Annotated in this window: 59 protein-coding genes and 1 pseudogene (1 of these 60 running past the window's edge); 29 read left to right on the forward strand and 31 right to left on the reverse strand. The window is 68.0% G+C overall.

The features are described from left to right. The first annotated feature begins 289 nt into the window (after nt 1–289). Together AB0K21_RS38080 and AB0K21_RS38085 are read left to right on the forward strand one after the other, a co-directional pair. Nucleotides 290–916, forward strand: a complete 627-nt coding sequence (locus tag AB0K21_RS38080; RefSeq protein ID WP_364157036.1) for an HAD family hydrolase — start codon at nt 290–292, stop codon at nt 914–916. Between the two features lie 21 nt (nt 917–937). Beyond that, a complete protein-coding gene (locus AB0K21_RS38085) occupies nt 938–1,828 on the forward strand; it encodes a hypothetical protein (protein WP_364157039.1) in 891 nt (296 codons plus the stop codon). Nucleotides 1,829–2,122: 294 nt separating this feature from the next. Here the strand turns inward: AB0K21_RS38085 and AB0K21_RS38090 are convergent, their stop codons facing one another. The 5 genes from AB0K21_RS38090 to AB0K21_RS38110 all read right to left on the reverse strand — a co-directional run bounded on the left by AB0K21_RS38090 (nt 2,123) and on the right by AB0K21_RS38110 (nt 5,349). Beyond that, the gene (locus AB0K21_RS38090) at nt 2,123–2,362 is read right to left on the reverse strand and encodes a hypothetical protein (protein WP_343972423.1); all 240 of its coding nucleotides are present in this window, start codon (nt 2,360–2,362) and stop codon (nt 2,123–2,125) included. Next, nucleotides 2,362–2,568: a hypothetical protein gene (locus tag AB0K21_RS38095; protein ID WP_343972426.1), complete on the reverse strand. Its 207-nt coding sequence runs from the start codon at nt 2,566–2,568 to the stop codon at nt 2,362–2,364. The genes AB0K21_RS38090 and AB0K21_RS38095 overlap by 1 nt, the downstream gene beginning before the upstream one ends. A gap of 172 nt (nt 2,569–2,740) precedes the next feature. Continuing rightward, nucleotides 2,741–3,016, reverse strand: a complete 276-nt coding sequence (locus AB0K21_RS38100; protein ID WP_343972428.1) for a hypothetical protein — start codon at nt 3,014–3,016, stop codon at nt 2,741–2,743. 435 nt (nt 3,017–3,451) lie between these two features. After that, nucleotides 3,452–4,063, reverse strand: a complete 612-nt coding sequence (locus tag AB0K21_RS38105; RefSeq protein WP_364157043.1) for a dihydrofolate reductase family protein — start codon at nt 4,061–4,063, stop codon at nt 3,452–3,454. A 59-nt stretch (nt 4,064–4,122) separates the two neighbouring features. Beyond that, a complete protein-coding gene (locus AB0K21_RS38110) occupies nt 4,123–5,349 on the reverse strand; it encodes an MFS transporter (RefSeq protein ID WP_343972433.1) in 1,227 nt (408 codons plus the stop codon). Nucleotides 5,350–5,396: 47 nt separating this feature from the next. Here AB0K21_RS38110 and AB0K21_RS38115 point away from each other — a divergent pair, with 47 nt between their 5' ends. Together AB0K21_RS38115 and AB0K21_RS38120 are read left to right on the forward strand one after the other, a co-directional pair. Continuing rightward, nucleotides 5,397–6,821 (forward strand): PLP-dependent aminotransferase family protein, encoded by a 1,425-nt coding sequence (locus AB0K21_RS38115; protein WP_364157046.1) that lies wholly within the window; start codon nt 5,397–5,399, stop codon nt 6,819–6,821. 80 nt (nt 6,822–6,901) lie between these two features. Next, nucleotides 6,902–7,141: pseudogene (locus AB0K21_RS38120) on the forward strand (integrase core domain-containing protein); the annotation flags it as partial. 741 nt (nt 7,142–7,882) lie between these two features. On the opposite strand, the gene AB0K21_RS38125 reads toward AB0K21_RS38120, so the two are convergent. Together AB0K21_RS38125 and AB0K21_RS38130 are read right to left on the reverse strand one after the other, a co-directional pair. Next, a complete protein-coding gene (locus AB0K21_RS38125) occupies nt 7,883–8,260 on the reverse strand; it encodes a YbaB/EbfC family nucleoid-associated protein (protein ID WP_343972443.1) in 378 nt (125 codons plus the stop codon). Nucleotides 8,261–8,274: 14 nt separating this feature from the next. Further along, on the reverse strand, nt 8,275–8,664 hold the full coding sequence (locus AB0K21_RS38130) for a YbaB/EbfC family nucleoid-associated protein (protein WP_343972446.1): 390 nt from the start codon (nt 8,662–8,664) through the stop codon (nt 8,275–8,277). A 137-nt stretch (nt 8,665–8,801) separates the two neighbouring features. On the opposite strand from AB0K21_RS38130, the gene AB0K21_RS38135 reads away from it, so the two are divergent. The 4 genes from AB0K21_RS38135 (at nt 8,802) to AB0K21_RS38150 (ending at nt 11,949) form a co-directional block, all read left to right on the forward strand. Continuing rightward, nucleotides 8,802–9,113 (forward strand): hypothetical protein, encoded by a 312-nt coding sequence (locus AB0K21_RS38135; protein WP_343972449.1) that lies wholly within the window; start codon nt 8,802–8,804, stop codon nt 9,111–9,113. Next, nucleotides 9,104–10,099, forward strand: coding sequence for a hypothetical protein (locus AB0K21_RS38140; protein ID WP_364157051.1), 996 nt, complete (start codon nt 9,104–9,106; stop codon nt 10,097–10,099). The genes AB0K21_RS38135 and AB0K21_RS38140 overlap by 10 nt, the downstream gene beginning before the upstream one ends. Before the next feature lie 117 nt (nt 10,100–10,216). After that, complete coding sequence (locus AB0K21_RS38145; protein ID WP_343972455.1) at nt 10,217–10,906, forward strand: hypothetical protein; 690 nt, start codon at nt 10,217–10,219, stop codon at nt 10,904–10,906. 296 nt (nt 10,907–11,202) lie between these two features. Beyond that, nucleotides 11,203–11,949, forward strand: coding sequence for a DUF6461 domain-containing protein (locus tag AB0K21_RS38150; protein ID WP_364157055.1), 747 nt, complete (start codon nt 11,203–11,205; stop codon nt 11,947–11,949). Between the two features lie 299 nt (nt 11,950–12,248). Here the strand turns inward: AB0K21_RS38150 and AB0K21_RS38155 are convergent, their stop codons facing one another. From AB0K21_RS38155 to AB0K21_RS38170, 4 genes are all read right to left on the reverse strand, one after another. Continuing rightward, nucleotides 12,249–12,704: a hypothetical protein gene (locus AB0K21_RS38155; RefSeq protein WP_364157058.1), complete on the reverse strand. Its 456-nt coding sequence runs from the start codon at nt 12,702–12,704 to the stop codon at nt 12,249–12,251. Nucleotides 12,705–13,116: 412 nt separating this feature from the next. Next, nucleotides 13,117–13,368 carry a hypothetical protein gene (locus AB0K21_RS38160; RefSeq protein WP_364157061.1) on the reverse strand — a complete coding sequence of 84 codons (252 nt, stop codon included), beginning with the start codon at nt 13,366–13,368 and terminating at the stop codon, nt 13,117–13,119. Beyond that, nucleotides 13,365–13,730, reverse strand: a complete 366-nt coding sequence (locus tag AB0K21_RS38165) for a hypothetical protein (RefSeq protein ID WP_343972467.1) — start codon at nt 13,728–13,730, stop codon at nt 13,365–13,367. Before AB0K21_RS38165 ends, AB0K21_RS38160 begins: the two co-directional genes overlap by 4 nt. A gap of 385 nt (nt 13,731–14,115) precedes the next feature. Further along, nucleotides 14,116–14,955 (reverse strand): ergot alkaloid biosynthesis protein, encoded by an 840-nt coding sequence (locus AB0K21_RS38170; RefSeq protein ID WP_364157064.1) that lies wholly within the window; start codon nt 14,953–14,955, stop codon nt 14,116–14,118. 133 nt (nt 14,956–15,088) lie between these two features. Between AB0K21_RS38170 and AB0K21_RS38175 the strand changes: the two genes are divergently transcribed. Continuing rightward, complete coding sequence (locus AB0K21_RS38175) at nt 15,089–15,676, forward strand: TetR family transcriptional regulator (RefSeq protein WP_343972473.1); 588 nt, start codon at nt 15,089–15,091, stop codon at nt 15,674–15,676. 29 nt (nt 15,677–15,705) lie between these two features. On the opposite strand, the gene AB0K21_RS38180 is transcribed toward AB0K21_RS38175, so the two are convergent. Together AB0K21_RS38180 and AB0K21_RS38185 are read right to left on the reverse strand one after the other, a co-directional pair. Further along, nucleotides 15,706–16,596, reverse strand: coding sequence for a TIGR03619 family F420-dependent LLM class oxidoreductase (locus tag AB0K21_RS38180; RefSeq protein WP_364157067.1), 891 nt, complete (start codon nt 16,594–16,596; stop codon nt 15,706–15,708). A gap of 566 nt (nt 16,597–17,162) precedes the next feature. Then, on the reverse strand, nt 17,163–18,170 hold the full coding sequence (locus AB0K21_RS38185) for a WYL domain-containing protein (RefSeq protein WP_343961231.1): 1,008 nt from the start codon (nt 18,168–18,170) through the stop codon (nt 17,163–17,165). Between the two features lie 105 nt (nt 18,171–18,275). Between AB0K21_RS38185 and AB0K21_RS38190 the strand changes: the two genes are divergently transcribed. Next, on the forward strand, nt 18,276–19,121 hold the full coding sequence (locus AB0K21_RS38190; RefSeq protein WP_343961233.1) for an NAD(P)H-binding protein: 846 nt from the start codon (nt 18,276–18,278) through the stop codon (nt 19,119–19,121). Nucleotides 19,122–19,545: 424 nt separating this feature from the next. Here AB0K21_RS38190 and AB0K21_RS38195 read toward each other — a convergent pair whose 3' ends face one another. Next, the gene (locus AB0K21_RS38195) at nt 19,546–20,142 is read right to left on the reverse strand and encodes a hypothetical protein (protein ID WP_364157072.1); all 597 of its coding nucleotides are present in this window, start codon (nt 20,140–20,142) and stop codon (nt 19,546–19,548) included. Between the two features lie 771 nt (nt 20,143–20,913). On the opposite strand from AB0K21_RS38195, the gene AB0K21_RS38200 reads away from it, so the two are divergent. Then, complete coding sequence (locus AB0K21_RS38200; RefSeq protein WP_364157075.1) at nt 20,914–21,240, forward strand: hypothetical protein; 327 nt, start codon at nt 20,914–20,916, stop codon at nt 21,238–21,240. 187 nt (nt 21,241–21,427) lie between these two features. On the opposite strand, the gene AB0K21_RS38205 is transcribed toward AB0K21_RS38200, so the two are convergent. The 4 genes from AB0K21_RS38205 to AB0K21_RS38220 form a co-directional block, all read right to left on the reverse strand. Beyond that, entirely contained in the window at nt 21,428–22,069 is a 642-nt protein-coding gene (locus AB0K21_RS38205; RefSeq protein ID WP_364157078.1) for a hypothetical protein, read from the reverse strand. 348 nt (nt 22,070–22,417) lie between these two features. After that, nucleotides 22,418–22,636, reverse strand: a complete 219-nt coding sequence (locus AB0K21_RS38210; protein WP_343961239.1) for a hypothetical protein — start codon at nt 22,634–22,636, stop codon at nt 22,418–22,420. Next, complete coding sequence (locus AB0K21_RS38215; RefSeq protein WP_364157184.1) at nt 22,543–23,016, reverse strand: LLM class flavin-dependent oxidoreductase; 474 nt, start codon at nt 23,014–23,016, stop codon at nt 22,543–22,545. The genes AB0K21_RS38210 and AB0K21_RS38215 overlap by 94 nt, the downstream gene beginning before the upstream one ends. Before the next feature lie 326 nt (nt 23,017–23,342). Beyond that, nucleotides 23,343–24,359: a hypothetical protein gene (locus AB0K21_RS38220; protein WP_364157081.1), complete on the reverse strand. Its 1,017-nt coding sequence runs from the start codon at nt 24,357–24,359 to the stop codon at nt 23,343–23,345. A 1,099-nt stretch (nt 24,360–25,458) separates the two neighbouring features. Between AB0K21_RS38220 and AB0K21_RS38225 the strand changes: the two genes are divergently transcribed. Beyond that, complete coding sequence (locus tag AB0K21_RS38225) at nt 25,459–27,129, forward strand: TROVE domain-containing protein (RefSeq protein WP_364157084.1); 1,671 nt, start codon at nt 25,459–25,461, stop codon at nt 27,127–27,129. Between the two features lie 156 nt (nt 27,130–27,285). Here the strand turns inward: AB0K21_RS38225 and AB0K21_RS38230 are convergent, their stop codons facing one another. Both AB0K21_RS38230 and AB0K21_RS38235 read right to left on the reverse strand, forming a co-directional pair. Then, nucleotides 27,286–27,903, reverse strand: coding sequence for a hypothetical protein (locus tag AB0K21_RS38230; protein WP_364157086.1), 618 nt, complete (start codon nt 27,901–27,903; stop codon nt 27,286–27,288). 193 nt (nt 27,904–28,096) lie between these two features. Beyond that, nucleotides 28,097–28,852, reverse strand: a complete 756-nt coding sequence (locus AB0K21_RS38235) for a TetR/AcrR family transcriptional regulator (RefSeq protein WP_364157089.1) — start codon at nt 28,850–28,852, stop codon at nt 28,097–28,099. Nucleotides 28,853–28,976: 124 nt separating this feature from the next. Here AB0K21_RS38235 and AB0K21_RS38240 point away from each other — a divergent pair, with 124 nt between their 5' ends. The 3 genes from AB0K21_RS38240 (at nt 28,977) to AB0K21_RS38250 (ending at nt 31,900) form a co-directional block, all read left to right on the forward strand. Further along, nucleotides 28,977–29,906 carry an ATP-binding cassette domain-containing protein gene (locus AB0K21_RS38240; RefSeq protein WP_343961287.1) on the forward strand — a complete coding sequence of 310 codons (930 nt, stop codon included), beginning with the start codon at nt 28,977–28,979 and terminating at the stop codon, nt 29,904–29,906. A 21-nt stretch (nt 29,907–29,927) separates the two neighbouring features. Beyond that, on the forward strand, nt 29,928–30,713 hold the full coding sequence (locus AB0K21_RS38245) for an ABC transporter permease (RefSeq protein ID WP_343961289.1): 786 nt from the start codon (nt 29,928–29,930) through the stop codon (nt 30,711–30,713). 377 nt (nt 30,714–31,090) lie between these two features. Beyond that, on the forward strand, nt 31,091–31,900 hold the full coding sequence (locus AB0K21_RS38250) for an IclR family transcriptional regulator C-terminal domain-containing protein (protein WP_364157094.1): 810 nt from the start codon (nt 31,091–31,093) through the stop codon (nt 31,898–31,900). A gap of 10 nt (nt 31,901–31,910) precedes the next feature. On the opposite strand, the gene AB0K21_RS38255 is transcribed toward AB0K21_RS38250, so the two are convergent. Genes AB0K21_RS38255 through AB0K21_RS38275 form a run of 5 tightly spaced genes read right to left on the reverse strand, consistent with a single transcriptional unit; the run spans nt 31,911 to nt 36,091 of the window. Further along, nucleotides 31,911–32,864 (reverse strand): zinc-binding alcohol dehydrogenase family protein, encoded by a 954-nt coding sequence (locus AB0K21_RS38255; RefSeq protein WP_364157097.1) that lies wholly within the window; start codon nt 32,862–32,864, stop codon nt 31,911–31,913. Between the two features lie 4 nt (nt 32,865–32,868). After that, nucleotides 32,869–33,231, reverse strand: a complete 363-nt coding sequence (locus tag AB0K21_RS38260; protein WP_343961295.1) for a hypothetical protein — start codon at nt 33,229–33,231, stop codon at nt 32,869–32,871. Beyond that, nucleotides 33,228–34,091 (reverse strand): extradiol ring-cleavage dioxygenase, encoded by an 864-nt coding sequence (locus AB0K21_RS38265; protein ID WP_343961297.1) that lies wholly within the window; start codon nt 34,089–34,091, stop codon nt 33,228–33,230. Before AB0K21_RS38265 ends, AB0K21_RS38260 begins: the two co-directional genes overlap by 4 nt. A 22-nt stretch (nt 34,092–34,113) precedes the next feature. Further along, nucleotides 34,114–34,938, reverse strand: a complete 825-nt coding sequence (locus AB0K21_RS38270) for a citryl-CoA lyase (RefSeq protein WP_364157101.1) — start codon at nt 34,936–34,938, stop codon at nt 34,114–34,116. Then, nucleotides 34,931–36,091, reverse strand: coding sequence for a CaiB/BaiF CoA-transferase family protein (locus AB0K21_RS38275; RefSeq protein ID WP_364157104.1), 1,161 nt, complete (start codon nt 36,089–36,091; stop codon nt 34,931–34,933). The genes AB0K21_RS38270 and AB0K21_RS38275 overlap by 8 nt, the downstream gene beginning before the upstream one ends. A 214-nt stretch (nt 36,092–36,305) precedes the next feature. Here AB0K21_RS38275 and AB0K21_RS38280 point away from each other — a divergent pair, with 214 nt between their 5' ends. Further along, nucleotides 36,306–37,766, forward strand: coding sequence for an amidohydrolase family protein (locus AB0K21_RS38280; RefSeq protein WP_364157107.1), 1,461 nt, complete (start codon nt 36,306–36,308; stop codon nt 37,764–37,766). Nucleotides 37,767–37,823: 57 nt separating this feature from the next. On the opposite strand, the gene AB0K21_RS38285 is transcribed toward AB0K21_RS38280, so the two are convergent. From AB0K21_RS38285 to AB0K21_RS38295, 3 genes are all read right to left on the reverse strand, one after another. Beyond that, nucleotides 37,824–38,573 (reverse strand): TetR/AcrR family transcriptional regulator, encoded by a 750-nt coding sequence (locus AB0K21_RS38285; RefSeq protein WP_364157110.1) that lies wholly within the window; start codon nt 38,571–38,573, stop codon nt 37,824–37,826. Then, on the reverse strand, nt 38,573–39,865 hold the full coding sequence (locus AB0K21_RS38290) for a cytochrome P450 (protein WP_364157113.1): 1,293 nt from the start codon (nt 39,863–39,865) through the stop codon (nt 38,573–38,575). Before AB0K21_RS38290 ends, AB0K21_RS38285 begins: the two co-directional genes overlap by 1 nt. 226 nt (nt 39,866–40,091) lie before the next feature. Next, a complete protein-coding gene (locus AB0K21_RS38295) occupies nt 40,092–40,757 on the reverse strand; it encodes an AIM24 family protein (protein ID WP_343961309.1) in 666 nt (221 codons plus the stop codon). 147 nt (nt 40,758–40,904) lie between these two features. Here AB0K21_RS38295 and AB0K21_RS38300 point away from each other — a divergent pair, with 147 nt between their 5' ends. From AB0K21_RS38300 to AB0K21_RS38360, 13 genes are all read left to right on the forward strand, one after another. Next, the gene (locus AB0K21_RS38300; protein ID WP_364157116.1) at nt 40,905–41,930 is read left to right on the forward strand and encodes an aldo/keto reductase; all 1,026 of its coding nucleotides are present in this window, start codon (nt 40,905–40,907) and stop codon (nt 41,928–41,930) included. A gap of 300 nt (nt 41,931–42,230) precedes the next feature. Beyond that, complete coding sequence (locus AB0K21_RS38305; RefSeq protein ID WP_364157119.1) at nt 42,231–43,064, forward strand: CPBP family intramembrane glutamic endopeptidase; 834 nt, start codon at nt 42,231–42,233, stop codon at nt 43,062–43,064. Next, nucleotides 43,061–44,215: a histidine kinase gene (locus tag AB0K21_RS38310; protein ID WP_343961316.1), complete on the forward strand. Its 1,155-nt coding sequence runs from the start codon at nt 43,061–43,063 to the stop codon at nt 44,213–44,215. Before AB0K21_RS38305 ends, AB0K21_RS38310 begins: the two co-directional genes overlap by 4 nt. After that, the gene (locus tag AB0K21_RS38315; protein WP_343961319.1) at nt 44,212–44,871 is read left to right on the forward strand and encodes a response regulator transcription factor; all 660 of its coding nucleotides are present in this window, start codon (nt 44,212–44,214) and stop codon (nt 44,869–44,871) included. Before AB0K21_RS38310 ends, AB0K21_RS38315 begins: the two co-directional genes overlap by 4 nt. A 217-nt stretch (nt 44,872–45,088) precedes the next feature. Beyond that, nucleotides 45,089–46,348: a hypothetical protein gene (locus AB0K21_RS38320; RefSeq protein ID WP_343961321.1), complete on the forward strand. Its 1,260-nt coding sequence runs from the start codon at nt 45,089–45,091 to the stop codon at nt 46,346–46,348. A gap of 195 nt (nt 46,349–46,543) precedes the next feature. Continuing rightward, the gene (locus AB0K21_RS38325; protein WP_364157124.1) at nt 46,544–47,161 is read left to right on the forward strand and encodes a TetR/AcrR family transcriptional regulator; all 618 of its coding nucleotides are present in this window, start codon (nt 46,544–46,546) and stop codon (nt 47,159–47,161) included. After that, entirely contained in the window at nt 47,161–47,361 is a 201-nt protein-coding gene (locus AB0K21_RS38330) for a ferredoxin (RefSeq protein ID WP_364157127.1), read from the forward strand. The genes AB0K21_RS38325 and AB0K21_RS38330 overlap by 1 nt, the downstream gene beginning before the upstream one ends. Before the next feature lies 1 nt (nt 47,362). Beyond that, nucleotides 47,363–48,652, forward strand: coding sequence for a cytochrome P450 (locus tag AB0K21_RS38335; RefSeq protein WP_364157130.1), 1,290 nt, complete (start codon nt 47,363–47,365; stop codon nt 48,650–48,652). A gap of 460 nt (nt 48,653–49,112) precedes the next feature. Next, entirely contained in the window at nt 49,113–49,760 is a 648-nt protein-coding gene (locus AB0K21_RS38340) for a class I SAM-dependent methyltransferase (protein WP_343961378.1), read from the forward strand. A gap of 261 nt (nt 49,761–50,021) precedes the next feature. Continuing rightward, nucleotides 50,022–50,813 (forward strand): hypothetical protein, encoded by a 792-nt coding sequence (locus AB0K21_RS38345; RefSeq protein ID WP_364157133.1) that lies wholly within the window; start codon nt 50,022–50,024, stop codon nt 50,811–50,813. Then, on the forward strand, nt 50,810–51,427 hold the full coding sequence (locus AB0K21_RS38350; RefSeq protein WP_343961382.1) for a hypothetical protein: 618 nt from the start codon (nt 50,810–50,812) through the stop codon (nt 51,425–51,427). Before AB0K21_RS38345 ends, AB0K21_RS38350 begins: the two co-directional genes overlap by 4 nt. Nucleotides 51,428–51,589: 162 nt before the next feature. Beyond that, on the forward strand, nt 51,590–51,895 hold the full coding sequence (locus AB0K21_RS38355; protein ID WP_343961384.1) for an antibiotic biosynthesis monooxygenase: 306 nt from the start codon (nt 51,590–51,592) through the stop codon (nt 51,893–51,895). A gap of 423 nt (nt 51,896–52,318) precedes the next feature. Further along, nucleotides 52,319–53,461: a hypothetical protein gene (locus AB0K21_RS38360; protein ID WP_364157138.1), complete on the forward strand. Its 1,143-nt coding sequence runs from the start codon at nt 52,319–52,321 to the stop codon at nt 53,459–53,461. Nucleotides 53,462–53,468: 7 nt separating this feature from the next. Here AB0K21_RS38360 and AB0K21_RS38365 read toward each other — a convergent pair whose 3' ends face one another. The 3 genes from AB0K21_RS38365 to AB0K21_RS38375 all read right to left on the reverse strand — a co-directional run. After that, nucleotides 53,469–53,879 carry a VOC family protein gene (locus tag AB0K21_RS38365; protein ID WP_364157141.1) on the reverse strand — a complete coding sequence of 137 codons (411 nt, stop codon included), beginning with the start codon at nt 53,877–53,879 and terminating at the stop codon, nt 53,469–53,471. 72 nt (nt 53,880–53,951) lie between these two features. Continuing rightward, nucleotides 53,952–54,332 carry an AraC family transcriptional regulator gene (locus AB0K21_RS38370; RefSeq protein ID WP_364157144.1) on the reverse strand — a complete coding sequence of 127 codons (381 nt, stop codon included), beginning with the start codon at nt 54,330–54,332 and terminating at the stop codon, nt 53,952–53,954. 81 nt (nt 54,333–54,413) lie between these two features. Continuing rightward, nucleotides 54,414–54,419: the 3' portion of a winged helix-turn-helix domain-containing protein gene (locus AB0K21_RS38375; RefSeq protein WP_364157147.1), read on the reverse strand. The gene runs 264 nt beyond the window's last position; only the last 6 of its 270 coding nucleotides appear in the window; its start codon lies off the right edge, out of view — the gene reads right to left on this strand; its stop codon occupies nt 54,414–54,416.

Below are 54,419 nucleotides of genomic sequence, written 5' to 3' on the forward strand. Positions count from 1 at the left end.
GCGAATGGAAGACATCGCTCCGGGGCGGGACCGACGGGCGGTCATCGCGGCCGGGTCCTGGCAGTGACCCGCTGATCAGGTACCGGCCGAGACTGGCCGGACTGTACAAGGACCCGAAGTAAGGATTGATATGCAGCGGCTTGCACTCTTCGACCTGGACAACACCCTCATCGACCTTGACGGGGCATTCCGGCGCTAGGCAAGGGAGTTCGCCAACGAACACCGGCTCAGCGGGGAGGCGATCGGCTGGCTACTCGAACTCGACCAGGCCGGTTATCCACATCGTGAGGTGTTCTTCGCCAAGGTCCGCGACCGCTTCATGCTGTCGGAGCCGGTCGAAGTGCTGTGGAGCCGCTACCGGAGGCGGATGCCGCACCTCGTGCACTGTCGGCCCGAGGTGCTGGGCGGCCTGGCCCGGCTGCGGGCGTCAGGATGGCGCATCGCGGTCGTCACGAATGGGACGGCCGACAATCAGCTTGGGAATATCCAGCAGACAGGGTTGGCCGAGGCCGTAGACGCCTACGCGCTCTCTGACATCGAGGGCGTCCGCAAGCCCAAGGTTGGACTGGTCGAGATCGCTGCCAAGCGGTGTGGCATGAGCGTTGTCGACGGCAGATGGGTGATCGGTCGCCAGATACCGCCTCTGAGCAGGCGTTTGTGTCAGTGGTGGACGGCTGTGGACGTCCTTGACCTTGCTACGGATCAGCCTGGTACGCCCACCAGGGTTCGTCGTGAACTGTCTGAGGCCGTGACGATCGCCGACTCCGATGCTCACCGTGCGTGGCCGGGGCGATCGACTGTCGCGGACCGACTTCGTTGGTCCTTGCCACCGGATGAGGGGGCTGGTCGAGTGCGTCCTCAGGAGGAGTTCGTCAGAACCCGGGAAGCCGAGGCGGAGGCGTTGGGCGTTGGCTGATCATGGGGTGGAGGAGGTCTCATGCGAAGAATGATCGCGTACCTATCCCTGGTGCTGCTCCTGTCCTCCTGCGGTGGGGTCTCTCAGGTCTTACGCGGTGGGTTCCATGGCGCCTCGGCTGACGAGTTCGAGGATCGTGCCCGGGAGGTGGCGGAGCGCTGGCAGGGCTCGGCCGACGACCGCGCCTGGCGCAAAGGGTTCGTCGCACTGGAGGTGCTGAACCCACAAGGATGGGCTCACGTGGGCCGGATCCCGGCCTGGGTGAACAGAAGCTCGCACAACGGCGCCTGGCGGTTGGTCGCCAAACTGCCCGAGGACTCCCCGGACCGTGCTGACGTGCGATGGCCGGACGGTGAGGTCTCGCAGGTGCCGCTCATCACAGTGGCGAGCGCGTACGCGGAGTTCAGCAGACCGGCCGACCTCATCGAAGAGGAGTGCCCGGCCGGGGGCTGTCGCCCGCTCCGGGTGACCGGCGCCAGACTGGGCAAGGTCCCGCTGGAGACCAGCCGTGGCACGATCCAGGTGCCTGCCTGGGTGTTCACCGTCGAGGGAGTCGAGCAGAAGAAGGTCCATGTGGCGGTCGACCCCTCAGCCGTCACCGCCCGTCCCGAGCGGGTGCGGGGGGACGTCGAAGAGGTGATGGCGTTCGACCTTGTCGCCGGCAAGCCGAACGAACTGCTTCTCCGGTACGGCTACGGCGCCTGCGACACCATTCACGGGGCACGCGCTTACGAGACCAACCGGCTGGTGGTGGTCGACGTGGACGAGAGAGGATCCGACTCTGTTGAGGTGTGCCCGGCCATCCTCAAGACAGCTACGATCACCGTCACGTTGGCGCGACCACTCGGCGACCGCCTCGTGCTCGACTCCGGCACCGGGCTACCGGTGCTGCGGGAACTGAGCAGGCGCTGACGGCCCGGCGACCGCATGCGGCGCTGCAGAGATGCGCGGGCTACAGCAGCGCCGTACAGCAACATCGCCTTACACGATCACACGTCACCGGCCCGTATCCACCGCCTGACCAGGCCGGGACGCCGCTGACGAGGCATCCGCCCTTCCCTACGGATCAGAAGGTCGGGGTTTCGAGTACCTCCGGCCGCACACATGCAAGAAGGCCCCTGAACAGGCATTACGCCATCAGGGGCCTTCGTCGTTCCGTGATCGTTTGACCTTCTTGCCAACAGGGTGGTTCCCGGTTGGCTCCCATCACCCTTCGAGTGTCGTCACCATGAGGTGTTGGAGTACGCCACCGGCCAGGATGGCGACTGCACCGGCTAGCCACATCGGCGCATGATCTTTCCCTCTGGACAGCAGCAGGGTTCCCCGATCGTGTGGTCTCTGCACACCCACTTGAACGATATGAACGACCAGTGCGAGCAACACCGACAACACGGTGTAGGCGTCGGGGCTCACCCTGGTATCCCAGATCATGACGACATTCACCATCAGTCCGAGAAGACCGGCGCCGGCAATGAGTACTCTGCCCCTACATCGAGGCGAGTGGCGTTCATCAGCGCGATGACGGTGACGGCGGCAACCCCGCTGAGGACGGCCACGTATCCCTGCGACTGAAGCCGCCACGGCCGCAGGCGTTCAGCCACCACCGGTGGTTGAGACGGCACATCCGTGGACAGCACAGGAACAACCTCCAAGATCTGATCTTGGAATTCTTATCCCATTCGGCCTGGCTCCGCCAGATGCCAACAGACGACGGACACGTTAGACCCGTTGGGCGAAATGCCGTCACGGGCCTACTGGGTCGCGCTTGGGGTTCTTCGACTTTGAGGGGTAGGTGCGTGTATGACGCGGGTTCGGCTGGCCGATCTAGCGGCCGTACGGCGGCGGGTAGTAACCGGGCGCATGCTGGACGGGGATGGTGCGGGTGACCTGCCACCCGATGAAGGTGACCGGGATGGCGACGATGAGCCACAGGCCGAGGGTGAGGGCGGCCACCCACCAGTGGATGAAGAACCACAGGCAGGCGTGGACGATGAACGTGATCGGGTTGAAGCCGCGTTCGCGCACGGTCGTCATCTGGACAGGCCCGTATCCGTAGGGCTGTGGCTGCTGTCCGTAGGGGCCTGGTGGCGGATAGGTCATGGCTTCTCCCGTTACGCGGTGGTGCGTGTGTGACGCCCGAGTTTGCTCTTCGGGTTACTGCCGGCCGGATATGGTCATCTGATCGGCGTGAGCCGTGTCTATTCGAGAGGCGGACGAGTGGAGTTCGCGGCGACTCCCTGGGGCAGGGCTCCCTGGTCGTCATCGCCCCAACTGGGCGATGCCGGCTCTGACCTGTAACGCACCAGGTCAGGGGATCACGTACCTACCTCTTCCAGACTTATGTCAGCTTATGTAGCTGACTGTCCGGAATCTGCAGGGCACCTCAGGGGTTCGAGTCCTCTTGGCCGCGCCCAGCTCAAGGGCCACTTCCGATCACCAGAGGTGGCCTTTCTGATCTCCGTACAGCTCACAACGGATCAGCCGCGCTGCTCGGCGCGGCTGATGGGAGGCTCCGGGCGGGCTTGGGCCAGCCGGCTACCTCGCGACGCGGAATCGCAGGTGCGTCACGTGTGGTGACTCGATCAACCTATTTCGTTCCAGCTCGATGTGATGGGTGCCTAGGTGGTCGAACAGCCGGGTGCCTGAACCGAGCAGCACGGGCACCAGTTGAATCTGAATCTCGTCCACGAGTCCGGCCCTCACGAACTGCTGTGCGGTATTTGCCCCACCCATGATGAGGACGTTCTTGTCGCGCGCTGCCACTCGGGCCTGCCGAAGCGCGCTCTCGATGCCGTCAGTGACGAAGGTGAACGCTGCGCTTTTCATGACCAACTGTTCGCGGGCTTGATGGGTGAGCACGAAGCAGGGCACGGGGAACGGGGTGTCCCCCCACAACTCCACTCCCACGTCAAACGTGCGTCTGCCCACCACAACGGCTCCGGTCGATGCGAAAAGCTCCTGTGCGACCCGGGTGTCCACTCCGTTCGGTGATGTGCCGCCAGCGGCTACAGCCCGATCCGAACCGCTGTTGAACAGCCACTCGTGGAGCCGCTCGCCGCCTTCGCCCATGGGGTGCTCGACGGTCACATCGGGTCCGGCGCTGAAGCCGTCCACTGACACACTCATGTTCAGCATGACGTTTTCCATGAGGTTCTCCTTTTCGCTCGTTTCTTGCGGTGTCAACAGGGGCGCGGCTGAAGCGACCGTCAAGCGATGTCGTCTTTCGACGCGGCCCTATGGTCGAGCCACGCGGGGGCCAGCGCGGTGAACAGCACGATGGCGGTGATGGCGAATCCCACGGGGTAGCCCATCGGCACGGTCAGGAGGCCGAACGCGACTGCCCCGACGCCCATCCCGCCGTCGTAGGCGAGGTTCCACAGCGCGCTTACCCGACCAAAGTCGGACTCGGGGACGCGCTCGAACATCAGTGCCAGCGTCACGTTCTGGGCCAGGCCGAACCCAAGCCCGAACAGCCCCATGCCGACCATCACCGCGACCGGGCTGCCCACCCAGACGAGCACGGCCGTGCCAACGGTGGCCGTGAGCACTGCGGGGACGAGTAAGCGGGCAGCGCCATGACGGTCGCCGTACCAGCCCGCGCCCCAGCGTGCGAGCGGAGCAGCGCAGGACTGCACGAGCAGAGCCCCCGTGGCCACCTGATGTGACTCGGCCGGTACGGCCATGGGGAGGAAGGTCAGCAGGGCGCCGGCCGCCAGTGTCACGGTGGCGAAGATGACCGTCGGCCTGGCGAGCCCACGGATACGAAAGGCGCCGAGAACGCTGCCGTGCTCGATTCGAGCCGACCGGGCCGGCAGGCCGGGTACGGCGGCCAGCCCGAGCAACGACAGCGCCGCCCCGGTGATGAACACCGGCCCGTACCCGACGTTCCCGACCAGCCACAGACCCAACGGCAGGCACGCGATGGACGGGACCCCGACGGCTACGCCGTACAACCCCAGCCCCTCGCCGCGGCGATCGGTCGGCACGAGTTCGGTGACGAGGGCCGCGCCGGCCACAACGACAATGCCGAGCCCTGCGCCACGCACTAAGCAGACACCCAGCACCAACGGCAGTGAGGAGGATGCCACCAGTACCAACGCAGGCGCCCCGAGCAGAAGCAGGCCCGCGGTCATCACGGCGCGGTACCCGTACCTGCGCAGCAGGCCCGGCACTGCGAACTCCATCAGCACGGTCCCCAGCATCAGTGCGCCGGTGGACATGCCCGCGCCCACGCCGCCCACCCCGGCCGTGGCCACATACAGGGGGACGACCGACATCAGCAGATAGAAGCTCCCGGAAGAACACACCGACATGATCAGCAACAGAACCATCGGACGGGTCAGGATCGGTTGCCGATCCACGCCATCCCCGAGACGAATCTCGACCCTGCCCACCGAAGCCTTCCTACCGGCGGTGACTTCCTGATGATCCATGAGCCGACCGTAGGACGGGATCCGGTTCAGCAGTAAGGTCCAGTTTCATGCTGATCGACTGGACCGGTTCCGGACCACAGCTCCTTTTGCAGGTCGACCGAAACCGACCTGAACCCCTGCGCGACCAACTCGAACGCGCATTGCGGGAGGCCATCCGCGCCGGTCGGCTCGCTGCCGGAGAGCGACTCCCCTCATCCCGTGCCCTCTCCCGCGACCTCGGTATCTCTCGCGGCCTGGTGACCGAGTGCTATGCGCAACTGCAGGCAGAGGGCTATCTGGTCAGCCGCGGCGGCTCGGCCACCCGGGTCGCCGCCACCGCGCGTCCGTACACGGCCGCGCTTCCGCCGTCCACAGCCATCGAGCCTGCCAGAATCGACTTCCGACCCGGCGTACCCGACCTGTCGAGCTTCCCGCGCGAGTACTGGAGCGGCGCCCTTCGCCGTGCCTGCCGCGACGCGCCCAGCGACCTGCTCGGCTGCCCCGACCCGCACGGCGATCCGACACTGCGCGACGTGCTCGCCGCCTATCTACGGCGAGTCCGCGGCGCCGGCACCGACCCCGGTCACACCGTCATCTGCGCGGGCTACGCACAAGGACTCCAGCTCGTCCTGCGGTCCCTGGCGGGACAGGGCATACGCGTCGTGGCCTTCGAGGACCCCGGCGACCCCGACCACCGCACCATCGCCGCGATGCTGGGCCTCGACGTCATCGCCGTCCCGGTCGACGAGCGCGGCATCGACACCGACGCACTCGCTGCCACTGATGCACGCGCCGTCGTGCTCACACCCGCCCACCAATCGCCCACCGGCGTCGTGCTCGCCCCTGACAGGCGACAAGCCCTGATCAACTGGGCCACGGCACGGACCGCGACGATCATCGAGGACGACTACGACGCCGAGTTCCGCTACGACCGCGAACCCGTCGGCGCGCTACAGGGCCTCGCCCCAGACCGGGTCGCGCTCCTCGGCTCCGTCAGCAAATCACTCGCGCCGGCTTTGCGACTCGGCTGGATTCTCAGCCCGCCTCACCTGACTCCCGATGTCGCCCGCTACAAGCAGCTCGCCGACCGCGGCTCACCGGTCATCGACCAACTCGCGCTCGCCGACCTGCTGAAGTCCGGCCGCTACGATCGTCACCTGCGCCATATGCGGCAGCGCTACGCCGCCCGCCGCACCGCCCTCCTCGAAGCGATCCAACGACACGCACCCGGCATCGAACTGCGCGGGCTGGCCGCCGGGTTCCATACCGTCGCCCAGTTACCAAGCGGTGCCGACGAGCGTGCCATAGTCGCGGCCGCACGCCGTCGGTCCGTCGGACTGTACGGAATGAGCACCTACCGCATGGACCAGCACCCACAGCCCCCACAGCTCGTACTCGGATTCGGCAACCTGACCACAGCCGCCATCTCCGACGGCATCGAGACCATCGCCGACCTGCTACAGTCACGCCGAGTGAGCCAGAGACCCGACTGAGCCCCTCGACGACCGGGCAGGTGTGGGCCTACACCCGCGTCTCGACCCGTGACCAGAATTCCCAGCTCCAGCTCGCCTGGGCGGATTCAACTGGTCGTCGCAACACCTCGATCGCGTTCGGTCGACGTTGTGAGCAGGCTGGCGTGCGCCCCTCGACCGGCCGGACCGGCACGTGCTTCGATAATGCCACCACCGAGAGCTTTTTCGCCTCGCTGGAGTGCGAGCTGATCGACCGATGGACCTTCCGTACCGGGTCAGAAGCCGAGCGTGCTGTATTCGCCTACATCGAGGGGTTCTGCAACCCGCGCCGTCGTCTGTCCGGAAAGGTTAGATGAACATGCGCGGGTCCCGGCTCATCGGTCCGCGCGGCGAGGAGCCGGGACCTCGGAAGGATCATCTAAAGGTCAGTGGCGAGTCCAAACGGACCAACCGCTTCCCCATGGGCTGTAGGCGGGGTCTACCGAAGTGAAGTACGACGGGCCGCCATCATAAATCAGCCCTTTGTGAATGCCGTATGCGTTCCTGTTCCAGAACCAGGGGCCGCCGCTGTCGCCGCCCTCGGTGATGCTGTGCTCGACGACCCACTCCCCGGCCGAACCTGTGTGGTATTCGAGTACCTCCGGCCGCACACAGCTTGACCAGGGAGTTCCTTGATTTTAAGGGACTCCCTGGGGCGTTTCTAGGGGCCGACTGTAGCAACGCCCATTTGTTCACTGAGGGTTCGTCCTCGTTCGTGGTCGTCTCGTCGCCGGGTAGATAGAGACGCCTTGAACGAGGTCACACACAAGGTCCTGGACGTCGTCCCGTCCTGAGGTGGGGCTGGACCGGCTTGGCGTCACGTTGGACGCGACGCTGAGCGCCCTCGGTGGCCTAGCGGCTGCCGGTTACGTCGCACGTGGGGAGAAGGGCCGCGCCCGGCTTCAGCCTCGTACCGCAAAGGGGACGCTGTGCCCCCCGATCCGATCGATTTCTCAGGTGCAGACGCCTTCATCGAGCCGTCAGAAACGACGGCACCCACTGCACCACCTGGTCAGTGACCGTACGGCCCGGCTTCGGCCGGGTCAGCTCCAGTCGGTCAGCAGTCGCTGGAACTGCTCGTTCGCCTCCACCGGGTCGAAGTCCGGCATGGCCTCGCGCATGAGATCGTGCGTCTGGCGCTGGGCGTCTGCGCATGCTGCCCGCACCGCCACGAGCGTCTGCTCGGCCAGCTCCTGGCTGCCTAATCGCGTCACGCGGGGGCCGTAGGTGACGCCGAGGACCCAGCCGTTCACGTCCACGGTCGCCTTGACCTGGCCTGCCGCCGTCTCGCCCGCCCCCACGATCTGGTCGAGGTCCGCCTGCGCCGTCTCCAGCCAGGCCAGTACCTGCTCACTCTGGCGCGCCACCTCGTCGATGTGCCGGTCCGTGATGTCGGCGGGGTCGAACTGCTGACCGTACACGCTTGCCTCCGAGCCTATTGAAGAAGATCGCGGGCGGCCTGCTCGACCCGCCCGCGTACGAAGGCCTCGTCGAGCGGCTGGGGCAGTGCGGCGGCGCTTTCCGCCGCGTCCGCGATCTCCTGCGCCTTGCGCGCCGCGTCCTCCTGCGCCGCCCGGAGCACGGCGGCGACCTCATGGCCGAGCGCCGATTCTCCGAGCCGCATCGCCTGCGGGTCTATGTACAACCGGGTCAGCCCGCCCTCGCCGTCGGCGGCCGCCTCGACCAGACCGTTCTTGCTCTTCGCCAGACCTTCCACCTGTCGAATCACGGACTGCGCAGCCTGTAGTTCGCGTATGACCCGCTGACCTTGGGCGAAGTATTCGAGCAGGTATTCGTCGTCGTTATCGGGAGTGGGGGGCCGCACGTCGGACCTCCGGTTATCAGGAGAGCGGACGGCCGCCAGTCTAGATACATGCGACCGTGATTTCGACATGGAGATTCAGGGCTCATGAACGACAAATAACACGAAGATCATGACATGTGACGATATGGTGCTTAGGCATGACGGGACTTGAGATCGTCTTAGGGGCTGCGGCGCAGGAAGCCTCCCGTATTAGGACCCATGGAGAGGACTACAACGCCGCGCTCGAGCCGCTCAGAGTTCGCGGCGACGGGGTGTCCTCGTTCGGAGATGACGGTCTGTTCGGCATGTTCACCAGCATGTACGCCGAGTGCCGCGAGGTGTCGATGGCCGCGCTCGACGAACTGTCCACGGCGATCGTCGATACAGGCGACGGCCTGCACACCGTGGTCAAGAACACGCGTGATGGCGAGGCCGCGAGCATCGAGAACATCGGTCGCACATGGCTGTAGTGCTTCCCCCGGTGGCGGCCGGGATGATGCAGATGCTCGGTCCTTGGCCGAACATGAACGAGGACGACATCAGGGCCGAGGGCAACGCCGTGCGGGTCGCCCGGTCTGGTATGGCCCCTGCGGCGAGCGCTACCGATTCGGCGGTCCGCACCACGCAGCAGGTCTACCGCGGCGAGTCCGCCACCAGCATGGAGAACTACTGGAACAGGACCGGTGCGCAGGGCGGCCACATCGCTCAGGCGAACGCGGCGATGAAGCTGATGCCGGTGGCCCTGGATGGCAGCGCTGCGGTGGTGTCGGCTGTGAAGGTGGCGGCGGGCACGCAGGCGGTGTTCACCGCGGTCGGTGTGGCCAAGGCGCTGGCGTTCGGCGGGGCGGTCGGGGTGACCGTCGCGACGGCTCGGGTGCTGGCGTCGCGTCAGGCAGTCAGGAAGATCCTTCGTGAGGGCGGCGAGGGCACCGGCAAAGTGATCGCTCCCATCATGCGCCGTCGGGTCACCGAACCGATGCGCCGCATCCTGGACGACCTGCGACGCCCAGGAGGTCCCGGACCACGCCTGGCCACGGCCGGCCCGCGCAGTGGAGTCCCCGTGCGGTCGTCCGGTCTGCGGAGTCCGTCCGGACCTCGGTCCGTCAAGGACGGCATCACCAAGATGAGCCGCAGGAATGACAGAGGCAATGGGCGCGGCGGGGGCAGGGGTGGCGGCAGGGGTGGCGGCAGGGACGACAGGGGTGGCAGGGACTTCTTCTCTCGAAACTCGAACCAGGGCTCAGCCCATGACGGAAGAATTCACGGCGATCCGCCCACCAGTGCCAGGGGCATGACGAAAGCGGAGGCGGACCGCACCGAGAAGATGTTGGAGGATAGCATCAAGGCGAGGAGGGCGGAGGAAGAGAGAAAAGGCTACGAGGTCGGGCACGCGGAGCGGATCAGAAGGGAAGAGAAGGCTCTCGAAGCCTTCAGGGCAAGCAGGCGGCAGGAGTGAGACGTCCAGCTCGTCCAGCGGGGGCACGTACAAAGGGAGCTCACAAACCGGCGCCGACCACTACCCCGCTGCTGCCGAGTGGCAGGAGCGTCAGAAGAACAGGAAGTGGTGAAGCCGATGCAGACGCAAGCAGGCGAGGATCTGATCGAGCGCATCCTTGCGCATCCGGCCGACGGCGATCTCGTGGGCCTGGCGGCCAACGACCTGCTCAGCGAGCTGTACGCGGGATTCCCCGTCGAGAACCTCGCCAGACTTCTCCATAGCGGTGATGACCGGATCCTGCCGACGGCGACCTGGTTGCTGTCGGAACTCGTCGACCTCGCCGCGCCGCTGATCGACGAGGTCCCGGCTCTCCTCTCCAGCCCGATCCGTACTGTGCGATACGACGCGATAGCAGTGGTGCTGGAGAACGCCGACGAGCGGCACGGGCCCATCATCGCTCAGGTCATGAACCTGAGCCGAGACCCCGACAGCGCCGTCCGCTGGAAGGTCCTCGAGTTCTTGACCGAGGCCTCGGTCGAGCAGCTTGAGGCGGGGGCGGCATGCCTGCCGTCCGGTCAGGTCAAGGAACTGGCCGAGTGGTTGATCCTCCAGGACGACGAGGAGCCCGATCTGAACGGCATCGTCATCCGGCTCGAAGCAGGCGACCCGGTGACTCGGCTGTTCGCCGCGGCGGCCGCCGCGAGCCTGGCCGACAAGGAGAATACGAACCTCCTGGAGCACGCGGCCATGGTCGAGGAAGAGGAGATCCGCTCGTTCGCTCAGGAGCGGCTGAGCAAACTGCGCGAGAACGTAGCCGACCGGTGAATCGCCCCGGCTTTGACGGAGACCTTGATGTACCCGGCCGCACAGCAGCAAGAAGGCCCTTGAGCAGGGATTATCCGCTCAGGGGCCTTCTTCTTTTCTTAGTCGTTCGGGGCCCTTGCTAACAGGGTGTCTTCCACCGCTCTTGCGGTGCTTTCTCTCATGATGAAGCCGAACCGACCGGCCGTCCCGGTACGCACCCGGTCGCGAGAACCGCGGCATGGCGTTGATCACGGAACTGTCGGGGATGTCTGTTTGAGTCGCCCTAGGAACGAGCACTGAGCGGGCAGGGAGCGGGAATGCGGCGGTCGGAGCGTCTCTGGCACCTCGTCCGGTCCTACGGCATGGGTGAGTGGTTCATGGCCGCGTGGGTGGAGGGGCTGGAGGTGTGGGAGGCCGCCCGGCGCCTGGGGGTGTCGGTCGCGGATGTGGACGACACGGTCGAGTGCACCTGGGCGGACGTCCTGCGAGGGTGGCCTTCCGACGGCGATCCGGGGGTCGTCTGGGCCGGTCGGCTGACGGCGGACTGGACGCAGATCATCCAGGTGCGGGGCTTCGACTGCCACGGGGCTCTGCGGGAGCTCTCGTACGGCGGGCGGGCGCTGCTGGTGAGCTGGGACATCAACGGGCCGCGTGATCTCGAATACGCGGTCAACGGTCACTACGTGACGGACTTCAACGTCACCGTCCCCGGAAAGCGCTGGGGAAGTGATCCTCACGCGCTCGACTCCTACGCGCAGGGGTTGCATTTCGACCTGGACGACTCCGGTTGGGAGAGCGATCCCGAACTGCCGACGGGGTGGCTGGAGTACTGCGCGTGGGAGGAGACCCGCGCGGAGAGCGGACAGGACTACGGGGAGGAGGCCATCCCCGACGAGTGGGGGGACTTCATCGGGCTTGTCCACAACGGATACAGCCCGCCCATGGCGACCTGCCTCACGTCGGCCCTGGCGCTTGTCGGCAGGGTGACGGGCAGGGAGATCGACAGGGAGTGGATGGACGGTGCCCACACCCGCTACGTGATCCGCGATCAGCACAACGGCTGAGGACAGCGTCCCGCCTAGCGGAAAGCCCCTGGACAGGTACGCCGTCTCAGGGGTTTTTCAGCGTCTTGATCTGATGCGTTGGCCGTCGATGCTGCCGACGCTACAGCGCGTTACCGCTATTCGCCCATTACCTTGGCAAAGACGTCGGCGGACGAGGCTTCCGCCGCGACTACCTGATCGACGGCCGGTTGCACTACAACGTGGACGAGGTCCTGGATCCGAATGACTACGAGGGTGAAGATGACGAGGAGGACCTCGCCCCGGCCGCTGACCACGGCAAGACTCGGTAGATCAGGCGGTCAGGTGTCGTACAAGCCGTCCCAGGGTTCGTAGAAGCCGAGGTTGTCCGGGTAGAGCTCGGCGTGTTCGGTGCCTTCGAAGGTTTCGATGACGAGGCCGAACAGCACTCCGTCGACGTCGTGGCGGAAGGGGCGGATGGCGATGTCGCCGAAGCGGAGGCCGGGGAGGGTGTTGAGCCATTGCTTCAGCCGCTCCTGTGCTGCGTCGACGGCGGCCCGGTGATCGTCGTCGGTTCCGGTGCGCTCGATGCGGGAGTTGAGATGGTGGCCGGCGGCGTCGAAGGTGTGCAGGACGGCGTGCCAGCGTTTGTGCGCCTGCCAGTCGTCGGTGTGCGTGTAGCCCTCGGGGAAGGCGGCGACGACGGAGCCGAGGAACTGGCCGCCCTCCCAGTGGCCGATGGTGTCGGTGTGGTAGTCGGGTTCGTAGCCGATGGGGATGATCTCGGGGACTGCCATGTGCGGGAGAGTAGCGAGTGGGCCCGACAGGGCCTTTGCGCCGCGCGTGACCTTGCTAACGGAAGTGCTGACATCATCCTTGGACGCGAGTGGACGCCCACAGAAGACGATCAAGAGTGAGATGGCTCTGAGCAGGACTTGCTGACACCTGTGGACGTCTGTGGACAGTCTCGAACTGGCTACGGATCTCAAGGTCAGGGGTTCGAGTACCTCCGGCCGCACAGCAGGTCAAAGGCCCTCCGGGATCACCCCGGAGGGCCTTTCTCATTATCCGTACAGCAGCGAAATGCAGCCATGCCGTCTGATGCGACCGCCCTCCGAATGACAGGTTCCGCCCGGCCAAAGGGTCCCGGCCCGGTACGGAAGGGAAGGAGCGCTCTTCTCCGGCAGGGGAGGGGCACGACCAGCGGGGTCAGACTTCGGAGTCAGCGGGGGCGTCGAGCAGGCGGTCGCCCAGGTGTGCGCCGTAGAACTCGACCTGGCGGGCCATGATCTCGCGCATCGACGATGTGCGCGGCACACCGTAGACGGTGCCGGGGAAATCGAGGTCGCGCTGTACCTCCCATAATTCCTCGTGCCGGTCGGGGGAGAACAGCCGGGCCGGGTCGCCGACCGCGATCCAGCCGATCGGCACGACGGTCTCGGGGGCCAGCCGGGAGTTCACGTGCAGCACGCTGTTGATCCGCAGCTCCGACCGGGTGCCCGCGACCGCTCCGGGGACATCGAGGCACCGGTGGCGATGAAGACCTCGTCCTCGGCGACTGCCCCGTTGACGTGCGCATGCGGGCCGACCAGCACGGCGTCGCCCAGGATCGCCGGGTGCCCGGCGCGGCTGCGGACCAAGGCGTTCTCCATTACCACCACGTCGGCACCCACGCGCACCTCGCCGTTCTCGGCGGTGAGCACGGCGCCGTGCAGGATACGGGCGCGCTCGCCGAGGACGACCGCACCGCAGAGCACAGCCGAGGGGGCGACGTACGCCGACTCCGGAACCACCGGCCTCGCGCCACGATGTTCCAGCAACATTTCGCCAGCCTAGTCCGTTCCCTTTTACGGTGGTCGCCTGACCGCCGGGCGTGTTGTGTTTCCCGCCCCCTGCCGGACCACCGATCTGGACGACGTCCATCGCCTCCCAACGCGAGGTCGGTTCCGCCACCACGTCAACGAGGGGCGTCGCGGGGTCCGCATCGGCCGCCAGCCGACAAGCCGCTCAAAGGGATACAACCGAGGAACGCGCGAACGGTCGGCGACAAGATAACCATCGGCCTGCTTTGGCCGGGAGCCTGTACGGCCTCGAAGGTGGCCTGCTGCGCATGTGCCCGGCTGCCGTGGAATGTGGTGAGCGAGCCTTGCGCGACGATCTCCCCACACGGATACCGGCGAACCCATCGGCAATCCCGGTAAGGCCGCTTCATCGCATCACCTTTTCGGCGTACTCGCGGAAACTACGGGGCGGACGGCCGGTCGTACGCTCAACGGTGTCGGTGGTGCGGTCTTCCGCTCCCTCGGCGATGGCACGGTCCATGCCGGCCAGCATCGCGGCGAACCGTTCGGGGACGCCTGCGCCGGTCAGACGGTCGCACATCTGCTCGTAGGTGAGCGGCCGATGGGAGACGGCCCTGCCGGTGATCTGGGTGATGATGCCCGCGACGTCGTCGTAGCTCAAAGCCTGGGGCCCGGTGATGACCAGATCGGTATCGGGTACTGTCTCGTCGGTGAGGGCGCGTACGGCGACCGCCGCGATGTCGTCGGCGTCGATGAAGCCGACCCGGCCCGCACCCGTCGCGGTCAGGATGACGCCGTCGTCGCGGATGCTGTCCGCGTGCGGGTGGTGATCGGTGAAGTTCTGCATGAACCACGATGGCCGCAGTACCGCCCACTGGTCGAACAGGTCGGGGAGCAGGCCGTGCACCTGGCCGACCCCGGGTCCCCCCGCGGGTATGGCCGAGGAGCCGAGAAGCACCACGCGGTGTACACCGGTGGCACGGGCTCGCTTCAGGAAGGGCAGCATGACGGCGGCCGGGTCCGGGTCGCCGATGGGCGGAACGAGGTAGACCCGGTCCGTACCGTGCAGTGCGTCGTCGTAGGTGGTGGGCTCGTACCAGTCGAAACGGACGGCCTGGGCGCCGTCCTGTGCGGTGACGCGGCGACTGGCCGCTGTGGCCGGGTGACCGAGCGTGGTGAGCTGGGACACGACGCGGCTACCGGTGTTGCCCGTGGCTCCGGTGACCAGGATGGCGCGGCCGGTCATCTCATCTCCTCTTGTCGCGCGGCGGGGAAGAACTTCGCGTTGTCCAGGGGGCGCGCGCGGGCGCCAGTAACATATGGACCATGAGTCCGTTTAACGATATGGACTATCGGTCCGTTTTGCAAGTGGAGAGGCCATGACCCAGCGCAAAGAGCGCGCGGATGCCCTGCGCAACCGCGAGGCCGTCCTGGCCGCGGCCGACGATCTCTTCGTTCGTAGCCAGAGCCCCCGCAGCGTGTCCATGGACGAGATCGCGGCAGCGGCCGGGGTGGGCAAAGGCACCCTCTTCCGCCGCTTCGGCGACCGGACCGGCCTCATCCGTGCACTGGTCGAAGCGCGCATCCAGCCCGTGCGCCACGCCGTGGAGACGGGACCGGCGCCCCTCGGGCCCGCCGGCCCACCTCGCGAACGCGTTCTGGCCGTGCTCGATGCCGTGCTCCGCTTCAAGCTCGACAACCGCCACCTCTCCCTGGCCCTGGAAGAAGCCGGTAGCGGCAGCCCCTACCAGGCAGAGCACTACGCGTGGTGGCACCGCACGCTCCGGGACACACTGCGGAAGATCCCCGGCATTCCGGACGGAGACTTCACCGCACACGCTCTGCTCGCCGCCACCCGCGCCGACCTCGTCGAACACCTCGTCGGCCAGGACGGCATGACCGCCGAGCAGGTGAGGGCACGGCTGGCGGACTACGCGGCCAAAATCGTGGACCAACCCCGCGCGTGACCACAACACGACAGCGTCTTCACCGCCGATCAATCCCCCGATGGGCCGGACTGGCTGGAAAGGCGTTCGAGGAGGGCGAACCGCTGGGCGAACGCGGACATCTCCTCGCGTTGCCGGTCTGGTTCGGTGGCGGTGGCACTCACGACGATGCGGGTCACGCCTTGAGCGGCGAATTCCTCCACCTGATCGATGGTCATGTCGATCGGCCCCGATCGCGTGTACTCCAGCGTTTCCGGGTTGCGGCCGGCCTCGACGGCGGTCGACCGGGCGAGGTCCAGCTGGATGGCGCGTTCGTTCGGATCGAGCGCGCCGCCGGGGAAGTAGCCGTCGCCGCGTCGTCCGGCGCGGCGTGCGGCCGCCCGGCTCGATCCGCCGATATGGATCGGCAGGTGGGTGACCCCATAGGGCTTTGGGAACTGGCACAGGTCATCGAAGGTGAAGAACTCCCCAGCGAAGCTGACACCGTCTTCGCCGCCGGCCCAGAGCAGCCGCATCACGTCGATCGCCTCGTCGGCACGACGCCCACGGGTGCTGAAGTCGACCCCCACCGCCTGAGCCTCACCGGGCAGGGCGCCGAGCCCCACGGTCAGCAGCCGCATCCGCCCCTTGGACAGCACATCGATGGTCGCCAGACGCTTGGCCAGGACCACCGGATGATGGTAGGGCAGCAGCAGCACACCCGTTCCGAGCAGGATCCGTCGCGTAGCCGCGGCGACGAAGCTCAGGCAATCGAGCGGATCGAAGTACGGCAGCGACGGCGGGAGCTCAAAGCGCCCGACCATCGCACCGGGATACAGCGCGATGTGCTCGGGAACATACAGCGACTCGAAGCCGCAGTCCTCGGCATGCCGGGCGTAGGCCACGATCTTGTCGGGGTCGATGCCGTGATAGGGCGTGCTGTAGCTGACTGCGAACTTCATCGCCGTTCCTCCGGTTAGTCAGCCGATGTGATGGATGGGCAGTCGCCGGTACTGCGGTGGCACCGTGGCCTCGCCGTGCGCCGACGACCTTCCCCACCCGCTTGTCGCAGCCACGCTAGAACCTTGTCATTGGCGTCAAGGCAACTTGCGCCCGGTCACGACTGTGGGAGGCGGACGATCTGGCCGTACCGCGAAAGCTGAGGTCGATCCACCTGTGAACAAGTGCTCCACCACCGGTCACCCGAACCGGTAGAAAGGCGACGAGTAACCTGGTCAGGAAGGTGAGGGACCGTGATGACCGAAGACCATCGGGGCGCCGCGCTTTCCCCCTCGAAGCGGGTGGCCATGCGAGAACTGCTCGACGAGGACCGGCGGAAGACCACGGCCCGAATCGTCGGCGCCGACGGCCCCCGACGACGAGCACGACCCCGAGGGAACATCCGCCGCCTTAGAGCGGGCCCACATCCAGAAAGTAGGTTGAGCGGCCCTCGCAGGCCCTCCACTCCGAATGCGTGTCCCTTTGCCCGCCCGAAGCCCCTTAGTCGTGACGGCCTGGTGAGTCGGCTTCAGCGCGGGTCGGCGGCGAAGGCGAAGGCTGCGGCTCGGTCCCGCAGCAGGGCGGCGAGCCCGGGAGAGTCGATCACCTCGAAGGGCCATCGCACCCAGAGCAGCCCGCTGGCGAGGACCTCCAGACGTACGTCGGCGATGCGCCAGTATGTCGCTGCTTGACCGGTGGCGGTTGTCGTCGGGGCGAAGTCCGTGGCGAAGCCACCCATGTACGCCTGTACCTGTTCGATCGGGGCGTGGACTAGGATCGTCGCCGTATGTTTCCGAGGCGGGGCACCGAGCTGGCTGGTGACGAACGCGACCGGGTCGCCTCCGGGGACCTCCTGCGGCTTGAAGCGCACGCCCGTCGCCGATGCCCGCGTGATCCGATCGACGCGCAACACCCGCCAGCCGCGGTCGAGCTCGCGGCACACGAGGAACCACCGAGTCTGCCTGGGCACCAGGGCGGCAGGCTCGACGTGGCGCGAGGACTCTCGTGCGGTGTCGGCGCCCTCGGTGCTCATCACGCGCAGTTGGACCCGTTCCGCGTCCCGGCACGCCAGCGCTAGGACTGCCAGCACGTCGGCGTTCATCGGAGCCGGATACGCGCCGGCTACTGCATTCGGTGTGTCGCCGAGGGCGACCGAGGAGCGCAGCGCCCGCACCCGTCGGCGCACCGCCGGGGGCATCACCTGCTCCATTTTGGCCAGGGCGGTGAGCGCGACCTCGCCCCCGCCGGCAGCGCCGTTGGCGGCCGAGGAGGCGAGGGCGGCGGCCACGGCGAGCGCCTCGTCCGGGGTGAACACCAGTGGCGGCAGGTCGCTGCCCGTGGACAGCCGGTAGCCGCCGTCGGGGCCGCGACGTGCCTCGATGTGATAGCCGAGGCCCCGTAGCCGTTCCACGTCCCGCCGGAGTGTGCGGCCGTCGACGCCGAGGCGGTCGGCGAGTTCGCCGCCGCTCCAGGACCGGCGGGCCTGCAGCAGCTCCAGCAGGCGTAGCGCCCGCTCAATTGTGGTCTGTTCCGGCATACTCGCCAATGCTAGGAGAAATAGGGACAGAAAATGTCCTAAACCCCTCATAGGTTGGGCTCCAAGCCGGACGGACCGGCACCATTTTCCCTAATGTGAGCCATCTTGACCATCCTTGTTACCGGCGCGACCGGCGCTGTTGGTCGTCACCTCGTCACGACCCTGCTCGCCCGCGGCGCCGCTGTACGTGCGCTGACCCGCAAGCCCGATGACGCGGACCTGCCGGCCAGGGTCGAGGTCGTCGCCGGCGACCTGGCCGACGCCGCCACGCTCGGGCCGGAGGTGTTCGACGGTGTCGATCGCGCCTTCGTCTTCCCCGCCCAGGGCGTCGACGCGTTCGTCACCGCGGCGACCGCCCACGGCGTCCACCGCTTCACCGTGCTGTCCTCCCTCGCCGCCGCGAAGGAGTTCCAGCGTGACCATGGCTCGGCGAGCCAGCTCCACCACACCGCGGTCGAGGCCGCCGTGACCGACCGCACCGATGCCTGGACGATCCTGCGGCCCGGCACCTTCGCCAACAACCTGCTCTCCTGGGCCTGGCAGATCCGCTCCGGCGCACCGATCCGGGCGCCATACCTCGCATCGGCACAGGCCCCGATCCACGAGTACGACGTCGCCGAGGCCGCCGCCGAGACCCTGCTCTCCGACAATCATCTGGGTGAGGCGATCCCGCTCACCGGCCCGAAAGCCCTGACCCGCTCCGAGCAGGTGGCGATCATCGGTGAGACCCTAGGACTGGAAATCCCGCTAGTGGAGATCACACCCGAGGAGTTCCGCACCGAGACCGCACAGTTCATCCCCGAACCCGTGATGAAGATGCTGCTCGACTACTGGCACGACACCCTCACCGTCCCCGACGTCCCACGTCCCGTTACGGTAGTGACCGGGCGGCCGGGCCGCCCTCTGGCAGAGTGGGCCGCCGACCACCGAGCCGACTTCGAGGCCACCTGACGGGTCCGGGCAGACGCGATGGCCGGGCAGGATCCGCCGAAACCGAATCCGCCCGGCCATCGTGAGCCGCCAGGACTGAGCCGACAGGGAGAGGGCGCGTGGACCGCGCCGCCGGCCAGGTGCTGTCGGCTGACATGCTCTGCTAGATCCGCGCCCTACGGATTAAGAAATAACCTCCGATCTCCCAAGCTCCTCTCCAGGTCATCGGGGTTTCACGGCCCGGCGCTCGGGTCGGTGCCATGAAGTGCGAAGTAGAGCCGAAGTCGGCATGCGGACGTGTCGAGGCACGCTTTCTCACGTTCCGTGCAAGAGCAGCAGATCAGGTTCGCGCCACCTTCACGCCGGACACCACCTGGCGGTCCCAGGCCCTGGGGGAAGCCTTGCCGCTGCCACCTGGCCAAACACTCAACGTCGCCATACCGCATCAGAACCCGGGAACGCCGGGGCCCTGTGGGAGGTAGGGGCTGAAATGGTCGGCGACGATCCCCGCGATCGCAGCGGCGTCGCGGGAACCGTCGACTTCGATCACGCGGATGCCGAGCTGGTGGGCGGTGCGGACGGCGTCCTCCGCGACGAGGCGATCCCGGGTGAGGCGGTTGGCCTGTGCGCGGGCCGGATCGCTGACGCGGTGCCCGAGCGAGGCGGCGCGCGGTAGTTCTTGGAGCTGGTGTTGGCGGAACTCCGGCGTGGGCACCATGACGACCATCCGGCGCGGTGAGTCGATGACGGGTGCGACGAGTTCGGGGCGGAGTCCCCAGCCTTCGGCGATGATCGGGTGGCCTGAGACGAGCGCGCGCAGGTCGTCCAAGGCCCACTCGAACCGGTCCGGGAAACCGGCCAGGGTCGCGGCGGCCATCTCTTCCGGGGTGGTGTGGACCCACATCTTGTCCGGGTCGGGCTCGGTGGCGGGCTCGCCGAGGTCGACGCGACGGGCGATCCGGCGATCGTTGTGACCGCGGGCGTCGTGGTAGTCGTAGTGATAGACGGTGATGCGGTACTGGACGGCCAAGAGCCGGGCCACGGTCGACTTTCCGGCCCATTGGCCACCGCCTATCCACAATGCGCGGTGCAACGTGCCGAAGGGATCCCAGACTTCGCTATCCGCAAGGGAGTTATGGCTGGTCATCTGGCATCCTCCTGTCTTGCCCCACTGACCAGCGCGGGTCGACGGTGCCGCCGTCGACGAGGGTCCACCCGGCGGTGCAGCCACCTGGGCCCGGGCCGACTCGCTGTTCTCGGTGGGTTGGGCGGTCTCGGCGGCCGTGCTGGTCACGCGTTCCGGAACGGGCTGATCGTTTTGAGGTGTGTCGACTCCGGATCCACCGTACCCACGGCTGAGAGAACGTCACGCCCGACGGGCAGGAGCGGCGAACCGGGTCGGGGTGGTCAGGGGCCGTACAGTCCGGACGTCATCGAGACGCGGGTGTGAGAACAGGCCGTGGTCCTGCGGTGGGACAGGAGCCGCCGGAGCTTGCGAACAAGCCGTTATCACCATCCTTGAAAGGAGGTGAAATCCGACGGCTCCTTGGTCTGACAATCTATCGGCGGGGCGTTGTTCACTGGTTTTCAGGGAACCACGTAAGGGCTGTAGTAGTACCCGCCGTTGGTGATGTCCTGCATTCGCACCCGGCACGACCCCTGGTTGCCGACCGCGAAGACGAAGCTTCTTACCTGACCCGGCGAGATGGAGAAGGCGCCGTTTGTCGTGTGGAACCTAGGTAACGATCACTGTTTGGTTGTGATTCGGACAACCTTTATGGTTCCAGGGTGCCGCTGAGGCGTCGATGAGGTGGTGAGGGAACGCGCGGTCGAGCGGCTGGGCCGGCTTGACAACCTCGCCGCCGCCGAGCGTCGGCGAACCATGGGCAAGCCCACATCGGCCTTGGCCGTCGGCGGGCATCACCGTTGGTACAGGCGGACGGGACCGGCCAAGGCCGTCGACGCCTACGCGTTATCGGAGATCGAAGGCATCCGTAAGCCCGACACCGGAGGGGGACGGGCGGCCGGCCTCCGTACGGTCTGGATCGACCGGGGGACGTGGCCGGATCACCGGCATGACGCGGATCATGCTGTCACTGACGTGCCTCAGGCGATGGAGATCATCGAATCGGAGCGGTGACCGGCCCAGTGTGATTGCTGACAACGGTCGTGGACGGCACGCAGGTTGGGCAGGCGTTGCTGCGGACGCGCCCCTGTCAAGCAGTCGCCTGACATAGGAGTGTCAGGCGAGTACCTCCGGTCGCACAGCAGGTCAAAGGTCCTGCGAGGTGATCCCGGCGGGCCGTTCTCGTGATCGCCGGAGCGCCTTAGGTGTTCCCGGCGTCCGGCGGAATGGGCATGTTCTGCATGCGGGCGTACTCCAACAGGTCGTCTTCGTCGATGACCTCGTCGGCGGACGGGGCGGTGATGACGAGATGGAATCCCCAGTCGGTGTAGCGCGTGTCGCTCCGCTTGACCAGCGGCTCCTTCCCACCTCCCGCGGTGTCGGTGGTGATCAGGCGCTTGGGCAGACCGTCACGGTCGGCCCAGAGTTGCCAGGAGACCTTCCCCTTGCTCTTCTTGTTGATGGGCCGCCCCGAGGTCCAGGCGGCAAGGGTGCTCTTGGAAACCCTGCTCAGCTCCTGGTAGCTCATGGTGCCCCGGTAGAGGAAACCGCCGGAGACGGGCTTGCTCACTGAGCGCTTCAGTACGGCCTTCATCATGGACGAGTCGTACATGTTGATCGGCTGCAGGCTGGCGGCCCGGGCCATGTCCCGGTTCATGCGTCCCCTGTGCTCGTTCGGGAGCCGGACCCACTTCTTGCCGTCCGGAACCGGTCCGGGATACCAGTTGGCGCTGTCGTACACGTCTTTACCGACGCGGATCACCCGGTAGGGGGCCGACTTCTTGGACGGGAGCCCCTTGCCTTTCGGCCAGGAAAGGTCCCACCAGGTGAAGTCCGCAGCCACTGGACCCGATGGGGCGAACTGGAGACGACCGCTGATCCGGGTTCCATTCCCGGAGACCGTCGACTTCTTGCCGAAGAAGTAGCGGGTGGTCTCGGAAATCCGAACGCCATGCTCATTTCGGAACTGCTGCTTGAGGGCGCGCGCCGGATCAGGAGCGCCTGCCTGCGCGGAGGCGGGACTCGTGACGGCCGACACGGATGCGATCAGTACGGCGACTGCTGGGGCAGCCCATCGTCTCATGAGGCATTCGTCCTTGTTTTGGGCTTTTGGGGCATTCAGCGGAAAAGTGAAGCTCAGCTCAGATGGTAACGGGTGCATTCCAGCGAGCGATGGTGCCGAGCACACCTGCTATGAAGCGGGAGCGACGCCTGAAACCCCGGCACCGCGCTCGATCTCCCGGTTGGAAGCGCTGACAGGACGGATGTCACAGATGGAGTCTCCCCGTTCTGCCGGCCAGCTCAGTGAACGATCAGTCAGGTAGCGGCGGCCGTCGTCGCGGATTTCCAGCCAGTCGCCACGGACCCAACCGCCTGCCGCCTGGGGCGAGAAGCCCTGCTTGCGGAACATCGATTGCTAAGCAATGAGTATGCTCTCGTCGGCCCAGAGGTGGATGGGGAAAGGTGTTCGAGGAGGGCGAACCGCTGGGCGAACGCGGACATCTCCTCGCGTTGCCGGTCTGGTTCGGTGGCGGTGGCACTCACGACGATGCGGGTCACGCCTTGAGCGGCGAATTCCTCCACCTGATCGACGGTCATGTCGATCGGCCCCGATCGCGTGTACTCCAGCGTTTCCGGGTTGCGGCCGGCCTCGACGGCGGTCGACCGGGCGAGGTCCAGCTGGATGGCGCGTTCGTTCGGATCGAGCGCGCCGCCGGGGAAGTAGCCGTCGCCGCGTCGTCCGGCGCGGCGTGCGGCCGCCCGGCTCGATCCGCCGATATGGATCGGCAGGTGGGTGACCCCATGTTCTCCGGTCGGTAGCCGATGCGATGGACGGGCAGTCGCCGGTACTGCGGTGGCACCGTGGCCTCACCATGCGCCGGCGACCTTTCCCGCCCGCTTGTCGCAGTCACGCTAGAACCTTGTCATCAGCGTCAAGGCAACTAGCGCCCGGTCACGACTGTGGGACGCAACCGCGCGATCACACGCCACCGGCCCGCATTCACTGTCCGACCAGGGCACGAGTCTGCCAATTTGGACTCCGCCGTTGACTCGTAATGAAGTGCTCTGGGGGTAGATGTCGCTCCGGGGCGTATGGGATCCGTGTCGTTGTGTTCCTACCGGGTCGGTGTGAAGGACGAGATGACCAGCCAGACGGTGGTGGCCGCGACCACGGTTGCGATGGCGAGATGCTTCGCCTGTCCGGGAATCGTGTTCTTCGATCGTTCGCGGATCATGTGTCGCGCCAGGCGGGTGGTTTCGGCCCAGGAGATCCGCTGCCGGGGGCTCCAGGCGGTCGACGCGACGAGGACGGCCGCGAGAAGCAGCGGCCACCGGACCGAATCGACGAGAGATGTCTGGAAGTCGTCGTCGTACCAGCGGACGTACGACACGACGTCGAGGAGCGGGAAGAGGAGGAGAACCGCCGCGGCCGTGGTGCCGGCCGGCCGTTCCCAGCGGGTGGAAGCCGCTGCCGCCAACGCGACGAGGACGACCGGCAGGCCGATCCTGTCAGCATCGCAGGACCACTGGGCGAGGTCGTCCCAGAACGACTCCGGAGCCTCGATGCGGGTGTAGACGACCATGAGGAACCTGTCGTACGTGACCGTGAAGCGGTGGAATGCCGCCGTCCACGCCGCGGCACCGACGGCGGCCGCCCACAGGACGATCCCGTGCCATCTCCGGGGCAGCGGTGACCGGGCCGTCAGGAACAGTGCCCCCGCGGCCACCGGGTAGCAGACGATCAAGGGCCAGGGCGGCACGGCCACCCGTTCCTGTCCGGTGCACGGGTCGGGACCCGGCAGGAGAAACGCGATGAGGAGCCCGAACGCGAGTACGGCGCCGAGCGCGGCGACCGCCGTGAGCGTGGCCCGACGTGACCCGCGCAGGAGGAGACCCGCCACGACGACCGGTAGCAGGAGAACTGCCCAGAACAGCAGCTCTCCCGGCACGTTCTCCAGCGCGTAAGGCCCCTCCGGCAGGTCGGAGCCCGTCGCGGAACAGAACCAGCCGACGCCCTGCCTGCCGACTCCGAAACTCGTCAGGATCACCGGCCCTGACACCGCCAGAACCGCACCACAGCGCAGCACCGCTGCCCTCGGGGATCGCACTTCTGAGTCGGGTTCCTGTGTCACGGCCCCCTCCTCCGGAAACGATCAACTCGGGCGAGGGTAGCGGATGACCGCTGACTGAGCGGGAGGCCGGCTTTCTTCGGCTATCCCGCCCCCTTGTAATCAGGCTCCCGGGATCGGTGCCGAACGCCCATGCCACCGCGTCGAAGCCCGGCAGGTTTGACCATGTCAGGCAGGTGGGGCCCTCGGCGAACCAGGCTGAGATGAGCGCACCGTAATGTCAAAGGTGGGCGTTATGCAGTGGGAACGGATGGACCGTCGAGAAGCTGCACCGCGAAAGCTTGAACGCCCTGGGACATCGTTTGACGGGCTGAGTATCACGCGATGGCATCCACGACGTTCCTGGAGAGATGTCCCCTCGCCGCCTCAGGAGCGTCAGGTCATCGCTGGGGGTGATTGCGTGACATTTCACGTGGTGCTGGAAATACAGATGTGATGGACCGCCCTGCCCGGTAACATCGCATGCAGTTCATCGGGCCTGGAGTTGGTGCGGGTGGAAGGACATCGGTTGTCTCTTGCAAAGATTCTCCGATTTCTATCCTGTGCCCGCGCCTTTTCCTGACCCAGTGGGCTGGTCAGGTCTGGTGTTGGCACGGGTCGAAGCTTGTCGGTTATCCACTGTTAATGGGGCGGTTGCGGGTTCGAGTCCCGCCGCAGGTTTCGGCCTGTGTAGCTCAATCGGCAGAGCACCAAAAATACCGGTGAGCGTCCCCATATCCGTGCCTTCACCCGATCTGATCGTTCGTCAGTCCTGTCGGCGGTGCGGGTCGAATCTCGATCGGTTATCGCCTTCCAAGCGGGTGACACAGGTTCGAATCCTGTCGGGCCGACCACGTCGGCCTGTCGTCTAGCGGCCCAAGACACCTAAACGCCGGTCGGAATCCCCATATCCGCACCACCGGCAGGGCTGACGAGCAGGGGAGCGGGTCGAAGAACGTCGGTTATCGGAACAATTTGTCGCGGGTTCGAATCCCGTCGCCGTGGTCTGGCTGCGGTGTAGCTCAGCCTGGTAGAGCGATTGTCAAACCCCGGCGCTCATCACCACATCCGCTCCCCTTTCGCATATCCGCTCACGGGCGGGTCGAACAAGAGGGAGAGCACCATGGCACGTGATCCGCTCGCGGGGATCTCCACGATCGCAACCCCGCAGACGCAGCGCATCCCCGGCCGCACCGACCAGGTCCTCAACAACGCCGGCGGCTACGTGTTCGCCAAGGACACCTGGAACCGGCTGGAGGACTTCCTGATCCTCGGCACCACGGGCGGCACGTACTACGTGGGCGAGGACAAGCTGACCGCGGACAACGCCGACGTCCTGTTCGCCGCGATCAGCGAGGACGGGCCGCGCGTCGTCGACCTCATCGTGGCCATCTCCACCGCCCGGCCGCCCCGGGCGCCGAAGCCCCGCCCGGCCGTCTTCGCTCTCGCCGCCGCGTTCGCCCGCGGCGACCTCGACACCCGCCAGGCCGTCAAGGCCGCGTTGCCGTTGGTGGTGCGGACCACGGATCATCTGGCGATGTTCGTCGGCTACCTGAAGAACCTCGGCGGCAAGGCGTCCCGTAACGGGTCCGGCCTGGTCGTGGGCCGCGCCCTGCGGACGGCGCTCGCGTCGTGGTTCCTGCGGGACGAGCCTGACAACGTGGCGTTCCGGGCGTGCAAGGCGATGCAGCGCAAGACGCCGCAGGGTGAGGCGCTCGCACTGCGGGACGTGCTGCGTATCGCCCATCCCAAGGCCGACACAGCACAGCACAAGGCGTTGTTCGGGTGGATCGCCGGCAACGTCACCGACGATCAGGCGCGCGAGGTACTGCCCGCGGTGGACCGGTTCCTCACCGCGAAGGCCGTCACGTCCGTGGACGAGGCGATCCGTGTGGTGGGCGAGCTGCGGGTGTCGTGGGAGTTCCTTCCGGACGCGATGCTGCGCGAGCCCGCGGTGTGGGAGACGCTGGTCGACACAGTCGGCATGACCGCGCTGATTCGCAACCTCGCCCGCATGACGCGGCTTGGCGCGCTCAAGCCGATGGGTGACGCCACCGGCCGAGCGGTCGCGCGCCTCACGAACAGGGAGGCGATCGTTAGGGCGCGGATCCACCCGATGGACGCCTGGCTGGCCATGCGCGTCTACGCGTCCGGCACCGCCCAGCCGAACCCGCGCGCCGAGGTGCAGACGTGGAAGCCCGTCCCGGCGATCCTCGACGCGTTGGAGGAGACCTATGAGTTGGCATTCGGCTCGGTTGAGCCGTCCGGTAAGCGGCTCCTGGTGGCAGTCGACTCCTCGGGGTCGATGAGCGGCGGCTGGGGCGGACGCCTCACGGTGGGCGGATCTCCGCTCGGCGCCCCCTACGAGGTGGGGTGCGCCATGGCGGTCATGCTGGCCCGTATCGAGAAGGGCAACGTCCACGTCATCGACGTCGACACATCCGTCCACGCCTCGAAGGTGACGCCCCGCACGAACCTGCGGGAGATCGCCTCCTGGCGGCCCTCGGGTGGCGGTACGAACCTCGCGCTGCCGTTCGATTGGGCACGGCAGGAGCAGTTGAACGTGGACGGCATCGTGGTCTTCACCGACAGCGAGACGTGGGCGGGTCGCTCTCACGCCTCCCAGTCGCTCACCGCGTACCGCAAGGCCGTCAACCGGCAGGCGTGTGTCGTGGTCGCCGCGATGACCGCCGCCGGCCACACGATCGGCGACCCGAACGACGCGGGTGTGCTGAACATAGGAGGCCTGGACGCGTCGCTGCCGATGGTCGTGAACGGTTTTATCCGGGGCTGATCAGAGGGCGCGCGAGGGGTGAAGGCATGTCCCTCGCGCGCTCGTCAGACAAAAAATCGATTTCCTGCAACGAAGGCCCCCGACCGCAGGTGTGGGGGGAGCCCAAGGGCGGTGGCACCCGAGTCCGCGTGAACGTGTTCGCACGGACCCCGGCGATCACTTCAAGGTCTTCTTGTACGCGGCGGCGGCTGCCTTGACGGCACTGGTGGCCGTCTGCGGATCGAACATGCTGTAGACCTTGATCTGTAGGTCTTCGCGTTCGGTGAACGGCCACTCCCCGCCGTTGTCGGGATCCCACCTGCGTAAGCTCTGATTCTCTTCGCACTTCAGGAGAAGCGTTTCACAGCCGCCTGCGACGACTTTCCAGTTGTGGAATCTCGCCCCGCATGCCGGGCGTTCTGTGAAAACCCAGTCGATGACATAGTTCCGAGGCCATTTTTCCGCTTTCCGTAGAGCGGCGAAATCCGTGTTGTGCTCGAAGAGCTGGTACTCCGAGTGGCTGGTGTTGAGTGTGATCTGCCGACCGTAGATGCCGACGTCCTGCCTGAACGACACACCGAGGCTGGGCGCCGTGATTATCAGGTCAGGGTAGTCGTTCGCCGAGTAACAGTCGACGACCTTGCCCTCGTCGTCCATGCCGCGCCGACGCGTCAGGTGGAAGGTCGCAACGTTCTGCCCAGGCGTGATATGCGGATTATTGGCACGGAATTGCGCCGCGACAGTCGTTCGGGGATCGATGCCGTACTGGTCGACCGGAATGGTTTCTTTAATCATGTACGCTCCCGCGCCGGGGTGGTGTCGTCGCACTCGAACGCTACGGCTCGGTTCGTATCCTGTCGAGGCTGGACTTTTCTCCACCGAGCGGCTAGACGGGAAGACGATCGTCGCTCGGCCTCCTCGGGTTATCTGCTTTTCGAAAACCGGATTCGCCGACCCGACGGAAAGAACAGATTCGAGCGGCTTGGCACTACCCCTGTCCCATGGTTCTGCGCTCGATGAAGGCGGCCACGCCGTCCAGGTACAGGCCCAGGCTGAACTCGAACTCCCCTTCGACCTCCTCGTCGTAGGGGACCTCGTTCTCGAAGACGCCGGCGGCGATCACCTTGCTCAGTGCGGGAAACCGCTGCGCGTCCACCACCCGCGCCAGTGCCATGCCGTACTGACGGCCGAAGGCCTGCGGGTTCTTCGCGTAACTCCTGGACAGGTCGATGCTCAGCCGGAGTTCGCCGTGCACTAAGGTCAGCAGGCCCATCACGACGCCGACCTTCTCCTCCTCGCTGAGGTCGGTGCCGCCCAACGCGCGCAACGCGCAGTCGAACCAGCGGATGCTGTTGGGCCCCAGCGGTGGCCCGCTGATCGGGATCTGCGCGGTCCACGGGTGCTGTCGTGTCACCTCCAGCAGGCCCCGTGCCCACAGCGTCAGCCCGGTCCGCCAGTCCACGTCGTCCGGCAGGTCCGGTGGCCCGTCCGGAACCGCGTCCGACATCAGCAGGAGAAGCTCGTCCTTGCTCTTCACGTAGCGGTACAGCGCCATCGTGGCGTTGCCGAGCTGGGCGGCGACTCTGGACATCGACACCGCGGCCAGCCCCTCCGCGTCCGCCACCTCGATCGCGGCCCGGGTGATGTCGGCGACCGTGAGGGACGGTTTGCGCCCACGCCGCACCGTCTCGCGCAACCCCCAGAGCAGGGTCATCTCGGCGGGCAGTTCGATCTCGTCGGTCATCCGGTCCCTCTCCTCGCGAACACGGAAACAGTCTAGGAACACCCCTTCCAGGCTCCGATGCGTATGAGTTACGCTTTTAGGCGTATCTCATACGCAATAACACCGTCACCCCCGAGGAGCGAGAGTGATCGTCGAGGCGACCGGCCTGCACAAGGCCTTTGGGCCCGCCAAGGTTCTGGACGGAGTGGACCTGCACGTCGCGGAGGGCACGGTCTTCGCGCTGCTGGGTCCGAATGGCGCGGGGAAGACCACCACCGTCCGCATCCTGACCACGCTGTCGCGGCCCGACCGCGGCAGCGTGCGGGTCGCCGGATACGACGTCGTGCGCGAAGCGACCAAGGTGCGCGGCGTCATCAGCCTGACCGGTCAGTCCGTCGCGCTGGACGACCAGCAGACCGGCTGGGAGAACCTGGTCATGATCGGCCGCCTGATGCACCTGGGCAGACCCGCCGCCAGTCGTCGTGCCACGGACCTCCTGGAGAGGTTCGACCTGGTGGACGCCATGAAAAGGCGGGTGAAGACCTACTCCGGCGGGATGCGCCGACGGCTGGACCTGGCGATGAGCCTGGTCTCGCAGCCGAGGGTGATCTTCCTGGACGAGCCGACCACCGGCCTCGACCCGTCCAGCCGGACGACGATGTGGGACGCCATCAAGGAGCTGGTCTCGTCGGGGACGACGATCGTCCTCACCACGCAGTACCTGGAGGAGGCGGACCGGCTGGCCGACCGGATCGTACTGATCAACGGCGGCAGGGTCGCCGCGTCCGGCACGGCCGACGCGCTGAAGTCCCAGGTGGGCGGGGAGCGACTCGATCTGCGGTTCGCGGCGGAGGCCGACCTGGCCCGTGCCGCCGCGCTGTTCGACGTGCCGCGCGGCACCGACCCGCTCGTGCTGGGGGTCCCGTCCGACGGCAGTGCGGAGCACCTGCACCGGGTGCTGGACGACCTGCGGATCGCGGGCGTGCCGGTGGCCAGGGTGTCATCGCACCGGCCGACGTTGGACGACGTCTTCCTGTCCCTGACCGCCACCGGTCGGACCTCGGTCCAGGTCTGACCTCTCGAAAGGATCGCGCCCATGACCACCATCGCCGTGCACGGCGGCGTCCGCAACGCCGTGAGCGACTCCATGACCATGATCGGCCGTAGCATCCGGCTCAGCCGCCGCAACGCCGACACGCTGGTCATGTCGATCGTCCTGCCGCTGCTGTTGATGTCGCTGTTCGTCTACGTCTTCGGCGGGGCCATCGACACCGGCACCCGGTACATCAACTACGTGGTGCCCGGCACCCTCCTGCTGTGCGTCGGCTACGGTGCCGCGTCCACCGCGATGTCCGTCGCGGACGACATGACCAGCGGCATGATCGACCGACTGCGCTCGTTGCCGATCCGCAGCTCCGCCGTCCTCACCGGTCACGTCGTCGCCAGCGTCGCCCGGAACCTGCTGTCCACCACCGTCGTCATCGGCGCGGCCGTCGCGATGGGCTTCCGTCCTGACGCGACGGTCACCGACTGGGTGCTGGCGGCCGGTCTGCTCCTGCTCTACGTGCTCGCGCTGTCCTGGCTGGCGGCCGGGCTCGGCGTGATCGCGAAGTCCGTGGAGTCGGCCAGCACGCTGAGCTTCCTCATGCTGTTCCTGCCCTACCTCAGCAGCGCGTTCGTGCCGACGGACACCATGCCGTCGTTCCTGCAGGCGGTGAGCGAGAACCAGCCGATCACCCCGGTGATCGAGACCGTCCGGGGGCTGCTGACCGGGACCCCGATCGGCGACACCGGCCAGATCGCACTCGCCTGGTGTGTCGGCCTGCTGACCTGCTCGTTCGCCTTCGCCGCCTGGCTGTTCCGCCGCCGTTCCCACGGCTGAGAAAGCGCCGCGCGCCGGCCATGCCGAAGTGACGCTCGCCTCGTCGCGGGTGAGCGGCCCGATCGCGATGTCCGACCTGCTCACCGGCGACCTCGTCATCAAGGACAACGTGGGCCAGGACATCCCGAACCGCTGAGCGCCTCGTGGCCGGGCCGGAGCATGGCTGCTTGTCCGCCCAGCGATCGGAGACGGGTCGCCGTATCGACCGTCGGTCGGAGCGGAGCCGCGACACGACATGGCGACACCTCCATCGTGCCGCGCCACGTGGACATATAAACTGGGCGGCGAATATGTCACACACTTGAGCAACCTGTCCGGATGCCGGTCCTCCGTAGCGGGGTCCGCCCTGTACCAACCCTGGCGTGAGGAGTCGGTGAATGCCGAGGGAAGGCGTAGGACCGGATTTCATCGAGGCACTGGCTCGGGGGCTGGAGGTCGTCACCGCCTTCCAGCCCCACCGGCCGGTGATGTCGCTGACCCAGGTGGCCACGGCGACCGGTCTGGCCCGGCCGACCACCCGGCGCATCCTGCTCACCCTCCAGGAGCTGGGCTACGTGCGTTCGTGCGAGGGCGGGTTCGCGCTGACCCCGAGGGTGCTGGATCTGGGCGTGGCCTACGTGCGCTCGATGGGGTTGTGGGACGTCGCCCGTCCGCATCTGGAAAGGCTCGTCGCCCGTACCGGCGAGTCGTGTTCGATCGCCCAGCTCGATGGCTCCGACATCGTCTACGTGGCCCGGGTCGCGGTGCCCAAGATCGTGGGCTTGGCCGTGCAGATCGGTACCCGGTTCCCGGCTCAGGCGACCTCGCTGGGCAAGGTCTGTCTGGCCGCACTGTCTCCCGAGGAGGTGGACCAGGTGCTGGCCGAGCCGTCCCGCTCCGGGATCGAACCGCGGCGGCGGCTCAGCCGCGAGGAGCTGGACGCCGAGCTGCGCGAGGTCCGCGCACGCGGCTGGGCGCTCACCGACGAACAGCTCGCACCCGGCATCCGTTCGGTCGCCACGCCGCTGCGTGACGGGTCCGGGCGCGTGATCGCCGGGATCAACGTCAACAGCCACGCCGCGGAGACCTCTCTGCAGCGGCTGCTGGAGGAGCACCTGCCGCCGCTGCTCCAGACCGCCGGTGAGATCAGCGCGGACTTCGCCCGGCTGGAGACGGTGCCTCAGGTGACCCGGACGACCGCGTCCTGACCGGCCGTACTCAGGGGATGAGGACGATCCGGCCGGTCGCGGTGCCCTCGTGCTGGCGCCGCCACGCCTCCCCGGCGGCTGACAGCGGCATGCTCTCGTGGGCGACGGACAGGTTGCCGAGCAGGGACTGTTCGGCGATCAGCGTGAGCGAGGCGGCGCGCCGCTCCGGGCTCAGCTCGTTGTTGGTGTAGCCGAGCAGGCGCAGTGATCTGCCACGGAGGGTGGCCGAGTCGATCGGACAGATCTCGCCCGCCGAACCGCCGAGGTTGACCAGCCTGCCGCCGGGGCGCAGGGTGTGTGCGGCGGCCGCGGCCGGTACGCCGAACAGCGGGTCGAGCACGAGGTCGACCGGCCCGTCGATGACGGCGGCGAAGCGCGCCGCCAGTTCGGCGACGTCTTCGGTGTCGAGCGCGACGACGGCGTCGGCGCCGGCCTGCTCGGCCCGGTCCCGGGCGGTGGCGGACCGCGCACCCGCGACGATCCTGCGGGCACCGGCGATGCGGGCGAGCTGGACGGCCGCCTGACCGACCACGCCACCGGCGCCGAGCACCAGCACCTGTTCCCCGGCGGCCAGTTCACCGCGCCAGGTCAGCGCCAGGTGCGCGGCGACGGCCGACAACCCCAGCGCGGCGATCGCCACCGGATCGACTCCGGCGGGAAGCCTGACCACGTCGTCCACCGGCACGCGGGCGACCTCGGCCATGCTCCCGTCCCCCGGTGCCATCCCCGCCGAGGTCGCGAACCACACCGGCTCGCCCTCGGCGGTCCCGACCCCCTGCACACCCGGCACGTACGGGGTCCGCGGCCTCCCGAAGTAGGACGTGCCGCTCGCGCACAGCAGGTCCAGCGGGGTGACGGGGGCGGCCATGACCTTGATCAGCGTTTCGCCCGGGACGGCCACGGGCGCGTCCCGCGTGGTCGGCACCGGTGGGCGGCCGGGTTCGTGGATCTCTGTCGCACGCATGGGCTCAGGTGGCGATGTCGGGATAGGGAAGCGCGAAGTGCGCCAGGCGTTCGGCGTACTCACGCTGGAAACCGAGCGGCTCGTCGTAGTCGCGTTCGAACATCGCGATGAAGAGGGTGAGGGTCAGGAACGGGTGCGCCCCGAGCTCGAACAGCTTCGGATAGTCGTGCTCGGCGAGCGCGGCGCGTTCGATGTCGTCGAAGCGCAACCAGGTGCTCGACTCGCCGTCGAAGCAGTTGAGGATGCGGTTGGCCTGCTCTCCCTCCCACCACTCCACGGTGCCCGAGGGGTCCTCGCGGTAGCGTTCGACGAGTTCGGGGTCGCGGTCGACGGTGTAGAGGAACTTGTTCAGCAGATACTTGCTCACTGGCCGGCTCCGTTCGGGTACCAGGTGAAGTAGGCCTCCATGGTGTGGAACAGGTCGTAGGTGTCGACGTAGTCGGCCTTTTTGCCCTCGCCCGCGACGCCCATCATCAGCATGAAGTCCATGAAGCCGTGGGTGGCGTTGCCCGGGGCGTGCAGGCTGTCCAGAGTCACCTCCGACAGGCAGCCCTCAAGGTCGCCGGAGGAGATCCACTCCACGGCGCGCCGGTCGAACTCCGGGTCGGGGCCGTGCGGGCCGAACTGCCGGGGCCCGCCCAGTTCCAGCGACAGGTGCCCGGTGCCGATGACCGCGACCCTCATGTCCTGCGGCCAGGACTCCACCAGCTCCCGGATCGTCTTCCCGAGCTGCACGAAGCGCTTGGGCCGCGGCAGCGGCGGGGCGAAGATGTTGGTGTAGACCGGCACGATCGGCAGGTCGTTCTGCGGGCGCAGCGTGATGATCGGGCAGGTGATCGAGTGGTCGATCCGCAGCTCGTTGGAGAACGCCAGGTCGAATCCCGCGTCCATGCCCTCGCGCAACAGGTAGGCCGACAGGTCCTCCTGACCCTTGAGCAGCATGCGCGGCAGCCCGAACTCGCGTTGCTCGTTGTGGAAGTTGGCGTCGTAGAACGGCGCCTTGCCGATGAGGAACTGCGGCATGTTGTCCAGCCACAGCTGGTGGAAGTGGTCCGAGCCCACCATCACCAGCACGTCGGGGCGCGCCCTGGTCAGGGTCTCGCGGAACGCCTCGACCTTGCGTACCCACTCGTCGGCGAACTCCGGACGGTCCGCACCCGTCGCGGTGCTCGCCCGGTAGTAGAACGGGTGGTGCGTGGACGCGACCACCGCGACCAGTTCGGCCATCGGATCTCCCTGTCAGGCAAGGTCAGAGGTGCTCTTCGGATGTGTACGGCACGGGCTCGACGGGCCGGTTGTTGAGGTCCACCGAGAGGAAGATGTCATTGCCGACCGGATTGCGTAGTTCCTCGGCGAGTTGCCCGATCAGCCCGGCGGTCCTGGCGAGCAGGGCGAACCCGCGCAGCAGCTCCAGTGGCAGGCCCAGGTCGGCCAGCGCGGCGCCGCACACCCCGGCCCCGTTCAGCGGCAGCGTCCGGCCCAGCACCTGCGGATGCGTCCGGCCGATCGCGGCGAACAACGACAGGTGCGGCCCGAACAGCCCCTCCTCGCCTGCGATCTCCATCAACCGGGGGGTGCGCGGGTCGCCCTCCTTGTGGACGTGGTGGCCCAGCCCGGGAACGAACCTGCTGGCCTCGCGTCGCGCCCGGACGGTCTTCAGGGCGAGGGCGTCCCAGCCGTCGTCGTCCTCCGGCAGGCCGCCGTCCACCGAGGTCAGCACGTCGTGCAGGAAGCGGCCGGTGTCCTCGGTGACCCCCAGGAACCTCGACCCGCCGCCCAGCAGGCCCGCCGCGAGCGCGCCCTGCACCGAGTCGGGCGCCGACAGGTAGGTCAGGCGGGTGACGATCGCGGTCGGGGTGAAGCCGTGATCGGCCAGTGCGGCCAGGACGGCCTCGAACACCCGCACCTCGCCGCGCCCGGGCCGCCGCTGGGTCGCCAGCCAGAACGCCAGCTCGCCGAACCCGACCTCGCCCATGACATCCGCCGCCAGGTCGTGGCCGAGCAGAGTGATCGTCCTGAGGCTGGCGGCGCCGAGCGCGGTCGGGTACTCGGGGCGGTCGATCCGCTCAGCCACGGTCATCCTCCTCCGTGAGCCATTCGCGCAGCTCGACGCCGTGCTCGTCCGGTTCCGGCGGCGGCAGCCGGTACCCGGCCGGGGTGCGCGAGAACCTGATCGGATGCCGCGTCGTCGGCACCGCCCGATCGCCCTCACCCACCTCCACGATCGGATCCAGCCCGAAGCGCTCGGCCATCGCGAACCCGCCGTCGACGGTGTTGATCGGACCGCTGGGCACACCGGCCTTCACCAGCAGCTCGAACCATTCGACCGCGCCCCGCTCGGCCAGTCGCCCGGTCAGGATCGGACGCAGCTCGTCACGGCGTTCGGTGCGGTCGGCGTTGTGCGCGAACCGCGGATCGTCGGCCACCTCCGGGATGCCCAGGACCTCGCACAGCCTGCGGAACTGTCCGTCGTTGGCGGCGGCGACGATCAGGTCGTTGTCGGCGGTCGGCAGCGGTTCGTACGGGAACACGCTCGGGTGCGCGTTGCCCATCCGGTAGGGCACCGTCCCGCCGGCCACGTAGGCGGAGCTGTGGTTGACCAGCCCGGTCAGCGCCGACGACAGCAGGTTCACCTCGACGTGCTGTCCCTGGCCGGTCGTGTCCCGATGGAGCAGCGCCGCGAGGATGCCGATCACGACGTGGTTGCCGGCCATCACGTCGAACACCGAGATCCCCGCGCGGTAGGGCGGCCCGTCCGGGTCACCGGTCAGGCTCATCAGGCCGGAGATGGCCTGCACCATCAGGTCGTACCCCGGTACGTCGCGTCCCTGCCCCGACCCGAAGCCGCTGATCGAGCCGTAGACCACGCCCGGGTTGGCCGCGCGGACGCTGTCGTAGTCGAGGCCGTACTTGGCCAGCCCGCCGGGCTTGAAGTTCTCCACCACCACGTCCGCCCTGCGGGCCAGCTCGCGGGCCAGCCCGGCGTCGGTCTCGTCGCGCAGGTCCAGCGTGATCGAACGTTTGCCGCGGTTGACGCCCAGGTAGTAGGTCGACACGTCGCCACGAACCGGCGGCGTCCACGACCGTGTCTCGTCGCCCCCCGGGCCCTCGACCTTCACCACCTGGGCGCCCAGGTCGGCCAGCAACATGGTGGCGTACGGCCCGGCCAGCACTCGGGAGAAGTCGGCGACCAGCACCCCCGACAGTGGCCCGTCGGCGATTTCCACTGATACCCAACTCCTTCGTCGGTCCGTCCAATGGACACATGTCCGACATAGAGATTCTGGCAAAGCTCCGGTGTTCGTCAAGGGCATTGCACGTGAAAAAGGACGATTGACAGCCACAGTGCGAGGCGCGACAGTACGAGGAAATATGTTGACCGGAGTACGGACATGCGTCCGGCAACCCGATCTGATCCGCGCGCGGTAAGGAGTTCTGGTGATGAGCGAACGGATTCGGTTCGAGCCCGGCCGGCCGACGGTGCTGCGCGGCGGCACGGTGCTGCCGATGGACGACGGGCGCCGGGTGCTCACCGACACCGACGTCCTGGTCGTCGGTGACCGGATCGCGGCCGTCGGGCCCGGGTTGCCCGTGCCGGACGGCACCGCCGAGATCGACGCGACCGACGGCATCGTGATGCCCGGAATGATCGACACCCACCGGCACATGTGGCAGACCGCGATGCGTGGTTACGGTGCCGACTGGACCCTGACGCAGTACTTCGTCTGGTACTACCTGGAACACGGCAGGCTCTTCCGGCCCGAGGACGTCCACGCCGGTAACGTGCTGGCCGCCATCGAGGCCATCGACGCCGGCGTCACGACCGTCGTCGACTGGTCACACGGTCTCCAGACGGTCGACCACGCCGACGCCGCCGTGGACGCGCTGCGGTCGGTGCCCGGCCGGTTCGTGCTGGCCTACGGCAACATCCAGCAGGCACCCGCCGAATGGAGCGCCGCACCGGAATTCCGCGACTTCGTCCGACGGCGGATCACCGGGGACGACATGCTCGGCTTCCAGCTCGCCTTCGACGTCACCGGCGACCCGTCCTTCCCCGAGAAGCCCGCTTTCGAGGTCGCCCGTGAGCTCGGCGTCGGGGTCACCACCCACGCCGGCGTGTGGGGGGCCACCGGCGACGACGGCATCCGGCTCATGCACGACCACGGTTTCATGACCGCCGAGACGGTGTACGTCCACGCCGCCTCGCTGTCCGCGGACTCCTACCACCGCATCGCGGCCACCGGCGGCTCCATCTCGGTCTCCACCGAGAGCGAGCAGAGCGCGGGCCAGGGCTATCCGCCCACCTGGGCCGTCCGGGCTCACGGCATCCCGGTGTCGCTGTCGATGGACACCAGCGTCTGGTGGAGCGGCGACCTCTTCTCCGCCATGCGCACCACGCTCGGCGCCGACCGCTCCCGCGAGCACATGGAGGCCCACGCCAAGGGCGACACCGTCACGCACTGCGGGCTGCGCGCCGAGCAGGTCGTCGACTGGGCCACCCGTGGCGGTGCGCGTGCCCTCGGCCGTGACGGCGAACTCGGCACCCTGGAGGCAGGCCGCAAGGCCGACGTCGTCCTCATCAAGAACGAGCGTTCACCGGTCTCGTTCCCGCTGCTCAATCCCTACGGCCATATCGCGTTCCAGGCCCAGCGGGGCGACGTGCACACCGTCCTGGTCAACGGCCGCGTCGTCAAGCACGAGCACCGCCTGCTCGGCGTCGACCTGGCCGCCGCCCGCCGACAGGTCGAGCAGACCGTCGAGTACCTGCGGACGACGATGGGAGAGGAGACGTGGCGGCAGGGGATGAATCCCGACGTCCCCGAGACCACCCTCCTCGACAACCCCTACACCTACACCGACTACCACAGCGACTCGACCCACGCCCGCCGGGAGTCCGAGTAGCGCCGGGGCCTCTGGAGATCGCGCGGGTCGCCCCTATCGCGATGTCGCGGGGTCGCCTTACCCGTTCGCCGTGCCGGGGCGGTCCAGCCCGGCGCCGAATTCGGCGATCGCCATGTCGAACCGCTGCCCCAACACGTCCGTGGGGGGTGTCCGGTCCGGGCCCGCGGCCGGTTCGAGCCACTGGTCGGTGACGACGCGCAGCGCCGCCAGGAGGGCGGCCGCGCACACCGCCGGGTAGACGGAGCCCGCCGCCCGGCCGTCGACCCGGCCGTCGACCCGGTCGGAGGCCGGGGGCGCCGCGGGCGGATCGCGGTGGAGACCGACGCGTTCGGCGATGGCCTCGGCCAGGGCCTTCTCCTGGGCGGCGAGCACGGCCATCTGCCGGGGTACCAGTGACGGCGCCTTGCGGATCAGCCGCAGTGCCTCGATGTGGTCACGGCTCAGCGTGTCGCTCCGGTCCATGATGACGAGCACCGCCTCGCGGAACGCCCGCAGGACCGATTCCGTCCGCGGCCGGTTCCGGAACTCGGTGACGAGCGCCTCCGCGGCGGCCGCGGTGGAGGCCATCACGGCTTCTTCCTTGCTGGAGAAGTAGTTGAAGAAGGTCCGCAGCGCGATGTCGGCCTCTTCGGCGATCTGCTCGACGGTGACGTTCTCGACTCCGTGGCGTACGGACAGGCGCAGTGCCGCCTGGCGTAGCGCGGCCCGGGTGGCCTGCTTCTTCCGTTCGCGGCGCCCGGTGACCGGCGCTGAGGCGTCGGCCTTGGCGGTGCGGGTGTTCACCGCGGCCGATGCGGGGTGGGACATCAGGACCAGGCCACCGGTAGCGAGTGCACTCCGAAGATGAGCATTTCGTTGCGCAGCGGCACCTTGTCGGCGGGTACGGCGAGGCGCAGGTCCGGCAGGCGGGTGAACAGCTCGCCGAGCCCGATCCGCATCTCGACGCGGGCCAGTTGCTGACCCAGGCACTGGTGGACGCCGTGTCCGAAGGCCAGATGCGGGGTGCGGGGGCGCTGAAGGTCGAGCCGGTCGGGTTCGGGCCAGTACCGAGGGTCCCGGTTGGTCTCGGGCGTCGCGATCACGACCGTGGCGCCGGCGGGGATGTCCACTTCGCCCAGGGTGACGGGCTCGGTCGTGACCCGGCTGACACCGAGCTGGATGATGGTCAGGAAGCGCAGCAGTTCCTCGACCGTGTTGTCGATCAAGGTGGGGTCGGCGCGCAGCGCGGCGAGCTGCTCGGGGTGCTCCAGCAGTGCGAACGTGCCCAGGCCCAGCATGTTGGCGGTGGTCTCGTGACCGGCGCCGAGCAGAACGAGGGCCATGTCGACGAGCTGGGCGTCGGTCAGCGGCGGGTCCGCGTCGTGGACGAGCCCGGAGAGCATGTCGTCGGTGGGCCTGGCGCGCTTGTCGGCCACCAGGCGCTGGATGAACGCGTAAAGCTCGGCGCCGGCCTGGGCTCGTTCCTCCTTGCCGGTACCGGTGTTCAACGCGATGGCGGTGCGTTCCTGGAACTCCGCCCGGTCGGCGTAATCGACGCCGAGCATCTCGCAGATGACCAGCGAGGGGAGCGGCAGTGCGAACGCCGGCACGAGGTCGGCCTCGGTGCCCGCCGCCTTCATCGCCTCGATGTGCTCGACGGCGATCTCGGTGATCCGCGCCTCCAGCGCCCGCATCCGCCGCACGGTGAACTGGCCCGTCAGCAGCCGCCGCAACCGGGTGTGCTCCGGCGGATCCATGAAGACGAAGAGCCCGTCTTCGCGGCTCTCGACGCTCGGCGGCGGTTCGTAGGTCTCCTTGGCCGCCATCTCGGCCACCTCGTGCGGTTGCAGCTGCGTGGCCTCGCGATGGCGGACCCGGTCGGCGCTGAAGCGCGCGTCGGCCAGCACGGTGCGGGCCTCGTCGAAGCCGGTCACCAGCCAGGCCTGCGCGCCGTTGAGCAGCCGCAGCGGCTGGACAGCGCCCTGACCGCGCCGTTGCCGCAGGCCGGGCGGCGGATCGAACGGGCAGCGCCCCCGCTCCACCATGTCCGCGGGCAGGACCCGGCGCATCGCCGTGGGGGCGGCGCCCGGCGACTCCTCCCTGGAGTTGGCATTGCTCATCAGCACGTCCTGTTCCCGGGCGGGCGATCGGCCGCCCGTGCGGTAGGGGCCGGCCCAGGCTACTGGAAAACATGCACGGTGCGCATTAATGCCTGTCATGCATACTCGTGGGTGGAAAGCGCGACGAGCTGGAGCGACCGCGGCCGGGCAGAGCGGAGAGCGCCGCCGGCCCATCCGCCGCGGGTACGGCACCGGTCGCCGACGGCCCCGGACAGGTCAAGGGCGTCTACTGTGCCGGCACCACCGGCGGGCCCTCGCTCGCCTGGACGAGGACGAATCCCTGGCCCTGGAAGGCGAGCTGCATGGCCTCGCCACTGCCACGGCCGATCAGCGCGCCGACCTTCATCGTTCGGTTGACGCCCACATGCAGGCCGGCACTCCAGCAGACCGCGGACTGGCCGTCGGCGAAGGTCGGCATCTGGGAGGTGTCGAGGAGCACCGGCGTGCCGTGCGCGGTGACCGCGACCCAGCCGGTGCCCTTGATCGTCATGTTGAACAGGCCGCCCGCGGCGATCCCCGCGCCCTGCACGCGCTGGATGTCCCAGGTGAGCTGGGGGTCGAAGGCCAGCAGGTTGCGGCCGTTGACGGTGAGGGCTTCGTTCTCCAGGTAGAACAGGTGGATGTCGTCGGCGTTGTCGGCCAGGAACAGCAGGCCCTGCCCTCTGACGCGCATCAACGGGGCGCCCTCGCCGGTCACCATCTTCTTGAACAGTTTCCCGACCCCGCCCGACCCCTCGTAGTCGAAGTCCATCTGGCCCTGGAAGGCGACCATCGACCCCTGCCTGGCGAGCACCTCGTGCGGTAGCCGGACGCGAAGCATCTTGGAGTTCTGCAGGGCGAAGTTGGCGGGAACCTGCTGAGAGTCCAGGTTCCCGAAGAGTGCGCTGCGCATGAGACTCCTTTTGATGAAGGTGGTCGACATGGGTAGTGACGAACGGGGACAGGATTCTGGTTCCTGGGAGCCCTGCGATGCTGGTGGTCGCGGGCGTCACGTCGCCCCGGGGGAGGTTCCTTCGTATCGGCTATGAGAGGGCGAACAATGCGCACCACGACGCTCGGTCCCGACGGTCCCGAGGTTGGCGTTCTGGGTCTGGGCTGCATGGGGATGAGTTTCAGCTACGACCTGGCGACCCCGCGGGACGAGGCCACGCTGATCTCGGTGATCCACCAGGCGCTCGATGCGGGCATGACGCTGCTCGACACCGCGGACGTGTACGGGCCGTTCACCAACGAGGAGCTGCTCGGCCGGGCGCTGGCGGGCGGGCATCGGGAGCGCGCGGTGCTGGCCACCAAGGTCGGCACACTCACCCGGGACTCCGAGGGCAACCCCGTTCAGGGCCTGGACGGCCGCCCGGAGCACGTCCGAAGGTCGATCGATGAGAGCCTGAGCCGGCTCGGCACCGATCATGTGGACCTCTACCAGCTGCACCGGGTGGATCCCGAGGTGCCGATCGAGGAGACCTGGGGAGCGCTGGCGGAGACCGTGGCAGCGGGCAAGGCGCGCCACATCGGCCTGTCCGAGGTGACGGTGGAGCAGATCGAGCGGGCACGGTCGGTGCACCCGGTGACCTCGGTGCAGTCCGAGCTGTCGTTGTGGACCCGGGACTGGATGACCGAGGTACTGCCCTACTGCACCGAGCAGGGCATCGCCTTCCTGCCCTACTCGCCCCTGGGCAAGGGCTTCCTCACCGGGCGGTTCTCCTCGTTCGACGACCTGCCCGTGGAGGATTTCCGGCGGAGACTACCGCGCTTCCAGCAGGAGGCGCTGCGCGCCAACCTGGACATCGCGGTCCGGGTGCGTCGGATCGCCGAGCGCGTCGGCGCCACCCCGGCCCAGGTGGCGCTCGCCTGGGTGATGGCCCAGGGGCAGTACGTCGTTCCCATCCCGGGGACCAAGACCCCGAAGTACCTCGCGGAGAACGCCGGAGCGGCGGAGGTCGAGCTGAGCCCGGCGGATCTGGCCGAACTCGATGCCCTGCCCGCGCCGCGGGGTGACCGCTACGGGGCAGCGGACCCGGCCCGTCAGCCGTCGTGGAAGGACTGGTCGGCCGCCTCTCGCGGGTGATCTCCACGCGGCCCTTCCCGTCACCTGGTCTTCCCCCGATCGATGCCATGGTCTCTCCTCGCCGCTGGAAGCCTGATCGTTCGCGGCTCGCTCCCCGGGCGGTCAGGTCGAGGCGGTCCGGGGTTCCCCGGTGCGGGTCCCTACCGGGCTCTCCATCGGGGCTGTGGAACAAGGTCCTTGTCCCCCGTGCGAGCTACCCGCGAATGTCCACCGCGCGGTGACGATTCCAAACCGTCGGATCCATAGCGTTCTCGACGTAGCCGCGGCGCTCCGGCCGCGGGATCTCACAAGGGAGTCGTCATGCGCCTGTTGAAGCAACTCGTGGCCGTCGCGGCGGTCGCCTTCGTCGGCAGCATGGGCGTGGGCGCGGTACAGGGGAACACCCTTCTCACCCTGATCCTCGGTGTCGCGACAGCCGTGCTCGCGGTGTTCGTGTACGCCCGGGTGGTGCGCTGGTCCGAGCGCCGCGAGCCGGTGGAGGTGGCCACGAAAGGTGCCGCCGCCGCCGTCGGCCGGGGGACGCTGATCGGCATCGGGATGTTCGTGGCCGTCATCGCGAACATCGCCGTCCTGGGCGGCTACCGGGTCGTCGGCCAGGGCTCGGTGTCGGGCGCGGTCGCGCTGTTCGGCTTCATGGCCGCGGCCGCCGTGACGGAGGAGCTGATCTTTCGTGGCATCCTGTTCCGGATCATCGAGGAACGTGCGGGTACCTGGCCGGCGCTGACCCTGACCAGCCTGCTGTTCGGCCTGTCGCACCTGTTCAACCCGAACGCCAGCCTGTGGGGTGCGATCGCCATCGCGATCGAGGCCGGTGCCATGCTCGCCGCCGCCTACGCCGCCACCCGCACCCTGTGGGTGCCGATCGGCCTGCACTTCGGCTGGAACTTCGCCGCGGCCGGCATCTTCAGCACCGAGGTCTCCGGCAACGGCGCCACGGAGGGGCTGCTGCACGGCGCGACGTCAGGTCCGGCCCTGCTCACCGGTGGCGGGTTCGGGCCGGAGGCGAGCCCGTACGCGGTGGCGTTCGGCGCGCTGCTGACCATCGTGTTCATGTGGCTGGCCCGTCGGCGCGGCAACCTGGTCCCTCGCCGGCGCGGTGCCCGGACCGACGCGACCGCTACGCTCTCCCAGTGATCGATCTCCGGCGGGTCCCAGACCTGTGGCGGCGGTGCGACGTCACGGTCCGGGATTCTCCGTTCGCGCTGCTGCTGGCCGTCGCGTCGCTCCTGCCGGCGTTCCACGGCAACGGGACTCAGGTCGGTGACCTGCCGGCCCGCCCCTTCGACGCGCTGGCCGTCGTAGTGATCGCTCTGGAGTGCCTCCCGCTCACCGTGCGCCGACGGTGGCCGGCCCTCTGTCTCGTCCTGGTGTCGCTCGGTTTCGCCCTCGACCAGCTCCGCGCCTACCACACGTTCGCCGGCACCGCGCTGGCCATCGCGCTCGTGAGCGCGGGCGCCTATCTGGAACGTCACCGGCGCGTCACCATGGTCCTCCTCTCCGCGGCGTACCTGCCGCTGGCGGTCGCGCTCGACCGGCTCGGCTCGACCGAGGGGCCGGAAGGCTTCGTGGTGTTCTACCTGCTGCTGGTCCTGGCATGGGGCATCGGGGCTTGGCTGCGCTCCACCTGGGCCGCCGAGGCCGAACGCCGCCGCCACGTCGCCGAGGCCACCCGTGCCGCCGAACGCACCCGCATCGCCCGCGAACTCCACGACGTCGTGACCCACCATGTGACGGCGATGGTCGTACAGGCCGAGGCGGCACGCTACCTGACCGCGGTACCCGATCGCCTCGACACGACCCTGAGCGCCGTCACCGACACCGGCCGGCGGGCCATCAGCGATCTGCGGCACCTGCTCGACCTGCTCAACCCCGACCACGACAGCGATGTCAGGACGCCGCCCGTCGGTGAACTCTCCACGCTCGTGGAGCAGACGCGCCAGGCCGGGCAGCCGGTGGAGTTCACCGAGGAGGGCAAGCCGGCGGAGTCGGCCGGCAGTGCCGAGTTCGTGGCCTACCGGGTCGTGCAGGAGTCCCTGACCAACGCCCTCAAATACGCCCATGGCAACCGCACCGTGGTCCGCGTGCGCTACGGCGAAAAGGAGATCACCGTGGAGGTCGGCACCGACGGCTCCGGCTCACAGAACGGCTCGCCCGGCGGGAGCGGGCGGGGCCTCGCCGGGCTCCGCGAGCGGGTCGACGCCCTGGGCGGCGAGTTCGACGCGGACCGGCGGGCGGACGGCGGCTTTGCCGTGCGGGCACGCATCCCTGCGGGAAGCCCGTCGTGAACGCGCCGGTTCGGGTGCTGATCTGCGACGACCAGGCGCTGATCCGCACCGGGTTCGCGACGATCATCGGCGCGCAGCCCGACCTCGAGGTGGTGGGCGAGTGCGGGGACGGTCGCGCCGCGGTCGACCTCGCCCGCCGGCTGAAACCGGACGTGGTGGTGATGGACGTACGGATGCCGGTGCTCGACGGCATCGAGGCGACCCGCCTGCTGGCCGGTGCCGGGGTGGCGCATCCCGTCAAGGTGCTCGTGGTGACGACGTTCAACCTGGACGAGTACGTGTACGAGGCGCTGCGCGCGGGGGCGAGCGGGTTCCTGCTCAAGGACGCCCCACCGGCGCAGCTCCTGAACGGCATCCGTACCGTCGCGGCAGGCGCCGCGCTGCTGGCACCCGAGGTGACACGGCAGCTCGTCGGCAGGTACGCGTCGCGGATCCGTCCCACCGAGGGCACGCCGGACGACGTCGCGCTGACCCCACGCGAACTGGAGGTCCTGCGCCTCATCGCCGACGGCCTGTCCAACAGCGAGATCGCCGCGACGTTGGTGATCAGTCAGGAGACCGTCAAGACGTACGTGTCGCGCATCCTCACCAAGCTCGACCTGCGTGACCGCGTGCAGGCGGTGGTCTACGCCTACCGCAGGGGCCTGGTGACCTGAACCCGCTCACGCATGCCGTGGAAGGCGAGCCCGATCGGTGTCCGGCCCACCCGGTCGCTGGACGCTCGGTCTGAGCGAGCAAACACATGCTTGACGATCAGGGCGATACGCGATCTCTTAGGTGAAACGGCCGACCCTCAGGAGATCTTGACGTCATCGACGCGGCATGTTGTGATCCAGATATTCGTTATTTCATACTTGTTTAGTAGGAAATGGGGTGGCTGTGAGGTTTCTCCGGCGGGTGGCCGCGATGGCCGCGCTCCTGGTGGGCACGGTCGGTATCCAAGTCGTCCAGAGCGGAGCGGCGCACGCGGCCCTGCCCACCGCCGCCGTCGCGCTCGGCGACAGTTTCATCAGCGGGGAGGGCGCGGGGAACTACCAGCCCGTCGTCGACGCCTCCGGGACGGCGCAGGCCTTCCCCGGCTGGTCGGCGGCCAACAGCAACGCCTACTTCTGCCACCGGTCGGCGAACGCCTCGCTCTTCAAGGCGTCGCTCCCCGGCATCCAGGACCGCTTCAACCTCGCGTGCTCCGGTGGCCAGCCCGCCGACATCGCCAACCCCTCCAGCGCCCGCGCCAAGGGCCGCTCCGTCGCCTCGCAGCTCGATCAGCTACGCGCCGTCGCCCAGACCCACGACATCGACGTCGTCCTCATCGGCCTCGGTTCCAACAACACCCAGTTCACCTTCGGCGACGTGGCCACGGTGTGCGCCAACCGCTTCATCGCCGACGCCTGGACGGGCTGGTGGGAGTTCTGGGCCTACCTGGGCGGCGAGGTGCCGCAGGAGCCCTGCACCGTCTCGGACCTGGCCTCCGACGCGGAGGTCGCCACCGCCACCACCGAGACCACCGCGGCTCTGCGCCAGATCCTCGACACCCTCACCCAAATCGACGCCGACGGCGTCCACCGTGTGATCCTGCAGACCTACACCAACCCGCTGCCGCTCGATGTCGCCCCGCAGTACCGGGACGAGGACAACCGCACCGACACCCGCGACAAGTTCCGCGCCCTCGGTGCTGAGCGGTACGCCGCAGGCTGCCCGATCCACCGTGCGAGCCTCGCCCCCGGGCATGTGTTCTCCCAGAACCTCGGCTCCCTGGTCAAGAACGCCTACACCACGCTGGCGGCCGAGCGTCCGACGGCCGACCTGCGCGTACTGGACGTCCAGAAGGCCTTCGACGGGGCCCGGCTCTGCGAGAACCCCGGCAGCCCGACGGACGCGCTCGCCACGCCGGTCCGGGTGCAGGACGGGCCGTCCGGCACGTTCGTCACCAGCCTCTCCGGCTGGGACAAGATCGGCGTCCAGCGGGTGGCGAACACCTGCGTCACCTACTTCCAGACCTGCCAGGAGTCATGGCACCCCAACGCCGCGGGCCACGCCGTCCTCGGCCAGTGCCTGACCGGTGCCCTCACCGCCGCGTCCCGCACGATCGTCACCTGCGCCCGTAACGCGAACGGCACGCTCACCATCTCCTGACGTCTCCTCCGCCGGCCAGGAGCAGGGCAGCCTCGGGGAGGTCGAGGTCTTCGACGATTTCGGATGGAGGTAGCGGCTTCCCAGGGTGTAGCGCTGCGGGGTTTAGGGGGCAGGCCGAGCAGGGCTGCGATGGTGTCGCGGTGGTTGTGGGACAAGGCTCTTGACGAATTAAATGAATGCTCTTTTACTTCGTGCATGGGGCGTATCGCGGGTGTCACCGCCGCCGAGACCCGGGAGCGGCTGCTGGACGCGGCGGCGGAGGTCTTCGCCGAGCGCGGGTACGACGGCACGCGGGTGGCCGACATCGCCGCGGCCGCGGGAGTGAGCAACGGCGCGCTGTACGCGCACTTCGGCTCGAAGGCCGAGCTGCTGGTGACCGCACTGCGCGCGCACGGGCCACGGCTGCTCGCCGACCTGTTCGCCGCCGATCCCGACCGGTCGATCACGGATCTGCTGCTCGTCATCGGCCGCCGGCTGCCCCGCCGGCGCGACGCCCGAGGTTTTCTCATCGTCGAGGCGCTGGTCGCCGCCCGCCGTGACGAGGACGTCGCCCGGCCGATGCGTGACTACGTCGGCGAACGCTCCGACTGGCTCGCGGAACTGGTGCGCATCGCCCAGAACGACGGCGAGCTCGACCCCACGCTGTCGCCGGACGCGCTCGCCCACTTCTGCCTGCTGCTCGCGATGGGCAGCGCGCTCGTCCCGGCCGGCCTGCACGGGGTCGACGACGCGGAGTGGAGCACGCTGCTCAACCGGGTCGTGGCAGGCCTCGCCCCTGCTGACGACACCACCGCACAGAGCGGAGCACCGTAGTGAGAGTCCAGATAAATTCTGAAAAATGCCAGGGGCATGGCCGCTGCTACGACCTCGCCCCCACCCTGTTCACCGAGGACGAGGAGGGCTACGGGCAGGTCATCGCGGACGGCACCGTGCCGCAGGGAGATGAGCACGTGGCCCACCTGGCCGTGTCCAACTGCCCCGAACGAGCGATCGACATCGTGCAGGAGGCGTGACATGACCGGCGACGACCGCTTCACCCGGGACTTCCGGGAATCGCGGGCAGATCTGCCCCTCGGCACCCGCAACGAGATCATCACCGGCCCGGTCACGGACTGGGCGACCGACTTCTCCCACCTGGAACCCGAGTGGGCCGCCGACCCGTACCCCATCCAGGACGACCTGCGGCAGCGCTGCCCGATCGCGCACACCGACCGGTTCGGCGGCGGCTGGCTGCCCACCCGCTACGAGGACGTCGCCGCGATCGCGTACGACACCGAGCACTTCTCCTCGCGGTCGATCGTCATGAGCAACTTCCGGCCGCCCCGGGAGGCGGCACCGGTGGGTGGCACACCGCCGATCTCCTCCGATCCGCCGTTCCACCACGACGCGCGCAGGCTGCTGCTCCCGGCGTTCACCAAGAGCGCGGTCGCCAAGCGGGAGCAGGCGACGAGAGCGTTGTGCCACTCGCTCATCGACGGGTTCGAGGGACAGCCCACCGTCGACGCCGCTCGCGACTACGCCCAGTACATCCCGATGCGGGTCATCGCCGACATGCTCGGCTTTCCACCCGAGGACGGGCCGCGGTTCCGTGAGTTCATCGAGAACACGCTCGAAGGCGTCAACCTGCCGCCGGAGGAACGCCTCGCGCGAATGGAGAGTCTGTTCGACTACCTGCTCGCGCAGGTCCGTGATCACGTCGACAACCCGCGTGACGACCTGACGACCTACCTCGTCAACGCCGAGCTGTACGGCCGCAAACTCGACCCGTCGCACGTGGCCGGCACGATGGCCCTGCTGCTCATCGCCGGCATCGACACCACCTGGAGCGCGATCGGCGCGTCGCTGTGGCATCTCGCGAGGACTCCGGCCGACCGCGAGCGCCTGGTCGACGAGACCGCGCTGCTGCCGACCGCGATGGAGGAGTTCCTCCGGGCCTACGCGCCGGTCACGATGGCCCGGCTGGTCAAGGAGGACACGCACTGGAACGGCGTCGACATGAAGGCGGACGACTGGATCCTGCTGTCGTTCCCGGCGGCCAACCGGGACCCGGAGCAGTTCGAGCGGGCGGACGAGATCGTCATCGATCGCGAGGTCAACCGGCACGCCGCGTTCGGCCTCGGCATCCACCGCTGCGTGGGCTCCCACCTCGCGCGGATGGAGTTGCGGGTCGCCCTGGAGGTCTGGCTCGAACGCATTCCGAACTTCGGCCTCTCCGACCCGGCGACCGTGACCTGGTCCACCGGCCAGGTCCGCGGGCCACGGACACTTCGGCTCCGCATCGACCAGGCCCGGTCTCCGGCGTGAATCGTCCGTGCGTGGTGACAGACGCACCGTGAAGAACCGGTTGAAGCCACATCGGAAATAGCGCGGTTCAGCTGCGTCGTCCATCGCCAGATCGCCGTCAATCCGTCTCATCCCTGTTCTCGGTTTCCCGAACTGCAAGTTGACTGGTCGGGGGCATACCGGCGAACACCGATGAGTTCTTCCGTCGCTCATTGGCGTCAATCAGGCTGATCTTGTCATCGGTGGCGGCGAGGCTGACGGTCAGTTGCTCGACGTCGCCCAGTCATCCTTCGCGTTCGGCTTCGGCGATCCTGGCGCGGAGGTTCTCGCGGATCGCCTCCAGGCGGGGCCGTTCACCTGGCCCCATGATCAGTACCGGGCATCGAACGCACGTTCCGCTGAACTGGCGGTGGCCAGGCGAGCGGGTGGGAGTGAAGATCGTGATTCTCTTGTCTCGGCGTCGGGAACTACTGTCGCGGGCATGGTTGAACACGATGTGCTCAGTGCCACCCGCGAGGCCTACGACGCCGCTGCCCCCGTGTACGCGCAGCTGTTCCGCGGCGAGCTGCGTGACAGGCCTCTGGACCGCGCGATCCTGAGTGCCTTCGCCGAGCTTGTAGGCGCGAGTGGTGACGGTCAGGTCGCGGACCTGGGGTGCGGCCCCGGCCATATCACCGCTTATCTGGATGAGTTGGGGCTGGCGGCGTTTGGCGTTGACGCCTCTCCTGCGATGATCGAGTTGGCTCGACAGGCCTATCCGGGCCTGCGGTTCGACGTGGGCTCGATGGCCGCGGTGAACATCGCTGACGGAGTGCTGGGCGGCGTACTCTCGCGTTGGTCCGTCATCCACACTCCACCGCAGGAACTCCCCGTCATCCTGGCGGAGTTCCATCGCGTGCTGGCACCTGGCGGCCACCTGCTGATCGGCTTTTCGGCCAGCGACGATCCGTCTCACCCGACACAGGTCTTCGATCACACAGTCGCGCCGGCCTATCGGTGGTCGCCGGATCACCTCGCCGCGATGCTGCGCGAGTCCGGGCTCGCCGAGGTGGCCCGGATGGTGCGCCGGCCTCAGCCCACCGACCGACGGCAGTTCCAGGAGATTCACCTGCTCGCCCGCAAAGCCTAGGCAGGGGTGGCCGTCGAGCCGGGGTGCGGCAAGCGGTGCTGGACGCCTTACTCGTGCAACGTGTCTGATTACCGAGAGTCCCCCAAGCTGAATTCGTGAACCCTCCGGGCGCCGAGGTGCGACAGGCAGATGTGAAATCAATGAGAAGCCGGCTCCGATGAGCGGCCGCGGGAGTTCGAGGGTCGCCGAAGGCGACCGTGAAGCGTTCGAGGTGCATGGCGACCCGTCGTTGTCCGGAGACGCCGTGACGGAGGTGGCGGCGTGACCGCCGAGGTGTTGGACGTGTCCGGATCGCGGGTCGTGCCGCCGCTCGCTCTGAACGAGGCCTGGCGGCTCCTGCGGCATCCGCTCACCCTGCTGGGCCTGGCACTGTGGACACTGCGGGGCATCAGCGTCGGCTGGGCGGGGCCGCGACCCGCGTTCACCGCGCTGGCCTCGGAGATGACCATCTTCTGGGGGGTTCCGGTCTTCTTCGCCGCGAACCTGGTCGCCGGTGCCGCGCGGCGGGCCGAGGAGACGCTGTCGGTCGTCCCCTGTGACCGAGAGCGGCGCACCGCCGCGCTCTGTCTCGCGGCTCTCGGCCCGTTCGCACTGACCTGTGCGGCGCAGGCCCTGCTGGCCGGGCTCTACGTGATCACCGGCAACGAGCTGGAGCGTTTCCCGTCCCTGGCGGAGCTGGGCACCGGGCCGCTGAACGTGCTGGGGGCCTGCCTGCTCGGGGTGGCCGCCGCCCGGTGGCTGCCGTGGCCGGGGACGTCGGCGCTCGTCATGCTGGCGCTGATAGCCTTCAACAAGATCATGATTGACCACGGGGGCCGGTACATGCTCGGCTTCTACCTGGACTTCACGATCTGGGGGCCCGCACCGTACCTCGCCCCGGCGGGGTTCATCCCCGGGCACGCCGGTCCGCACGCTCTCTACCTGCTGTCGCTCGCCCTCGGGGCGGGGGCGCTGGCGATGCTCAGGGACACCTCGCGGCGCGGGCTCTGGCTGGGGGCCGGGGCGGTCACGGTGCTCTGCGTGGTGATCACGGGCATCGGGCAGCTTCCATGATCCGCCTGACTCAGGCGGCCCTGCTGGCGAGGCTGAGCGGCAGGGTGATCCGATGGCAGCCGCTGCTGGGTGCGCTCCTGCTCACCGGTGCGATCCTGGCCTGGCCCCATGACGAACCGCTCACCTGGAAGGGCGCGGTCTGGTCGTTGCGAGCGATCGCCGCTCTGATCACACTGGCCGTGGTGTTCGTACTGGACGACGCGGCGGCCGACATGCTGGCGTCGGTCCCGCTGTCGCTGGGGGTACGTACCGCGCTGCGGGTGGGGTTCGCGCTGGTGTGGATTGTTCCGATCTGGGGGGTGTCACTGCTGGTCCTGGCGCCGGATATGCCGACGGTGTGGATCCTGTGGTCAACGGTGGAGCTGGCGGGGCTGCTCGCCGCAGGGCTGGCCGGCGCCGCGCTGGCCAGGAGACGCGGCATGCGGGAGCCCGGTGTCGTGGCGGCGCCCGGTGTGGCGGGCGGATGGCTGCTGCTGTTCACCCTGCCGGGGCCGGTCGCGATGTTCACACTCCGGCCGCAGGATTGGACGGGGGCGCATCTCCGCTGGTCGCTGCTACTCGTGGCGGGTCTCGCGGTGCTGATCCGGATGTCGCGTGACCCGGCGCGGAGGTGAGCCGGGGACCGTTGGGCTGGACGAGGAGTCCCCGGCCTCCAGAAAGCCATCCGGGCGGCCGACCGGCTCGTCAAGGCATGAGGTGCCGAGGGCCGGATCATCTTGCCGACACAGTGTCGCTAAAATGCTGAGGTCAGCCGTCCCGATTCCCGAAGGATCACCATGTACGTCGTTCACAATCGCATCGAAGTCACCGCCGAACGGGCCGCCTCTTTCGAGGAGGCCTTCAGCGCCAGCATGCGCGCGACGCTCGCCGGGGTGCCCGGTCTCCAGCGCAGCCTGCTGATGCGCCCGACCAAGCCCGGGGACCCGTACGTGTCGACCATGGAGTTCGACTCGGCCGAGGACTTCCGCGCCTGGATGAAGTCCGACTCCTTCAAAGCCGCCCACTCCGATGCCGACGCGCCCGGCATGCAGGCCCCCTCGGCGATCGAGCTGTTCGACGTTCTGGAGGACTTCTCGGCCTGAACCACGGTCATGGGCGTTCGGCAGCACATCTGGTGGCCGCTGCGGTCGGAGGCGCGTGGCCGCTCCGACATCTTGTCGGGCACGTTGTCCGGCTTCGCCTTTCGCGTTACTCAGCGGATTCTAGATTGACTTTCATGACGGTAAGAGGCGGTGCGGGGCGGCGGGCGGTGCGGGTTCACGCGCCTGCGTTCGCCGCGTGTGCCGAAGTCGTGTCCGTCCGAGCCCGTGGAGCACTGTGCTCGCCGAGCTACGCGAGGCCGCGCCTGGGAGGGCGGTCGTCGCACGCGTGCGGGGAGAGGGGCCGCTGCCCGAGCGTGATCCTCGTACGTCGGCGCAGCGGTCGAGATCCACGGGCCCGGTGGCGGACCGTCCACGACCACCTCCTGAAGCTCAAGCATCCGACCGCCGTGACGAGGACATCGCATGATCACCAAAGGCACTGTCGACCGCCTCATCCGCTTCGACAGCGGAGGTCTGCCGGTTCTCTCCATGTACGTCGCCGTCGGCTTTGACGAGTTCGAGGCCGTCCGTACCCGGGTGAACAGCCTTGTCACCCAGATCCGCCCGCTCACCGAGGACCAGTCGCTCGACCGGCGGGCACGACTCTCGTTGCGGCAGGACATCGAACGTATCGAGGGCATACCGGAGCTCGGGCGGGGCACGGTCGGCGCCGTCGCGGTGTTCGCGTGCGGCGAGGGTGACCTGTTCGAGGTCGTGTCGCTCCCGCGCAAGGTGCGCGACCAGGTCGTGGTGGACCAGACTCCGTACGTCCGTCCCATGCTCGCGGTGCTCGACGAGTACCACCGCTGCTGCGTCCTGGTCGTCGACAAGGAGTCGGCCCGCGCGTGGGAGTTGTACCAGAAGGAGATGCGCGAGATCGGCGAGGTGCGAGGGAGCGTCCTGCGCAAGCCCGACTACGGTGGCTGGGCCGGTTTCGCCGAGTACACGGTCCGCAACAAGGCCGATGACCTGGCCAAACGCCACTATCGTCAGACCGTGGGTCTGCTCGACAGGCTCTTCCGCACCGAGAACTACGACCTGCTGGTCATCGGTGGCCAGCGCAATGAGGTCACCGTCTTCCTGGACTTCCTGCCGCACCGGCTGCGCCCGAAGGTCGCGGGCGTCTTCAACGTCGACATGGGCAAGGTGGCGACGTCCGAGGACATCCGGGAGAGCGCCGAGCGCATCGTCGCCGACTACGAACGTGCGGAGGAACGCCGTCTGGTGCAGGAGGTCTTCGAGAAGGCCGCCGTCGGCGGCAACGCCGCGATAGGGATCGACGAATGCCTGTGGGGCGGCACCACCGCCGCGATCGGCACCCTGCTCATCCAGGACGGTGCCGAGGTCCCCGGCGTGGTCTGCGACGAGTCCGGCTGGCTGGCCCGCTCCGGCCAGACCTGTCCGCTCTGCGGCGGTGCCACGCGCCAGGTCCCCGACGTCCTCGACGAACTGACCGAAACGGTCATCAACGAAGGCGGCTCCGTCGAACACGTCGTCGTCGACACCCAACTGAAAGACCACATCACAGCCGCCGCCCTCCGCTTCCCCCTCCCTCCGAGACCGTGACGGTCCATCAGGTCCGCAACTGGGTGAAGCGGAGGTTGTTGCCGAAGGGGTCACGGAAGCCGCAGTCGATCCCGTACGGACGATCGGTGGGTTCGTCGGTGAACTCGACGCCCCGGCTCAGCAGGGTCTCGTACGTCTTGCGGCAGTCGTCCGTGGTGAGGATGAGCAAGCCACCCATCGCGCCCTTGGTCAGCAGTTCGCGGACCTGCTGTGCGGTCTCCTCGGACATCGCCGGGCCGCCCGGCTTCTCCAGCAGGACCTGGCGCTCCGGGTAACCGGGAACGCTGACGGTCAACCAGCGCATGAAGCCCATGTCGACGTCGGCGTTGACCTCCAGGCCAAGCTTGCCGACATAGAAGTCAAGGGCCTCGTCCTGGTCGAGGACGTATATCTGCGAGTGCGTGATGGCGTTGAACATGCGCGTCACGCTACCGGGCAGGCCGGCCGAAAACTTATCCAAAACAACTCGGTCGACGGACGGTACGGGTGGTCAGGCGTTCGGTCGCATCCAGGCCATCGTGAAGCACGTCGGCACGTTCATGGCCACCGCTTCCTTGCGGTAGGTCCTCGGCGACCGGCCGACGATGTCGCGGAAGGTACGGCTGAAGGTTCCCGGGCTGCCGAAGCCGACTTCGAAGCAGATGTCCGTCACACTGCGGTCGGTCTCCCGCAGCAGGAACATCGCCCGCTCGATACGGCGGCGCTGCAGGTAGCGGTGTGGCGTCTCGCCGAACGTGGCCCGAAAGGTGCGTGTGAAGTGCGTCTCCGACACATGGGCGATCCGGGCCATGGCGGGAACGTCCAGCGGCTGCGCGTAGGCGCGGTCCATCGCGTCCCGAGCCCGGAGCATCCGGCGATTGGTCTCTTCCACAGCACGGCTCACAGCGCTATGACACCACTGTTCCCACCATCTATGACAGATCCGTTTTCCCCGTGACCGCCGCCGCGTTGATCAGTT

Origin of the sequence: Streptosporangium sp. NPDC049248 (genome assembly GCF_040678965.1) — a bacterium.
In the GTDB taxonomy this organism is placed as follows: domain Bacteria; phylum Actinomycetota; class Actinomycetes; order Streptosporangiales; family Streptosporangiaceae; genus Streptosporangium; species Streptosporangium fukuiense.

Bases quoted from the DNA above. Each gene is read 5' to 3' on its own strand.
- AB0K21_RS38325 (WP_364157124.1), top strand. From the start codon at position 46,544: ATGGGGCGTATCGCGGGTGTCACCGCCGCCGAGACCCGGGAGCGGCTG.
- AB0K21_RS38085 (WP_364157039.1), top strand. From the start codon at position 938: ATGCGAAGAATGATCGCGTACCTATCCCTGGTGCTGCTCCTGTCCTCC.
- AB0K21_RS38180 (WP_364157067.1), bottom strand. From the start codon at position 16,596: ATGAAGTTCGCAGTCAGCTACAGCACGCCCTATCACGGCATCGACCCC.
- AB0K21_RS38250 (WP_364157094.1), top strand. From the start codon at position 31,091: ATGCCGAGGGAAGGCGTAGGACCGGATTTCATCGAGGCACTGGCTCGG.
- AB0K21_RS38150 (WP_364157055.1), top strand. From the start codon at position 11,203: ATGCGGCGGTCGGAGCGTCTCTGGCACCTCGTCCGGTCCTACGGCATG.
- AB0K21_RS38115 (WP_364157046.1), top strand. From the start codon at position 5,397: ATGCTGATCGACTGGACCGGTTCCGGACCACAGCTCCTTTTGCAGGTC.
- AB0K21_RS38105 (WP_364157043.1), bottom strand. From the start codon at position 4,063: ATGGAAAACGTCATGCTGAACATGAGTGTGTCAGTGGACGGCTTCAGC.
- AB0K21_RS38135 (WP_343972449.1), top strand. From the start codon at position 8,802: ATGACGGGACTTGAGATCGTCTTAGGGGCTGCGGCGCAGGAAGCCTCC.
- AB0K21_RS38340 (WP_343961378.1), top strand. From the start codon at position 49,113: ATGGTTGAACACGATGTGCTCAGTGCCACCCGCGAGGCCTACGACGCC.
- AB0K21_RS38100 (WP_343972428.1), bottom strand. From the start codon at position 3,016: ATGACCTATCCGCCACCAGGCCCCTACGGACAGCAGCCACAGCCCTAC.
- AB0K21_RS38145 (WP_343972455.1), top strand. From the start codon at position 10,217: ATGCAGACGCAAGCAGGCGAGGATCTGATCGAGCGCATCCTTGCGCAT.
- AB0K21_RS38185 (WP_343961231.1), bottom strand. From the start codon at position 18,170: ATGCCGGAACAGACCACAATTGAGCGGGCGCTACGCCTGCTGGAGCTG.
- AB0K21_RS38295 (WP_343961309.1), bottom strand. From the start codon at position 40,757: ATGCGCAGCGCACTCTTCGGGAACCTGGACTCTCAGCAGGTTCCCGCC.
- AB0K21_RS38165 (WP_343972467.1), bottom strand. From the start codon at position 13,730: ATGTTGCTGGAACATCGTGGCGCGAGGCCGGTGGTTCCGGAGTCGGCG.
- AB0K21_RS38225 (WP_364157084.1), top strand. From the start codon at position 25,459: ATGGCACGTGATCCGCTCGCGGGGATCTCCACGATCGCAACCCCGCAG.
- AB0K21_RS38245 (WP_343961289.1), top strand. From the start codon at position 29,928: ATGACCACCATCGCCGTGCACGGCGGCGTCCGCAACGCCGTGAGCGAC.
- AB0K21_RS38280 (WP_364157107.1), top strand. From the start codon at position 36,306: ATGAGCGAACGGATTCGGTTCGAGCCCGGCCGGCCGACGGTGCTGCGC.
- AB0K21_RS38335 (WP_364157130.1), top strand. From the start codon at position 47,363: ATGACCGGCGACGACCGCTTCACCCGGGACTTCCGGGAATCGCGGGCA.
- AB0K21_RS38090 (WP_343972423.1), bottom strand. From the start codon at position 2,362: ATGGTGAATGTCGTCATGATCTGGGATACCAGGGTGAGCCCCGACGCC.
- AB0K21_RS38360 (WP_364157138.1), top strand. From the start codon at position 52,319: ATGATCACCAAAGGCACTGTCGACCGCCTCATCCGCTTCGACAGCGGA.
- AB0K21_RS38155 (WP_364157058.1), bottom strand. From the start codon at position 12,704: ATGGCAGTCCCCGAGATCATCCCCATCGGCTACGAACCCGACTACCAC.
- AB0K21_RS38175 (WP_343972473.1), top strand. From the start codon at position 15,089: ATGACCCAGCGCAAAGAGCGCGCGGATGCCCTGCGCAACCGCGAGGCC.
- AB0K21_RS38235 (WP_364157089.1), bottom strand. From the start codon at position 28,852: ATGACCGACGAGATCGAACTGCCCGCCGAGATGACCCTGCTCTGGGGG.
- AB0K21_RS38140 (WP_364157051.1), top strand. From the start codon at position 9,104: ATGGCTGTAGTGCTTCCCCCGGTGGCGGCCGGGATGATGCAGATGCTC.
- AB0K21_RS38290 (WP_364157113.1), bottom strand. From the start codon at position 39,865: ATGAGCAATGCCAACTCCAGGGAGGAGTCGCCGGGCGCCGCCCCCACG.
- AB0K21_RS38255 (WP_364157097.1), bottom strand. From the start codon at position 32,864: ATGCGTGCGACAGAGATCCACGAACCCGGCCGCCCACCGGTGCCGACC.
- AB0K21_RS38350 (WP_343961382.1), top strand. From the start codon at position 50,810: ATGATCCGCCTGACTCAGGCGGCCCTGCTGGCGAGGCTGAGCGGCAGG.
- AB0K21_RS38230 (WP_364157086.1), bottom strand. From the start codon at position 27,903: ATGATTAAAGAAACCATTCCGGTCGACCAGTACGGCATCGATCCCCGA.
- AB0K21_RS38285 (WP_364157110.1), bottom strand. From the start codon at position 38,573: ATGTCCCACCCCGCATCGGCCGCGGTGAACACCCGCACCGCCAAGGCC.
- AB0K21_RS38355 (WP_343961384.1), top strand. From the start codon at position 51,590: ATGTACGTCGTTCACAATCGCATCGAAGTCACCGCCGAACGGGCCGCC.
- AB0K21_RS38110 (WP_343972433.1), bottom strand. From the start codon at position 5,349: ATGGATCATCAGGAAGTCACCGCCGGTAGGAAGGCTTCGGTGGGCAGG.
- AB0K21_RS38365 (WP_364157141.1), bottom strand. From the start codon at position 53,879: ATGTTCAACGCCATCACGCACTCGCAGATATACGTCCTCGACCAGGAC.
- AB0K21_RS38305 (WP_364157119.1), top strand. From the start codon at position 42,231: ATGCGCCTGTTGAAGCAACTCGTGGCCGTCGCGGCGGTCGCCTTCGTC.
- AB0K21_RS38265 (WP_343961297.1), bottom strand. From the start codon at position 34,091: ATGGCCGAACTGGTCGCGGTGGTCGCGTCCACGCACCACCCGTTCTAC.
- AB0K21_RS38170 (WP_364157064.1), bottom strand. From the start codon at position 14,955: ATGACCGGCCGCGCCATCCTGGTCACCGGAGCCACGGGCAACACCGGT.
- AB0K21_RS38210 (WP_343961239.1), bottom strand. From the start codon at position 22,636: ATGTTCCGCAAGCAGGGCTTCTCGCCCCAGGCGGCAGGCGGTTGGGTC.
- AB0K21_RS38300 (WP_364157116.1), top strand. From the start codon at position 40,905: ATGCGCACCACGACGCTCGGTCCCGACGGTCCCGAGGTTGGCGTTCTG.